The organism is Aristophania sp. ESL1142 (assembly GCF_058107345.1).
In genome coordinates, this window is sequence record NZ_JBYLUH010000001.1 from 1,222,843 (window position 1) to 1,280,513 (window position 57,671).

The following is a 57,671-nucleotide window of genomic DNA, read 5'->3' on the forward strand; positions in this document are numbered from 1 at the left end:
AATTATAACTTATGTTTTATATAGGATATGCCTATTTTTTTTGTTGCGATCAGATTAAATTATGATTTTATATTATATATTGTTTTTTAAGTTTCAGTTTTTTAGAAAATTTATTTTGAGTTTTTATAATTAAAAGAACACACGTAAATCAAATCCAACAATTGGAGAGTTTTTGATTTTTCCAGTGCCCCCGGGGCGCCATAAGTACTGAAATTCCGGCGTGAATATAATGCCGTGCGTGATAAAAATCCTGTATATGACTTCCATGGCGGTTTCATGTGTAGACATGAGGGGTTTCTGCTGCATGAGGCTGTCAAGCGTCGAAAGGGATAGTTTCTGAGACATGGTGGTGAAAGGTTGATAAGCGGCCTCCACTTTTTTTCCGTAATAGAATTTTGAAAAAACGATCCCAAAACCATCAAGGGGACGTGAAGGAATAAGGCCAAAATCAAGAAAGCCCGCATACCATTGGTTTGAAACCATGGAGACTGAAGATGTCAGATGTGTAAAACCGCCGATAAGGATCAGACCAGACGTTGAATTGTTGCCATGGCGCCAGATCATTTGATCAATCATGATCCATGCCATTGTCTGTCCATGATGTGTGCCAGGGATGCCTGTTTCCTTTGAAGCCCAATTATAGGGCAGGGGGGACGAATCCCACATCATGCCAATTTTATAATGCCCATTGAGTCTGTCAGCACCAAATTCGGGTTCCCAGCCTGCTTCTCCGTAAAGAGCAACTCCTGATGCAGAATACCAATTCGTGCCTGCTGTGCCACCATGAAGGGGTTCTGAAGTAAATATTCCGGGGATGATATAGGTGTCTCTCGTTGGGCGAATTTTAATATTTGTGCCCCATGCAGAGGTAGGCCATGAAGAGTAACCATTAATAGTCGTTGCAGTACGGGGTTGGTTACAGACAGTAAGGCCGTTAAAGCTACAAAGTAACATGGAAGAATCGTAATCAAGGCCGGTGGCATAGCGGCCTATGATCCAGCGGATACGATTATTCATCCATGTCTTTTGTAGATAGAAATAAATCAGATGGAATGCCACGTTTCCACCGGCCCCATAAATCTGGGCAGGATTATAGACATTATCGGCAAACACATCGCCTGACTGGTAGCGGCCTGCACGTTCTGTGCCTGCTAGAACGATAGAAGTGTTTTTAAATCCTAAAAGTTTTTCCAGATCAAAAGTCGCTAGAACGCCGATATCATGTGCATAGACACCTTCCTGACGTAAGCCACCAGAGACATTGGCCATATATTCCGGCCAGTAAAAGATATCTATCGTAACACCTTTTTTAATGAGATTACGGCGGAAATTGCCATAAGCATCGTGGTCGAAGAAGTGACCGATATCTTCGTCAGGCATTGTGTCATGCACAGACATAGGCTGTAGCCCCAGCATTTGGGCTATTGTTACATCCTTATAGGGTTTGGGTGTCTTGGTGATGTTTATAACTGTTTTAGGGGATGAGCCTTCTGTTTCAGAACTCCCGGCAAAGCTTCGTACAGCGATCAGGGGTAGAGCAGAGCTGAGCCCTAGGAGCAGGAAAAATTTTAATAGTAAATGACGCATACCTAACAGACTCTATTAAAGTAGTAACGCCAGAGATATAAAAATACCTCCAAATTATTTTTAAAGATTAAGAGTCATTCTTTGATAATTGCAAGTATTTGCGATGTAACATAATCGTGTACTCTATGTATTTATATTGTATAATAAATTTATAATGACTATTTATATGGGAATTTTATTTAAATAAATAAGTTTACAACATAAATATACAATAATATTTGTTTATTATTTGCAAATAATGCTGCTGAATAGATCTCTCCAAGCATAGATAATATGTCTGATGGATAGATCGATAATATATGGGGCAGCATTTTTTATATTTTGAATGAATGTTCAATCAATAATATGCCAAGTAATAATATTCTGTAGTGCTTTATGGTTGATGGGATGGTCACCATTTTAAAGTCGTGAAAATGTAAAAAATCCTGCGCCATCACTTTTCTGTAACTTTTATGAACAGATATGTAGTCCTTGTTTTTTCATGAAAATAAAGGAAAATTGTAAAACTCGTATTGAGAAAGACAAAAAATGTTTTGTTTAAAATCTATTTTCTGGCTAGGCTTGTCCACGCCTCCTTCCCGTCTCGGAATTATTTAGAGACTCTGTATGATCAGAAAGGAACCTTAGAGATGACAAAGGCAGAATTAATTGCCCGGTTGATCGGTCAGATGCCAGAGATTGATCCTCGCAGGGTAGAGACCTCTTTTCTGAAGGTCATGGAGCATATTTCGGAGTCTCTGAATGGAGATCGGAGGGTCGAGCTACGTAATTTTGGTATTTTTGGTTTGAAAAAACATTCCGCTCATGAAGGACGAAACCCACGAACAGGAGAAAAGGTCCCAGTTTTTGAGAAAAGGGTTCCTTATTTCAAAGCAGGCAAAAAATTACGGGAAAAAGTTAATATGATGCACGAAGAGTCATAAAATCTATGAAAAGGACGGCGATTTCGTGTTGAGTTCGCTCAGTTCTTCAAGGAGAAAATCCCTGAAAACGGAGATCCTTTTCGAGGTTCTTAGTTCTTCTGGATAAACAAAAAAGGCATCCATTTTAGGACAGTGTATCTCAGGGAGAATCCTTACAAGATCGGGATAGGCTTGTGCAGCATATTCGGGGAGGACGCCAATACCGATATTGGTTGCAATGGCGTGTCCTATGGCCGAGATGTTGTTGACCGCTAAACGCACATTCTGCTTCGCAATGATCTTATCTTTCAGTAAATGCTCGACGAGCCAATTTACATGAGGGAGCGGTAAATGCTGCCCGGCAAAGCCGATCAGATTATGCTCTGCAAGGTCATTTAATTTCTGAGGGGCACCATGCAGGTTTAGGTAATTACGTCCAGCATAAACAGGCAGACTGAAGCTGGCTAGATGACGCTGAATCAGATCGGATTGGGTAGGAGGGTGCAATCTGATGGCAACGTCAGCTTCCCTCATGCTGAGATCAAGGTCATTATCTTCGAGTAGTAATGTAATCGTCACATCAGGGTGTTGGGTCATAAAACGTCTGAGGCGTGGCATGAGCCATGAGAAACCAAAACCAGTCGTGGTTGTGACTTTTATCTTGCCTTTTGCATGTTCACGGCTTTCCGAGAGGGATGCTTGAGCCAATGCAAGTTTTGAGAAAACTTCTTTGGCCGTTCGGTGAAGTAGTTCCCCTTGCTCTGTCAGGATAAGACCACGGGCATGTCGGTGGAATAAAGAAACACCTAAGACGTCTTCTAAAGCTGAAATCTGCCGTGATACGGCAGACTGGCTGAGCTTGAGGCGGTCTCCCGCATGGGTGAAGGAGCCAGCTTCTGCAACAGTGTGAAAAATGCGGAGCTTGTCCCAGTCCATTGTTGGAGCATCATATAGTCCTCCGCAGCAGCTTTCTTCAGATTTGCTCATAAGTGTCCCTGTTATGGCGCGCCACTTATTATGAGGCCTCGCTAAGCTTCAGATTATGTGATTTCTACCTAACTAATCCAGTGTATGGACTGATTCAAGCTCTAGGTACCTTTTCTTAATATAAAGGAATTTTTATGGAAGGAGAGCGAGAAAGCGTTCAGCTTCCAGGGCAGCCATACAACCTGTGCCAGCGGCAGTCACCGCCTGCCGATAGATTTTGTCCTGGATATCTCCTGCCGCAAAAACCCCTTCGATTGAAGTCTGTGTCGTTCCTGGTGTGGTTATAATATATCCTTCATGATCACAGGCAATTTCGTCGCGGAAGGGACCGATGCTTGGTTTATGTCCAATTGCGATAAAAACACCATCAACAGGAAGTATTTCTGTATGGGTAGGGTTGAGAGTGTCTGTCAGCAGCACTGAAGTGACAACTTCAGGGGTTCCGCTTCCTTTTATTTCGCTAACTTCCCTGTTCCAGTGAATTTTGATCTTTGGATTTTCAAAAAGGCGTTTCTGCAAGATTTTTTCAGCTCTTAGCTCGTTTCGCCTATGAATTAAATGCACGATATCAGCATGATGGGTCAGATAAAGAGCTTCCTCGACAGCTGTATTTCCTCCACCAACGACAGCAACTGTCTTTCCACGATAGAAAAAGCCATCGCATGTGGCGCAGGCTGAAACACCATGGCCCTGAAATTTCTCTTCAGAAGGGATGTTTAGCCAGCGTGCCTGTGCGCCTGTGGCGATGATGATTGTCTGGGCCAGATAATGGTCTCCACTATCTCCTCTCAAATGAAAATAACCCTCAGCATCACGCCCTTTTTTCAGGTGAGCCTCAGAAATCAGATCATAAATTAGTTGAGTGCCAACCTGCTCAGCCTGTTCGCGCATTTGTTCCATGAGCCAAGGCCCTTGTATAGGTGCAGCAAAACCGGGGTAATTTTCGATTTCGTCAGTAATGGTCAGTTGTCCACCAGGTTGTAAACCAGTGACTAATATAGGCTCCAGCCCCGCACGAGCGGCATAGATAGCGGCCGTATAACCGGCCGGTCCTGCTCCAATAATCAGTATTTTTGTACGGTGGCTGTTCTGCATAATGTTGTTAAATCCCTTCCTGAGGATAAGCTGAATATGGTGACAAATCGGAAGTGATTAAGATTAGATGAAGGGACGCTCTTATGCTATTAAATTTATGCGTAATTTTCTTGCGCAAAATAAGACATATCTTATAATAAACACATATATTTTCTGTCAGAGACGATCTGATTCAATCTCTTATAACGTTTTGAGTGTCCCATGAAAAAGATAGAATTGGATGATATTGATCGTCATATTCTCTTCGAGCTGCAACAGGATGGCCGAATAACCAATGTGGAATTGGCACGGCGTGTCAATATTTCTGCGCCTCCTTGTCTAAGGCGGGTGAGGCGGTTGGAAGAGTTGGGAATTATAGAGGGATTCTCAACGCGTATTAATGCAGGGCGTCTGGGGTGGCCGATCAGTTTCTATGCGCTTGTAGGGTTGGTCAGCCAAAAAGGGACAGTGCTCGAATCGTTTGAGAATGAAATAGGGACATGGCCTGAAGCACGCGAATGTCACATGATCCGGGGTGGGGAGGATTTTCTGTTACGTCTTATTGCCCGAGACGTGGACCATCAGAACCAGCTGACACGGAATCTGATTGATCACCCCTCCGTTGCACGCGTCCAGAGTTTTCAGACAATCAGAACAAGTTGCGACCGTCCAGGTATTCCTCTTGAACCATGAGTATGGGGAAGATCAAGATATTCCTACCGGTTGTTTTACTGGTTGGGCTGGTCTTATTGCGTTTCGTTCTGGCTGCCTGTTTACCTCTCAGTCCAGATGAGGCTTATTACTGGTTGTGGTCGAAGAACCTTCAGGCAAGTTACTTTGACCACCCTTTTATGGTGGCATTGTGGATCAGGCTTGGTACAGCCTTATGGGGTGATAACCCTTTTGGTATAAGGTTTCTGGGGCCAGTTACGGCAGCTTTGGCAACGGCCATTTTCTTCATGACGGCACGTCGGATTTACGGACGTGGAGGAGGGCATGCCTTATATGCGGCTCTTCTTCTGAATGGCACAATCATGTTTGGCTTCGGGATGGTCGTTATGACGCCCGATACGCCATTACTTTTTTTTACGATCCTGTTTCTCTGGGGATTTATAAAGGCATTAGGCACTTCAGAAACTAGTGCCTGTTTATTCTGGTGGAGTTTTGCCGGATTTGCTCTCGGCCTGGCTTTTGACGCGAAATATACAGCCGCTTTTCTTGTAGCGGGGACTGGATGCTATTTGTTGCTCCAGAAACCCATAGTTTTGCGGCATATCGCACCCTGGCTTGGGGGAGGTGTGGCTTTACTTACAATCAGCCCTGTTATTTTCTGGAATGCCCAACATCAATGGGCAGGATTTTTAAAGCAGGGGGGGCGTGTCAATGATTGGCATCCTGAGCGCGCATTAAACTTTATGGCTGAATTATTGGTAGGGCAGATTGGCCTCGCCACACCCTTGATTGCATTGGTCTGTTTTAAGGGGTTCCTTTCTGCAAGAAAGGAGAGACCTTTTTTATTCTGGCTGATTTTACCAGGTTTGATTGTTCTGACGGTCCATGCTTTTGGGGGACGTGTACAGGCAAATTGGCCCGCTGTCCTGTTTCCTGCTTTTGCCCTGGCAGGAGCCTTTATGACAAGAGGGCGCGCATGGGTTATCGGGCTGTCTCTTATCTGTATGATTGGGCTTGCTGTGCAGGGATTATATGCGCCATTATCCTTTTCAGCGCATTGGGATCCTATAGCACGTCAGACAAGAGGATGGCATGATTTGACTAGGAGCTTGATTTCTCGCGCAAAAGAAGAGCATTGTCAGGCTCTTTTCGTGGAGGATTACGCATTGGCATCTATCCTTGCCTATCATGATCAGGGTGCGTTTCCTGTCGTAAGTCCTGATAAGCGCTGGAACTATTTGGGAGAGCCGAAGATGGTTTCTTCGATGGCAGCCTTAATGATCTCTGAACAGCGATCTGTTACGGAGCGGGGAGAAGAAATAGCTGACCGATATTTCAAAAATCGTGTGCTACGTTCTTATCGTTTACAAAGACTGCCTCACGTTCAAGGCTACGTAGTCAAATAGGCTTTATAAAATAGACCCGCTAAAAAAGAAAAAGCTGCCTGAATTCAGGCAGCTTCCCTAAACGCACTATCAAGTGAAAGGCTTAGAAGCCCTCGCGCTCGACGCGTTTGCGCTCCATCTTACGAGCGCGGCGTACTGCTTCCGCTGCTTCACGAGCGCGGCGCTCTGAAGGCTTTTCAAAATGCCGGCGAAGTTTCATTTCACGAAAAACACCCTCACGCTGCATTTTTTTCTTGAGGGCTTTAAGAGCCTGATCGACATTGTTGTCACGAACGAGAACCTGCACGGTGGCGTCATCTCCTTAAAACGGGTCGGTGTCTGGACAGACAGGATTACAACCTGAAAAGACAAAATAATTACTGGAAAAGACCGCTACCATATTCCCACTCTAGAAACAATAGTTTCTGTGTCTCTATATGGCGCTCTATGGTGCATAATGGTTTTATTTCGGTTATGTCTCTGTCTCCAGACAGAATCCTGAGAGTTAATTGTGACGATAAGATTTTTAAATGAGCGTTCATCTACGGCAGAGAATCAACTTTATTTACGTGAGGAATCTGTTCGGAGCTCTTTCGAGGTCTTCTTGCTGGCGTGGCGTAGATTGAGTGCAGATTGCGATGCTCATATGGCCCAATTCGGTATTGGGGCAGCGCATCAGCGTATCTTATTTCTCATCAAGAGCTATCCAGATCTGACGCCTGGACGGCTGCAATCAATGCTGGGGATCACAAAGCAGTCTTTGGGGCGTGCTTTAAGCGATCTGAAAGACAGGAAGCTGGTCAGACAGTTTCATGATAGTCAGGACAGGCGCAAACGCCCTTTAAAGTTGACTGAAGAAGGCGAAAAACTGGAAAAGGAACTTTTCCAGCTTATCAGGGAGCATCTCAGCGCTGCTTATAAGCGCGTCGATGGGGCTGCCGTTGAAGGGTTTCGCAGAGTGCTGAATGAATTATCCACTCTGCAAAAATAGAAAAACAGGCGGTTAGAATCAGGTAAAGGCTAATTACTGAATGGAGTTGCCAACACCACCATTGCCAGTGCCTTGTCCAATACCTCCCATACCGCCGCCCATGCCACCACCGAAGGTGCTGCCCATGGCATTCATAGGGTTGTATTTGCCGACATTTCCCAAGAGTTCCTGTATAACAGAAATATCAGTCCCAGGTGTTGGCGTGGCACCATCAGCCATCGAAACTTTGACACCATCTTTGCGATGAAGGACGTGCATATTTCTCAAAACACCTCCCTGATCAAAGTTTAGAACAAGGACTTCCTGTTTTCTGGTGGCCGGAAAATCCAAAGGCACAAGATTTTTCGTAAGGGTGATATAGTACCACGAATCGTCGTTAAATGTGCCTCTCGCAGTAGGTGAGCCGATAAGATTCAGGACATCGTCGCGTGTACTGGTCCCGGGAACAAGCTGTTTATATTCGTATTCTTCAACCAGAGAGCCACGGGGAATCTTAGGCGGTGAAACGACAGAGCACCCTCCAGCCACAAAAAATGCAGCAAGCAGAAAAGCAGAACATGCCCGTTTTTTGTATTTAACGCGGCGCTCTGCATGATTTACAGAACAGGAACCGTTATTGTAGCTGCCGGAATTCATGGAGTGAGTTTCGCTGTTCATAAGAGGGTGCGCTTCCTGCAATATTTAAAAGCGGTTATTCAGCTTCTCGGGGTGCCTGACCAATAGCTTTATGTCAATCTTTTTTCACGCTACGATGAACCGATAGCATAGCTTAAGGGCTATGGAAAAGTGATTATTGCATATTAAGGGTTGGCAAGGCTGAGAGATTTATGGCGTCACATGATCATTCTTTGAGTGGACAGGATATTAAAAAGATCCAGAAGGTAGAACCTGAGTTTTCGCGCAAACGCACTCTTTTACAGATTAACAGGGGGCTTGAGGAGTTTATCGAAGCAACCCCTGCTGAAAGGTCGGCTTTGGCGGAAAGATTTAATCTGGTTGAAGTAAAAAGCCTGGTTTGTTCTTTTGTCCTGAACGCACTTCCTGAGGAGAGGGTAGCAGCTGAAGGCAAGTTGCAGGCATGCGTTGTGCAGAGCTGCATCATTACAAATGAACCGGTTGAAGAGCAGATTGAAGAGATATTCACACTTCGTTTTGTGCCCAGTGATGAGATGATTCCAGATGAGTCGCTTGATATAGAGGCTCTTCTTGCTGCTGATTATGACGAAGTTCCTTATGAGGGGCGGACGATAGATCTGGGGGAAGCTGCTTCTGAACAGCTGGCCCTTGCTCTTGATCCTTACCCAAGGAAGGAGGGAGAAGGCTTAAATAACTTTGTCGATGCGGTTCCAGATGATGAGCCTGCCTCTGGAAGAACAGAAAAGCCATTTTCTGTATTAAGCCAGTTGAAAGAAATGAAGAAAAAAGGTTAAAAGAAGCCAGTGGTGGTTTGCAGGATTTGTGTAATCCCTTGCATGAAGGGAATGTTTCTGCTAGAGCCGCCGGCTTGAGCGTCGCATTATTATAATGGCGTACGAGATATTTATTGCCAGACCCCGGCTCTGTCATGTCGGAGAAGGTAGTTTCAGAAAGGTGCGGGTTGAGAAACCCCAGTGAGAGAGGCAGAAAAACATGGCCGTTCCTAAAAGAAAGACGTCGCCGTCCCGTCGTGGTATGCGTCGCAGCCATCTGGCATTGCGTACAGAAGCTTATGCTGAATGTTCAAACTGCGGTGAAGTAAAACGCCCTCATCATGTATGCAGTCACTGTGGTCATTATGATGGGCGTGAAGTCGTATCGAGCGAAGGGAAAGCTCTGAAAACGGCAGTACGCGCCTAAAAAAGGTCGCAATCCTGTCTGTATTGAGACAGGCAGGATAAAAGCTGTATAAAGGGTTGAGGACTGTGCTCATGAATGAGGTATCTGCTGTCGAGTTACAAACTGGCGCAGTTGACGAAAATCCCTCCTCATCACAGCCTTACACTCTTGCTGTTGATGCTATGGGAGGAGACTATGCTCCCGAGATTGTATTAGGCGGTCTCGAGATCATGGCTGTGCGTCATCCTGGTGTGCGGGTCCTTCTGATTGGTGACGAGACCATCCTCAATCAGGCGCTAGGTCGATATAAAAAAGCTGCATCAATTTGCGATGTCAGGCATGCTCCTGACAGTATTGCCATGGACATGAAGCCTACTGCTGCCTTGCGGGTGAGGCGCTCTTCTTTACGGATTGCTATGGATGCTGTAGCAAGCGGTGAAGCGCGTGGTGTTGTATCGGCAGGTAATAGCGGGGCTATGCTTGCTTTGGCCAAGATCGTCGTCAAGACACTTCCAGGTATTTCACGTCCTGCCATGGCCGCTGTACAACCCTCTGCGCGGGGGGATGTCATCATGCTTGACCTTGGGGCGAATATTGCCTGTGATGCACGCAACCTTGTAGAATTTGCAATTATGGGCGAGGCTCTTGCTCAGGCAGCTTTAGGATTGCGTGAGCCTTCTATCGGTTTGCTCAATGTAGGGGCGGAAGAACTTAAAGGCGATGAGAGGCTCAGAGAAGCCTCAGAGCGCCTGAAACAAAGTGTTTTGGCACCTAATTATTATGGGTTTGTTGAGGGTCACGATATTACAGCTGGCACAACTGATGTTGTCGTGACTGATGGTTTTACGGGCAATATTGCACTAAAAACAGGTGAAGGTGCTCTAAAGCTTGCCTTTGGTCTATTACGTTCAGTTTTTCAGACATCTTTTCTGACAAGGTTAGGATACCTCCTTGTACGTCCTGGATTGCGTCGTATGAGAGAGTGGATTGATCCGCGTCGTTATAATGGGGCGCTTTTTGTTGGGCTTAACGGGGTTGTCGTGAAATCACATGGTGGTGCTGACGCTGAGGGGTTCGCCTCGGCATTGGATGTTGCTGTTGATGCTGTATCAAGTGATATCAATCAGAAAATCCGGGCGAGACTGGAGCAAGTCGGAGCTGTAATAGTTTCCGAAAAAAGTGAAAAATAAACAGGGCAGACTCGTCATGAAAGAAGCCGTTAGCGCGGGAAATGCAAGACTAAGCGGTATAGGGGCTTATTTACCCCGTAATATCGTAACAAATGATGAGCTTGCTCAGAGAATTGACACTTCGGATGAGTGGATTCGTGCACGGACAGGTATCAGGCAACGTCATATCGCATCAGAAGATGAGAGCTGCGTTTTCATGGCAATGATGGCCGCTCGGGATGCTCTGAGCTTTGCCGGTCTTGAAGCTTCTGACATTGACGGTATCATCGTTGCGACTTCGACACCTGATCAGGTTTTCCCATCAGTTGCGGTGCGTGTTCAGGCAGCGCTTTCCATGGAGACTGGTTTTGGTTTTGACGTGAGTGCTGCTTGTTCTGGTTTTATCTATGCACTTTCAATGGGTAATTCTTTTATTAAATCAGGTCAGGCAAGGCGGCTTCTGGTTATTGGTGTAGAAGTTTTTTCCCGTCTGCTTGACTGGAATGACCGTACGACATGTGTGTTGTTTGGTGATGGTGCCGGGGCTGTTATCCTTGAGGCTGGAGCTCCGGCTGGGGAAGGGATTCTTTCGACGAAACTTCATTCAGATGGCCGTTTTGGAGATATTCTCTATGTTGATGGTGCTGTAGGGAAGCAGGCAGAGAAAGCGGTTCTTAAAATGAATGGCCGGGAAGTTTTCCGGCATGCCGTGACCCATCTCGCTGATGCTGTCGAAGAAGCACTTCATGATCAGGATTTAAGCGAATCTGATATAGACTGGCTCGTTCCGCATCAGGCCAATCAACGGATTATTGATGGTGTTGCCAAAAAGCTTAAACTGGGGCCGGATCAGGTTGTCATGACAGTTGACCGTCACGCCAATACGTCTGCTGCTTCAATTCCTCTGGCTTTGGCAGAGGCTGTTAAGGATGGCCGAATCAAAAAGAATGACCTTATTCTGATGGAAGCTCTAGGTGGCGGGTTGACCTGGGGTTCAGCCTTAGTGCGCTTATAATTATAAAAATTATTGTTATTAGCGGTTGACACTTACGTGAAGCATGCTAGCCATGTTTTATTATGAGTATTACGCGACATTCCCTAATTGAATTATTACAAAAGGATGTGGGCTTGAATCGTAATCAGGCTGCGTCTTTTCTTGAAAACATGTTTGAGACGGTCATAGAGGTGCTGTCTCAAGGAGAGACGCTGAAAATCAGCGGGTTTGGCACTTTTGGAACACGTAAAAAGGCAGCTCGTGTAGGACGCAACCCTAAAAATGGAAAAGAGGCTGTTATTACAGCGCGTTGCGTTCCTTTTTTTCGTCCTTCTCAGATACTGCGTGATAGAGTTAACAAAATTAGTTAGTAGGCAGGCTTTTTATCATGAGCGAATCTTCTGCTCCCGTACAGAATGAACGGACTTATTCTCTTTCAGAAGTAGCAGAAGGGTTGGGGGTTCCGACCTATCGTTTGCGTTCGTGGGAAAATTTCTATCCTGTTTTTAAGTCTGTTCGTTCTGAAAACGGTCAGCCATGTTATACAGAAAATGATATTGCCGTTATTAAGCGTATTGCGGAGCTTCTCTATAAAGAGGGGCGTAAAAGTCATGAAATCATGCCGATTTTGCGTGAAGAATTAGGACATATTACGACTGAATCAATCTTTAAACCTGGTGATAAGGCCCAGATAACAGAGGAGCTGGCCAAGGAAAATGAGCGGCTTCGTCATGAAATCGAGGCACTTAAGCAAAAAATTGAAGAAGTAGATCAGCATCAGAAAGCCGTCGAAACAGAGCTATCAGAGACAGTATCTATTTTGGGTCAGGAAAATGCGCATCTTCAGGTTAAAGTCAATGAAGGGCAGAAATTGCAGGATCTATTGAGCCAGGCTGAAGAGAAAATAAATCGTCTGAATGATGATTTAGGTTATGCGCATGAAGTGCATGCTCATGATGAGGAACGGATTGCTCACTATCAGACGGTAGAGGCGGAAAATGAGCAGCTTAAGCAGGAAGTCCAGAGTCTGATGGCTCACAAGGACCAGAAAAGAGCTATTGCACAGGATCAGGAAATTGAGAGATTGCGTCTGGGCTTTAAGATGATTGTGACTGAGCTTGAAGGACTCAAAAAAGTTTTTATTTCTGCTTAGAAAATCTTTTAAGGTTCTTGCAGCCCTGCCCAGAGGCTGCTAAAGAACTCTCACCGCAGGACGGGCAGTAGCGCAGCCTGGTAGCGCATCAGTCTGGGGGACTGGGGGTCGTGGGTTCGAATCCCGCCTGCCCGACCAGTTCTGCGGTTTTTCCTTAATTTATTAATGCTTTAACTTATGTCCTACATTTTCTCTTGTGGCACCGTTGGTCCATAAGGACCAGAAGAGGTGTAGAGAGGCCATAATTGCTGGGCCAAGAAATAGCCCTAAAATCCCCCATATTTCAGCTCCCCCCAGAATTCCTAACAAGACCCAGAGGAAAGGCATCTTTGTACTGCCACCAATCAAGGCAGGGCGGATAAAGTGATCGGCCAAGAATAATACAATGGCACCGATAACCCAGACGATTATCGCTGAAATCATGGACCCTTGGGCTATAATCAGTAACGCTACAATCGTAATAGCTACCCAGCCAAGAAAAGGGATCATGGCACAGACGGCTGTAATCAGACCAAAAATCAAGGGTTGGGGAGCATCGGCAATAACGTAGGCTATGCCCATGATTGTGCCTTCTCCTAAACCGACCAAAACAAGTCCTGCAAGGGTACCATGCACGGAAGAGACTATCTGTGCTGCAATGCTTTCCCCTTGGGAGCCGAAAATTCGCTGAGATGCCCGTAGGCATTGTTTGATAACGCTATTGCCATCTTTCAGGAGGAAAAAAAGCGTTAAAAGAGAAAAAACAAATAACACGGAGCGGTGGGCAAGCTGCGAACCGACCTCGCGGGTAAATTGTAAACTGTGACCAAGATTCAAAGAATGAAAGAATTCCTTGATTTTATCTGGTTGTGAAAGGTTTTTCTCCCACCAGTTATGTGCCTGGGTAGCGCCAAATGGAAGCCTGTCAATAATGCCTGGCATCGGAAGACCCGTGTCGCGTATATGTTCAACCCATTTCAGTGCGTTTTGGACTTCATCAACGAGTTTAAAGCCGATAAATGTGACAGGAATCAGAAAAATCAGGGCTAAAACCGTTGTAAATATCAGAGGAAGCCATAAGGTCACGCCGATTTTTTTCTCGACCTTATAATAAAGCGGCCAAAGGGAAATGGCGAAAATTCCACCCCATAAAAGCGCTGGGAGAAAGCTCTTAATGGTATAAAGCCCAGCAAGAAGGAAACAGAGGCCTAGGATCCCCCTCGCGCGTCTCTGTATGCGCACAGGAGGTTGGGGGATTTCCACCTTTTGATTGACAAGGGAATCGATACGATCTGAGGGATCGGAATTGTCAGGCATGATGTGTCACTCTGAGAAAAGAAATGAAAAAGAGGGCCAAATGATTTTAGGCATTGTGACTATTCAAAGCATGGCGAAGTATGGATGCATCCTCATCCTGAAATAATTTATGACGTAGAAATAAGTCTATGAGAACGAGGTTAACATTAAACTTAAATGAATCACTGTTGCGTACAGTGTCAAATACCTTCTTTAAAGGCCAAAGCTGAAATGTTTCAACTTCGCCATCAGCCGCTACAGGTTTGAAATCTTGTGGCAGATATAAATCAAAGCAGTGAAGTAAGTCACGTCTTAATCCCTCTGATCTGTTCATGGCATAACGGATAGTGCCGGTTTTTTCGGCTTTGGCGGAGAGCGAGGGGGGGATGGAGGCTTCTTCCTGTGCTTCTTTCTGTAATGTTTCTTCCGGGGTAAGACCGCTGCTCATACCACCAGCAACGATATGGTCCAGTTTGCCTGGATCAAGCCTTTTATGGAGGCTACGTTTTCCTACCCAGAGAAAAATCTTCTCTTCATTAAGGACAAGACCATTCATATGAACGCCTTGAGCTTCCAGTCCAAAAGAAGGAATGAGCGCTCTGTCAACCTGTCCGATCACATTGCCTGAAGGCGTACGAACATCGAAAAGTTCATTAAAGGGGAGATAATGTTTTTTTAGTTTAAGCGTGTCACTAATAGTTAAAAAGGCAGAGCCGTCTTCTAGTAATATGGAATCATGCTTGATCTCAATGAAATCAGCGAAGGATTTGTCTTTCAGGAGTTCTATAAAAACAGGGTCACAATACCCTATTAAATCCTGTTGGATATAAAGAGGATAGCGATCACCTGGAAGGCAGGCATTATGACATTGCGCTATATGGCGAAGGAAAGGGCGGGCTTGTTCGGAAATTCGATGAGGCATGACACTTATGATCTCAGATTGAAAAAATGATAAAAAAACTTCGTATGGCCGATGCTTGAATGATTAACAGGACGAACCAGTTTGCAACAATTTCCTACCAAAGATATGTTACGGTTGCTTTTCCCAGGGCAATGGAAACGGGAAGTAGCACAGCTCAGTCTAGCACTGATTTTACTTTTTCTCGAGAGCGGGACGTCAGTTGCAACACCGTGGCTTTTCAGTCGTATGGTGGCAGAGCTTTCCAGCTCTGAGCGTGCGCTTTCAGCCTTTGTGCTGCTGATTGCTCAATATGGTTTCATCTCTTTTTTACATGGAGTGCTTTCTCCTGTCCGTGACATGCTTGTGGCTCCTGTAAGATTCAGGCTTAAAAGACGCGTCGCGGTAATTGGAGTGCGGCAAATTCACAGACAGAGCGCGCGTTTCCATGCAAGTCGACAGACAGGGGCATTAACCCGTGTGCTTGATAGAGGCGCAGATGCTGTCAGTTCTATTCTTGACCTCCTTTTTTCTAATGTGTTGCCTAATATTGTCAGTCTTGTTTTAACATTTGCGGTGATTTTACAGGTTTTTAGCCTGTCTTATATTCTCCTTCTGATAGCGGCATTAATCTTATATGCCTTTATTTCTTTTCTTTTTACAAAATGGCGTATGCAAGCGCGCCGGGATAAAAACAGATTAAATAGCTTGGCGCATCATCATCTTGTTGATAGCCTTCTTAATGCAGAGATGGTCCGCTCTTTTGGAAACCAGGAGTATGAAGTCAGCACTCATGATGCCATTTGTAAAAAATTGCAAAAGGCTGAGTTGCGACTTCAGAACCTTATTAATGGTTCTCAGCTGGCAAGAAATAGTCTGATTGCTATAACAAGCACGGCCCTCCTGGCATGGGCGGGTTGGGATATTGAACGCGGTATTTTGAATGTTGCCCAGTTTGTACTGATCGGTACATATCTCAGGACAGTTTATAGCTCGGTCGGGTCGTTGAATTATGTCGGGGCAGGGTGGCGCAATGCCCGTGTCGATCTTGAGAATTATCTCGAGCTTATGGCTCTGAAACCTGAAATTAAAGAAACAGCTGACCCCACTATCTTACCGGTCAATTTTAAAAAGGCAGGAGGATTATCTGTTCGTTGCCGGAATGTAAGTTTCTCCTATCATGAAGACAGGCCGATCTTGAAGAATATCAGTTTTGATATTCCAGCGGGCACGACACTCGCTGTTGTTGGCCATACAGGTTCTGGTAAATCAACATTAGGACGTCTTTTGACACGCTCATATGATCCAACCAGAGGAATGATCAGCTTTGATGAGGTGGATTATAGAAATCTTGCCTTAGGTAATCTGCATGCCCTTTTAGGGATTGTTCCGCAGGACACGCTGCTTTTTAACAGTTCCATAGGTGAAAATATTGCCTATGGACGCATTGATGCGACGGATCAGGAAATCAGAGAGGCTGCCCGGAAAGCACATATTGCCGGATTTATTGATACGCTCTCGGATGGTTATGACACGGTTGTTGGAGAAAGGGGGGTCAAGCTTTCAGGCGGCGAGAAACAGCGCGTTGCGATTGCCCGTGTCATTCTTAAAGACCCACGTTTTTTAATTCTGGACGAAGCCAGTAGCGCCCTTGATACAAAAACGGAATTAGCAATCCAGCACGAATTAAAGGCACTTTCTTCTCATAGGACAACGTTTATCATTGCTCACAGACTCTCCACCATTCAGGATGCCGACCAGATTATAGTCATGGATCAAGGGGAGATTAAAGAGCGGGGGACACATGATGAGCTTCTGGCAAAAGGCGGGCTTTATAGGGAATTATGGGAGGTACAGTCAGTTCAGAAATAGTAAAGGATGAAAGGATAGTCATTTCAATAATCTGGTCAGTAATCAGGATTTTATCCTCAGAAAGTGCATTCAAAGCTATGTAAAAAACAGTTCAGCTTTGTTTTGCCTGAAGAATGGCTTGAAAGGACTTGACCTTTTCTCCGATCTACGTCATAAGCCGCGAGATATTGATTTTAGGAATACGTCGGGTTTTGGCCCTGCGTTTCACAGCATCGAGGAAATTCTATGTCTCGCCGTTGCCATGTCACGGGCAAAGGAGTGCTGACGGGCAACAACGTCAGCCATGCCAACAACAAAACCCGCCGTCGCTTTCTTCCTAACCTTCAGGAAACGACACTTCTTTCAGATATTCTCGGAACGCCTGTTCGTATGCGCGTAACCACAAATGGTCTGCGCACGATCGAGCATAATGGTGGGTTGGATTCTTTCCTTCTCAATACAGCTGACCGCAAGCTTCCTCCTGAAGCGCAGGTGATTAAGCGCCGTATTCTGAAAGCTCAGGAACGCAAGGCTGCTTCCTGAATTTTAAAAGCTCCCTGCTGCATTAAAATATGCAGAGTTACCCGATGATCCCTGTCGGGAAAATGAGTTTTAATTGATTAAATAAACAGGGGTTTCAAGAAGGTGTTTCAGTCAAGGCTGGAGCGCCTTTCCCTGCATTTTGGAGATTCCCGTGACCGACGATACCGTCCAGGGCGCGAAGACCGCTCTCTCGAAGATCCGTAATATTGGTATTACAGCGCATATTGATGCGGGTAAAACAACAACGACTGAGCGTATTCTGTACTATACCGGCATGTCCCATCGTATCGGTGAAGTGCATGATGGTAACACCACAACAGACTATATGGCTCAGGAACGTGAGCGTGGTATCACCATCACCTCTGCTGCGGTGACATGTGTATGGAATGACCATCGCATCAACATCATCGACACCCCAGGCCATATCGACTTCAATATTGAAGTGAACCGCTCTCTTCGCGTGCTTGACGGTGCGATCTTCGTTATCGAAGGTGTGGCTGGTGTGCAGCCTCAGTCTGAAACCAACTGGCGCCTGGCAGATCGTTATAACGTCCCACGTATCATCTTCATCAACAAGCTTGATCGTACAGGGGCTGACTTCTACTACGCATTTGACACTCTGAAAGAGAAGCTCGATATCGTTGCTGTGCCTCTTCAGCTTCCGATCGGTGCTGAAGATAATTTCGTCGGTGTTGTGGACCTCGTCGAAATGCGCGCCATCGTCTGGGAAGGCGGTGAGCTGGGTGCGAAGTTCCGTTATGAGGAAATTCCTGCTGAACTTCAGGAACGCGCTGCTGAAGCCCGTCAGAACCTTCTTGATATCGCCTTGTCAGTTGATGAAAAGGCAATGGAAGAGTATTTCGAGAAGGGTGAAGTTGATATCGCCACTCTGAAACGCTGCATCAAAAAAGGGACAATTTCAGGCGAGTTCCGTCCGGTCCTTTGCGGAACGGCTTTCAAGAACAAAGGTGTTCAGCCTCTGCTTGACGCTGTTATTGATTATCTTCCTGCTCCTGATGAGGTTGAGGGTATTCGTATTGCTCCGCCAGAAGATGAAGAGGTTGATGAAAGCTTCCTGCCAATTATCCCTGTTGATCCAGAGGGTAAATTTGCTGGTCTTGCATTCAAGATCATCTCTGACAAGTATGGCACTCTGACCTTCGTTCGTGTTTATCGTGGTGTTCTCAATTCTGGAGACACTGTGTTGAATACAACAAAAGGCACGAAAGAGCGTGTCGGCCGTATGTTCCAGATGCACGCTGATAAGCGTCAGGAAGTCAAATCTGTTGGTGCTGGTGACATTGCTGCATTCGTCGGTCTGAAAGACACTGTTACAGGTGACACACTGGCTGATCCTGCCGATCCGGTTATCCTGGAGCGTATGCAGTTCCCTGTGCCTGTTATTGATATCTCCGTTGAGCCTAAAACAAAGGACGCGGTTGAGAAGATGACACTGGCTCTTCAGAAGCTGACAGCAGAAGATCCTTCTCTGCATCTGCGTACGGATCAGGAAACAGGTCAGACCATTCTTTCTGGTATGGGTGAGCTGCATCTTGACATCATCATCGACCGTCTGCGCCGTGAATATGGTGTTGAAGCTGATGTTGGTGCCCCTCAGGTGGCTTATCGTGAAACGATTACCCAGGAACACACAGAGACTTATACCCACAAGAAACAGTCTGGTGGTTCTGGTCAGTTCGCTGAAGTGACGATCAAGTTTGAGCCTTCTGGCAAGAAAGATGAGATTATCTTTGAGAACAAGATCGTTGGTGGTGCTGTTCCTAAAGAATATATCCCTGCTGTTGAAAAAGGGATCCGTAATCAGTCTTCTACCGGTGTTCTCGCTGGCTTTGAAACGGTTGACTTCAAATTTACCCTTCTCGATGGTAAATATCACGATGTTGACTCATCAGCTCTGGCCTTCGAAATCGCAGCGAAAGCCTGCTTCCGCGAAGGTATGAAGAAAGCTGGCCCAGTCATTCTTGAGCCTATCATGGATGTTGAAATCACCACACCAAACGATCACGTTGGTGACGTTGTGGGCGATCTTAACCGCCGCCGCGGTATCATCCAGAATCAGGAAACAGCTGGTTCGACCGTTCTGATCCGCGCTCAGGTGCCACTGAAAGAAATGTTTGGTTACATTTCTCACCTGCGTTCTGCAACAAAGGGACGTGCTTCCTTTACGATGCAGTTCCACCATTATGATCCCGTGCCTCGTAACGTGGCTGAAGAGATCATGGCAGCACGTAGCTAATACGTTCTACCAAGATTGAATTGTGATGTTAGGAAAGCCCCTGTCAGAAATGATGGGGGTTTTTCATGTCTGGTCTGTGAGAGTGCGGATTTTTATCTTTATGGTTTCTCCTATATAGCGACGCACAGAGTCACGCAGGTGCAGAAAGACGCTCCTTCTCAGAGATCCTCAGGAAATGATTCTCAAATTTTGCCGAGTTCTCAATGGGGTAATATTCCGGGGAAATAAATCTTTCCAGACCTCCTGCTATAGTCAGAAAGCCAAGCACAATCAGGGAAATTCTTATAATTGTTCTCTGTATCCAGAACTTATCCGCTAAAGTGAGATCGGGGATAAAATGGAAGGCCATTTCGATTTTTCCGGGTGAAGCCATAAGGGAAAAGGCCGATGTCACATTTTGTAATGCCATAAACCATAAACCATTCAGAGCCAGAGACTGTGCGATACTGGACTGTGTTGCAGCAAGCATGGCATTGGCACCACTATTAGATCCGGTTATGAAACCACCAAGAGCAGCAATGAAAGGAGCGGCAATACTATAAGAAGGACCAATTCCTGCCAGAGATTGGGCAAGATAAGAGGCCATCCCAGATGCGGACATTAAAACACCCAGGATAATAAATAGGGCTGTTACGGGAGCTGTTTGCAACCAGCATCTGGCCGTATGTTTTATCGGCCCGATGGGAGGAAATCCCTTTGCATAAAAAATGGCTGCAATAAAGAGCCATAAGCCCGGGGATGCAAGAAAAGACCAGTTATTTGATAGTCCTGCAGATTTGATGCTCCATTCTGTTATTAAAATTCCAGTAAAGAGAACGGCATAACTATAGAGAGCTTTTTGTCCATTAGCTTCAAGTTTCATGCTATTGCGTTTTTTCCCGAGGAAAAGATAGCCGGTGATGATACAGAGGGTAGAGACCGCCCCAGCCAATGCAGTTCCCAGAAAAATATTGGCCACTATAATGAGTAATGTAAAAATCAGGCCAGACACGAAACCATAAAAAACGTTCCGTAAACGGTTTCTCCCTGAACTCCCCAACCATGCTGCGGCCATACCAGTAATTGTAAATGGAATAAAGCTGACAACACCAGAAGCAATTCCAAGATCATAAAAAGGAATGTGTGCCATTGTGGCGGCTATTAATGTGCCTGGCCCCATCGATCCCCAGGGAACCGCACAAAGCCCCAGAAGACCTATGACAGCTACTTTTCTTGCTGGTAATTTTAAGTGTACGAGCAATGGTATGCCGATTGTGATTCCAATTCCAAAACCTGTTACAGATTCAGCGAAAGGAGTGATCCCATGTACAATGATCAAAATAGCTCCAATATTATTCCCAACTCTTGCACTGATCCATTTTGCTAAAGCAGTCTGAGCCTGATCATGTTGGAGAAGGGTGGAAAGAAGTAGACCACCAGCGATGATAGCCATAACTTCCATCAGCACCGGAAGCCACAGTGCTGTAACAGTGCCAGGCTGTGAAATGGGAAACGCATAAGAAATGGCAGGAATGGCCGTTATAACGCCTGCTAAGGCAGCGTATAAGGGTTTTACTCTTATGCTAAGAGCCAGAAGAGGGGTCAGAAGAGGCAAAACGCTGAGGAATAACTTCATATCAGGCGATTCTTTCATATTCGAAAGAAAAATTTCTAATATGAAAAATAAAATTGGAGAAGATGAATTGGATAAAAAAATTGAAAAAGATGATATTTATTTCGGGCAGGCAATGCGCCTTCGCAGGACACGTTTAGGGATAACGCTGGAACAGCTTTCTGAGGTTACGCACATCTCGATGGCTGTTTTATCACGTGTAGAACGCGGACATCATAGTCCAACCCTGCGGAACGCACTGGCAATTTCAAAAGGACTGGGATGCGATCTTATGGAACTGGTACAAACCAATCCTGTAGAAATCGTGAGAGCTGGTGAGAATCTACGCTTTTTAGATAAAGAGACCCATATTGAACGAATAACGATAGCCAGACCTGACCCACATACTGAACTCCTCCATTACATTGTGCCAAGCGCAATGAAATCCCGGCATTTTGCAGCTCATGAAGCTGGAAGTCGTGAAGTGTTTTATATTCTGGAAGGCTCTCTTATTATCCATACCTCTCAGCAGACAATATATTTATCACGAGGTGATACAGCTATTATCCGTGTGGATATGGAACATTGGTTCGAAAATACTGGCAAAGAGCCAGCTCATGTCATCCTCGCTGTTTTAGGAGGAAATTTATAAAAGCAGGCTGATAATCTTCCTTCGTTACTTTTATTAGCCTGTAAATACTGTTTCCAGACAGGATTGATTTTTAACGGTTGATAAGCTCTATTTCTTGTGGTGATGGATTTCCACCAAGCGTAATGCTGAACTGCCTTGCTCGGATTTTGGGATTGGGCTGATGATTCCTGATGATCGTTATGCGTGAAAGCCAGACGGGAGGGATGTAGTGCTGAAAAAAACTCATGATCTGTTTCTGCAGAGGAAGGGGATAAAGGATTTTGCCCTCTGGTTAGTGGCTCTCCTTTGTCTTTCTGGCATCGTAGGCAGTTTTTGTGCTCTCTTTCTCTGGTGTCTGGAGAAAGTGACTATTCTGAGGTTTTCATATCCATATCTGCTTTATGGTCTGCCCATTGCTGGGGGCATCATAGGTATCCTCTATGCCCGAATTGGTGGCACTTCAGAGCGCGGAAATAATCTTCTTCTTGATGAAATTCATGCGCCTGATAAAGGAGTGCCTTTGCGTATGGCTCCCCTTGTCTTTACAGGCACAATAACTAGCCATTTATTTGGAGCTTCTGTCGGGCGGGAAGGAACAGCCCTTCAGATAGGGGGAACTATTGCCGATGCTTTGGCCCGTTTATTCAGATTTACACCGGAATTAAGACGCCTTTATCTCATTGCCGGCCTTGCAGCGGGTTTCGGGGCTGTGTTTGGGACCCCCATAGCAGGGGCAGTCTTTGCATTAGAGGTGCTTTCCATCGGGAAGCTGGATTACAGTGCTTTATTTCCTTGTCTTCTGACATCGCTTATGGCTGATTGGGTCTGTCAGGCCTGGGGGATCCATCATACAGTCTATCATGCCATGTTTGACTCTATAGGGTTACAGGTGGGGAGCTATTATGCCGTTAGGCCATTATTGATGGCCAAGGTTTGTCTGGCTGCTATTATTTTTGGCCTGGTTGGTAAAATTTTTGCTGAGAGCGTTTCTTATTTCACATCGTTACTGAAGAAATATTTTCCCTCAGACTGGGGACGCCCCTTTATGGGAGGGGTTATGACAATTCTGCTTGTCTGGCTTTTGGGAACGCGGGATTATTTAGGTTTGGGGATTATGGCGCCTGAAATGAATGGTGCATCTCTGATAAATTTCTTTTCTTCAGCGCATTATGAGTGGGCATGGTTATTCAAGTTTCTTTTTACCATTATTGCCCTTTCTAGTGGTTTTAAGGGGGGAGAAGTCACACCACTCTTTTTTATCGGGGCTGGTCTTGGGAATGCTCTGGCATCTGTTCTGAATATGCCACCAGATCTTTTGGCAGCAATTGGTTTTATTTCCGTCTTTGCTTCAGCATCCAATACGCCTCTTGCCTGTACTTTTATGGGGGTAGAACTTTTTGGCAGCGCGGGCCTGATCTACTATGCCCTCGGCTGTTGGTTAGCCTATCTTTTCTCGGGCCATAGAGGGATTTATGCGGCACAGAAAGTTATAACGCCCAAGAGTTTTCTCCATAGACGCCTCTAAAAGCCCTCTTTAAAGTGACTTTTTTTAAGAATGAGTTATTGGAAGCAGAGTTCGTGCCAGATAAGCTTGCTTTAGAAGCGAAGTGCGATTTTCGACAATTTAAAAGAGGTATCATTGCCTGTATGCCCACAATTCTGGGCTATTGGTGTATTGGTTTTGCCTGTGGGGCGATTGGCATCATCAGTGGGTTTAGCCTGCCTTCCGAGATGGCCTTGACGATGTTGCTCTATGCAGGAGGGGCGCAGTTTCTTTTTTATTCGCTCTGGCTTGCAGGAGCTGAAACTATGGCCATTCTTACAGGGGTTTTTCTGATTAATGTAAGGTACGTTCTAATGAGTTCTTATCTTGCAGGGTTTTGTAAAGGGGCATCATTTTTTGAACGTTTTATTCATGGCGCTTTATTAACGGATGAAACTTTTGGCGTTGCCGTGCATCAGGCCAGAGAGAAGGGGGCGCTTAATTTTTGGTGGTTTTTCGGGCTTAATTTTTCTGCCTACCTGAATTGGTGCATCGCCAATCTGATGGGGTGCTTCTTTGCCAAGGTCATCCCAGTTCAGCTATCACATGGTCTTATGTTCAGTCTGACAGCCATGTTTATTGGTCTCCTGACACTTAATTATTTTGGAAGTAGTTACAAGAAATATGAAATTATGGCTGTTATATTGTCCTGCGCTATTTTTTGCCTAGGACTGTTTGTGTTTGATGCCAATATCTCACTTTTATGTGCAACTTTGATTGCAACGACTTTGACGACTTATGCCTTTATGAGAAAGAAGCGGGGTAGCGTCCTATCATGAACGGGCATCTTTTTGCTGTAATTCTTCTTTGTAGTCTGGTGAGTTTTCTTTTAAGAGCTGTGCCGATATTGGCATTTGCAAATCGTAATTATTCACCATTAGTACAAAATTGGCTGAGTTTTATTCCCTCAGCTATTATTTCTGCCATTATCACAAGTGAAGTCATTCAGCATTTTCAAAATAATGCTGAAGCGATTTCTATGATAACAGCGACAATTATTTCTTTTATCGTCTGTTTCGTAAGTCGTAGCCTGTTTCTGACTGTTATTGTCGGAATGGGTGTTTATTTTCTGATCTGGTCTTTTTTCTAAATAAAATACCCCGCATGCTGTTTGAACAAATATGCGGGGTATTTTACTTTATCCGAAAGAGTGATTGGCGTGCATGATTGCTACGCCAACTTCGCGTAGAAGGTCAAAACATTGCTGAAGGGGACGGAAAATATTTTCATGCTCACGGGCAAAACCCTGCGCAATAGCGGCATCCCCTTTTTCACCAAAATCCAGATCAGCGATGCTAGGCTCAGTGACAGGGAAGAGGTCTTCAAGCAACCTTAAGGCACGTGGGATATTCAGACAGAGGATCAGTGTCGTGATTGCCTCTCTGGTCAGGGAGCCACGAGGACCAAAATAGGGAATCTGGGTTGAAAGCAGCCATATTCTTTCAATCAAGGCGAACCGGATTGCATGAAGAAGTTTTTCTTCTGTCGCCATGGAAGGGGCGTCAGGCCAGCTGGAGAGAAGGTCAATATGTTCGCGCTGGATATTGCGGAACATGGCAGGAACGCTTTTCCAGAATTCGAGGTCTTCAAGTCCTTGGGCGATTTGAATAAAACGTGCTCGTTCATCATCCTGTTTACTTTGGGCTGCACGGTCAAGCCATGTGCCTGGATCAAGGAAATGGACGGTCTCACGCAGAATTTCAATATCGGAATGGGCTAAAGCCTGTGAGGCAAAATCCATAAGTTGACTGAAACGCGGTGAGTCTTTTCTGAGTAGTTCAAATGTCTCCTGATTACGGTTTATGGCAGTACCCAGGCCATGCAGGATGTTGGCCCACCAACCGAGCTGCTGCAAAATAGCGTTATTAGGAATAGCCCTGATCTGGCTAGGATGTGTGATACGCGTCACACGAGCTGTGTCACTCTGGCGTGCTGAAGGACGAGAGCCGGTCTTATCAATGAGTGAGAGACCAAAGGCACTTAAGAGGGCTGTATAGCCTGGATTATTGACAAGATCTCCCATTTTGAGGGCGATTGTTGCAAAGAAATCCAGGTGAAAATTAGGGTGTTTGTAAAGGGGATCCTGCTCTGCGGTAAGGGAGGCTGGGTCAAGATGCGACGCAATCTGCTCAGCCATAATGGTAATTGTTGAGGTCGCTAATGCCTGGCTTCCGAAAAGAGTATAGCCATCTGCTCCCTGAAAGGCTGTTTCGAACCGACAGGGGAGGTCGGCTTCATGCAGGGCTTTATATGTACGTGAGGGAGAGAAATAATCCAGACGTTTTCTGAAGCTGAAAGGATGCGCACCACGCCCAATACTTTCTCCATGTGTGTCAAACATGGTCAGGGCGACATCTTCAAGTTCATATTCCTTGAGGAGGGCAATCGCTTTCAGGCGTAGTCTTTCGACTAGTGTACCGGCAGCAAGCTGTCCTACATATCGACCAGAATCGGAATAACCAAATTGTAGGGAAAGGCGTCCATTGGTTTTGAGATAGCTGCGCCAATGCTTGGAACGCATTGCTTCACGTAAGATCGTTTCACCATTTTCCAGAGCGCTTTCTGTTTCAAAGAGAGGTGAGATCTCAATCTGTTCGTCTTTAATCCCAAAAAGACGGGCAAGCCATAATGTTGCAAGCAGAGTATATCCACTTTCAGTTTCAGCAATCAGAAAACGGATTGGCGTGCCTGAATCAATATGCTTAAGGATTTGCGCCATGGTCATCATCAGACGTGCTGCAGCACTGGGTTCTATGAGTAGACTACCGAAACTGACTGAAAGCGGTTTTAGCTCATCCATTGCCTGGTCAATACGTGAGAGAAGTACGCGGCGGTGAGCAGGCAGAGTTGGGTCGTCCGTCAGGCCGAGGCGTGTGCGGGCAATGTTATAAATCTGTGCGGCATTAAGACGTGTATGAATGTGGGAAATGCCCAGACCATGGGCCATAAAGCCTGTGCGTGCAACATCGAGGGCAAGCTGTTTTTCAGAATCAAGGGTTGCTCTGGCCTGCTCAAAAAGAGGATCAACTTCATCAGCCCTGAGGATCGTCCCTTTTTCCAGAACAAGCATTCCCTGGGAGAAGCGAGCTGTCTGATTAGGGTCAGGCTGCTGTCCCTGTGAATTTTCAGGGCAGAGAGCATGCTGTTTTATGGTTGCTGCCAGGGCTGCTGAAATTTTCTGCCCGAGAGCTGTGTCTTGTATGGCAAGTTTTTTTAGTCCATCCTGTAGGCGCGATAACTGGATTATCTTGAGTTCAAGACGGATACGAAAAGTATCATGCCAGTTGATATCATTACGCCCATCTGTGTCAAACCCGACCCAGCTCGACAATACGATTGGAGTAGGATTGAAAATGGTTGCCTGCCCCCATTTTTCTGATGCTGCGCTAAAAATATATGCAGTGAGGCGGTCAAGAGCATCGCGACCACGTTTTATGGCGGTTACGGCTAAAGCCTGCTCCTCTTCCAATGTTGGAGGTGTAGTGCGGCGATGAGTGTCGAATGTTTCAGGTCTGAGACTGGGGTTCTCTGCACATGAAGCTAAAAGATCATAAATATCATTAGCTAACGCAAAGGTGGGGTGAGCAGTAAATACCCCTGCCATAAAGGGAGTGGACAGCGCCTCTGGATTTGGTGCTAATTCTACCAGACGTCTGGCAACAGCAGAAAGCTTATTTTCCTGAGTGGTTTCTGTTGCAGATTCCGGTAACTCAACATAGTCTCGAAGCGCACGGGCGCGTGATATAAAATTACGGTCTCGTAAAATATGGACCATTTCCTCAAGAAGATGAAAACCTTGTTCCGTGGTTGTTTTTTTCGTGAGCGCTGCTGTTAAATCTGATAAAGAATGATCCTCTTTTTCCAGAAGGTTCTGGAGGATATGAATCAATTCAGCAGCATTTGCTTCTGGCACGGCAACGCGGACAGTCATAAGGCTTGATCTCAATCAGGGTTGGTGATGAACAGATAAATATTTCACTATCAGTACTAAAATGCCGGCTATAATGCCAGTAGCAAAAACATGACGAGGTGGAATGTTTTTAGGAAGAGAGGTGAATAATGGCGTCTGGAAACGCTCCTAAAGAGACCGGCAGACGCTCGTACTCGTTCTGGGCAACGACGTTGCTTATTGGAATGGGAGTAGTCGCCGTAACAGCGAGCCTTCCTTTATGGAGGCGTCTTTATGGTCCTACACTTACACTTGATATCGTACAAGCTGGAAGTAGGGCTGGCGTTGTTGGCGGGATTGCAGACTGGTTCGCGGTGACGGCCCTTTTCCGTCATCCTCTAGGATTACCCATTCCTCATACGGCAATTCTGCCTCGTAAAAAAGAGCAGCTAGGAATTACATTAGGGCGTTTTGTCGCCGACCATTTTTTTTCAGATGAGGATGTTGCAGCGGTTCTTCATCGTTTTAATTTTGCCAAGACATTAGCAGAAACACTGGATAAGCCAGAGAATTTCAATTCAGTCTCACAGCAATTAAGGGTAAGTATCCCTGGGCTGTTGGAAAGCCTGAGCGATGGTCGCGGTGCCAGTTTTATGGCTCGTGTGCTGGATGTTTTTATAAAAAGAGAAGATATAGCACCCCTTTTATTGCGTGCCTGTCAGGCTATGGTGAAAAACGATATTCATCAGGAAGTTTTTTCATTCTTGCTTTCCCAGTTTCGCGCCATGGTTATGACGAAGGAGGCCGATTTACGCCATTTTGTTGAAACAAGGGTTAGGGAACAGGGGGGGAGGCTCGTTGGCTGGGCGATTGGGCATTCCGTTGCCAATCAGGTTCTGCTGGCGTTGAAGCTTGAGCTGGAACGTATTGACCCAATGAATTCTCAGTTAAGACAGGGCTTTACAGTCTGGATTAGAAATGAGCTTGAGGAAATAGAGCAGGATCCTGTCAGGGCAGAACGCGTTGTCCGCCGGTTAAGGCGTTTTTTCACCCATGAAAGTCTACGGCTATGGACCGGAAGTCTGTGGATCAGAGTTCGTGAAATGGTCGAAGAGGATAGTAGCAAAGATGATGGATGGAGTGCCCAGTCATTTGATGCTTTATTACGTCAGATGATCATGGCGCTCAAAGCCCAGGAAGGGTTAAGCTCCAAACTAAATCAGACGATAGAAGCTGTTATTCTTGGTTTTTTGCCTCGTATACGTAGTGAGATTGCTGATCTTATTCCTTCAGTTGTCAAAAACTGGGATGGGGCCACTTTATCAGATAAACTGGAAAATGGCGTCGGGCAGGATCTTGCCTTTATCCGGATTAACGGGACGATCGTAGGGTGTCTTATTGGGGCTGTTCTGGAGTTTCTTTTGAATCTGATAGGTCACATTTGAAATGTGATATGGTTATCAACAGTCATTGTGGCATCCTGAACATCTGGGAGACTCCGGTGGGGCATCTGGTTTGTTAGAGATTTTTCTTGACCTTGAGAAGTTTTTATCACATCACAGTGAGAAACTGTACCAAATATGTACTATATGATAAGCAGATTATAGAGGGACATTTTGCTTAGATTATCCAAGCTTGCTGATTATGCGGTTTTTATTCTCATTGCACTGGGGCGCATGGATGGTCTGGTCACAGCTTCCGCTTTATCTGAAAATACAGGAATTCCTGAACCGACAGTAGCGAAGTTGCTCAAGACTCTGACACTCCAGAAGATCCTTCAGTCCGTCCGCGGTGCACGTGGAGGGTATAGTTTTGTAAAGTCTCCTAGAGAAGTGTCAGTTGCACAGGTTGTTGAAGCAGTAGACGGCCCGATTATGTTGACGGCCTGCTGTGACGGCCATCCTTGTTCGCATGATGATAAATGTAATCTTTCTGGCCAATGGGATGTGATTAATATAGCCCTGCGTGAAGCTCTTGAAAAAGTCACGCTTGCTGATATGGCATCTTCAGGCAGAGTGCCTATCCACCCGGTAGATGGTGACGGTGAGAGTGCCAAAGCTGTATTATAGACTCTTGAGAGCGGGAGGGCAGAATGGCAGCCACAAATGAGACAAGAAAAACAGTGGAGACACTGGCCAACTCAACCTATGAATGGGGGTTTGAGACCGATATTGAAATGGATATCGCTCCCAAAGGGCTGAATGAAGACATTGTTAGGCTCATTTCGCGTAAAAAAAATGAGCCTGAGTGGATGTTAGAGTGGCGTCTGAAAGCTTTCGCTCTCTGGAAAACGATGGAAGAACCTCATTGGGCGAAGTTGCGTCATCCTGCTATTGACTATCAGGACGCCCATTATTTTGCTCAACCGAAAAAAGTACCAGGTCCTAAAAGTCTGGAAGAAGTAGATCCAGAGCTATTACGCACCTATGAAAAACTGGGTATCCCCCTGCATGAACAGGCACTGCTTGCTGGGGTTGAGGGCTCAGAAGCTTCCAAAACGCCCATAGCTGTCGATGCTGTCTTTGATAGTGTTTCTGTAGCGACGACATTCCGCAAGACCCTCCAGGAAGCAGGCGTGATTTTTTGCCCGATTTCAGAGGCGATTATCGAACATCCTGAACTGGTGCAGCGTTATCTCGGGCGTGTGGTGCCAATCGGGGATAATTTCTTTTCTGCCCTGAATTCAGCAGTATTTACCGATGGGTCGTTTGTCTATATTCCCAAAGGGGTACGCTGCCCCATGGAGCTTTCAACCTATTTTCGTATCAATGCCCGTAATACAGGTCAGTTCGAACGGACATTGATTATTGCCGAGGAAGGGGCTTACGTTTCCTATCTGGAAGGGTGTACAGCGCCGCAAAGGGATGAGAACCAGCTACATGCCGCAGTTGTCGAACTTGTTGCTATGGATGATGCTTCCATAAAATATTCTACCGTGCAAAACTGGTATCCCGGTGATGAAAATGGCAAGGGTGGCATTTACAACTTCGTGACAAAACGTGGCTTATGCCAAGGCGAGCGTTCGCGTATTTCCTGGACACAGGTCGAGACAGGTTCTGCCATTACGTGGAAATATCCTTCCTGTATTCTGGCTGGTAGAGGGTCTGTGGGAGAATTTTATTCTGTGGCTGTGACAAACAAGCATCAGCAGGCAGATACAGGGACGAAAATGATTCATCTTGCCCCTGATACAAAATCTACAATCATTGCTAAAACCATCTCAGCTGGTAAATCAGACAGTACATATCGTGGTCTGGTAAGAATGCAGCCTAAAGCTTCGAATGGGCGTAATTTTACACAATGTGACAGTCTGCTGATTGGCGATCAATGCGGAGCGCATACAGTACCTTATATTGAAAGCCGCAATATCAGTGCCCGTATTGAACATGAGGCTACAACCTCAAAAATTTCAGAAGATCAGCTCTTTTATTGTCGTTCCAGAGGTTTATCTGATGAAGAAGCTGTTGGATTGATTGTCAACGGCTTCTGCAGGGAGGTTCTGAAAGAGCTTCCGATGGAGTTCGCTGTGGAAGCGCAAAAATTGCTACAGATCAGCCTTGAAGGAAGTGTAGGGTAGTTTATGACCAGTTTTCTAGATATCCGTGACCTTAAAGCGCAGATTGAAGCAGATGAAGGGACAAAATCTATCCTCAAAGGTCTGACGCTTAATGTGCCAAAGGGAGAAGTTCATGCCATTATGGGGCCGAATGGGTCTGGTAAGTCTACACTCTCTTACGTTCTTGCCGGACGCGAAGATTATAAAGTAACGGATGGGAGTGTCACATTTAAAGGTGAGGATTTGCTGGCCCTGGCTCCAGAAGAAAGAGCAGCTTTGGGCGTATTTTTAGCATTTCAGTCTCCTGTTGAACTCCCAGGTGTTAATAATGCAAATTTTCTTCGCACAGCTGTAAATGCCGTGAGGAAAGCGCGGGGAGAAAAAGAGTTCGATGCAGTTGCTTTTCTCAAGCTGGTCAAAGAAGAAATGCGTCATCTTTCCATGTCTCCTGAAATGCTGAAACGTGCAGTGAATGTCGGGTTTTCTGGAGGGGAGAAAAAGCGCAACGAAGTTTTACAGATGCGTCTGTTAAAGCCATCTTTCGCCATTCTGGATGAAACTGATAGTGGTCTGGATATTGATGCTCTCCGTATTGTCGCGGAAGGTGTTAATTCCCTGAGGGGGCCTGACTTTTCAGCTCTTGTCATTACCCATCATCAGCGCCTTCTGGACTATATTGTGCCTGACCGTATTCATGTTATGGCGGCCGGACGTATTATTCACAGTGGTGGTCCTGAAATTGCTCACCAGCTTGAAAAAGAGGGGTATAAGGCCTTTCTTGAGGCAGCAGCGTGAGCAGGGTTCAATCATTATTGCAGGATCATTTTCCGGGAAGGGGAATTAAAACACTTTTCCTGCCAGAAGAGCGTTTTCCGAGCCGTAAAAATGAATCCTGGCATTATACGCCTCTTCAGCTTCTGGATAAAATGCTCTGGCAGGAAGCATCTGCTTTGAAAGAGGAGCTGCTTTCTTCCTGGCTTGTAAAGTTGGCTTTGCCTCAATCAGTGGGACGGATTGTTTTCTCTAATGGAAAACTCATTACGTCCCTTACTTATCTTCCAGATAATCTGGAAATGACGAGTGCTGGGCATTTAGAGGAAATGACTGAGAGTGCTCCCTTTTCACTGAGGCTGAATGAAGCCTTAAAAGAAAAGGGTCTTGAATTATATGTTCCTGAAAATTGTCATGTGGGAACGATCATTCTGATAAATGTGCATGAAGGGGATGCGATTTCAACACATTTACGGCATAGAATCTCTTTGGGAAAAGGAGCATCTCTGACCCTTCTGGAGATAAATGTCGGGCGTGGTTGTTATCTGGCCAATCCCGTTTTCGAAATTGAATGTGCTGAAGCGGCTCATTTTACTCATGTGAAAGATCAGAGTGAAAGCTGTGATGCTTATCATCTGGCTTATATTTCTGCGTCTTTGGCAAAAAAAAGTGTTTATGAAAGCTTTACCCTTCAGACTGGTGGTGCTCTAGCCCGCCATGAAGTCAAAGCAGCTCTCCAAGGAGAGCAGGCTGTGGCACATGTGAATGCGATTCAGGCTGTCTCAGGTACAAGTCATCATGATCTGACATCACTTATTCATCATAAGGCGCCATATTGCCAGTCCAGACAGACTGTAAGGACCGTTCTGGAGGATAAAGGTACAGGCGTGTTCCAAGGAAAAGTTCTTGTTGATCAAACTGCTCAGAAAACGGATGGTTATCAGATGAATCAGGCTCTGCTGCTCTCTGATGCAGCGCAGATGAATAGCAAGCCTGAACTTGAGATCTATGCAGATGATGTGCGCTGCTCTCATGGCGCAACAGTTGGTGCTCTCGATGAAGAACAGCTTTTTTATCTTCGTTCTCGCGGGATAGCTGAAGCGCAGGCCCGTTCAATATTGATCAGGGCGTTTCTGAATGAAAGTCTTGATCTGCTGGAAAATGAATCTTTACGTGACTATCTATCGGGGAGGATGAATTTCCATGATTGAGGCAATCCGTAAGGAATTCCCCATTCTTTCAGAAAAAGTGCATGGAAAGCCTTTTGTTTTTCTCGATAGTGCAGCGTCAGCCCAGAAACCTGACTGTGTTTTAGAGGCGATTGCTCAGTCTGTACATCATTGCTATGCAAATATTCACCGTGGGCTATATACCATGAGTGAAAAAGCAACAGAGACATATGAAGAGGTTCGCCGTAAGATAGCGCGTTTTATTAACGCGTATGATTCGAGAGAGATTGTCTATACCTCAAATAGTACGGCTGCCTTTAATCTACTGGCCTATACATTTGGTTCCCAGTTAAAGCCTGGGCAAAAAATACTGATCTCAGAATTAGAGCATCATGCCAATCTCGTGCCTTGGCTCATGCTCCGTGATCGTTGTGGTGTGGCGCTGGAAGTCGCTCCGATTACTGATGATGGTGATCTCGATCTGGAGGCTTATGAGGCTCTTCTGGCAAAAGGGAATATTGCTCTCGTTGCTGTGACTCATATGTCCAATGTGTTGGGGACGGTCACGCCCGCGAAAAAGCTTGCCCAGCTTGCTCATCATTATGGGGCACGGATTTTACTGGATGCGTCCCAGTCCATTGTTCATTACCCTGTGGATGTGCAGGAACTTGAGGTGGATTACATAGCCTTTACGGGTCATAAGCTTTATGGGCCGACAGGGATTGGTGTCCTATGGGGACGCTATGAATACCTCAATGAGCTTCCTCCCTTTATGGGGGGAGGGGATATGATCAAAACGGTTTCCTTCCAGAAAGGGGCGACTTATGCTGATGTCCCTCACCGTTTTGAGGCAGGAACGCCACCAATTCTTGAGGTTGTTGGTTTGGGGGCTGCGATTGATTTTGTGAATCGAATTGGCCGCGAGACAATTTTGAATCACGAAGCGCGTCTGGTCGATTTTGCTCAGCAGGCGCTAACTGATGTTAAAGGATTGAAAATCCTTGGTAATCCACAAAAACGTGGGGGGGTATTTTCCTTTATTATGGAAGGAGGGCATCCTCATGATCTGGCTGTTCTGCTGGATCAGCAGGGGGTCGCTGTGCGTGCAGGACAACATTGCGCTGAGCCTTTAATGGATCGCCTGGGTGTAAAAGCGACGACAAGGGCAAGTTTTGGGATTTATACGACTGAGGATGAAATCACAGCGCTTATTATAGGGCTTGAGAAAGCCCGTGCTCTTCTAGCGTGAGAGGAAATATGACAGAGCAGGATCTACAAGAGCAGCCTGAAATAAAAGATCCGGCAGGAAATGCTGCTTCTTTGGAAAAAGATGTTCATGAAATCCCTGACCTCACCATTCCCAAAGAAATAGGTCTGCCAGATCAGGAAGAGGTGATCGCAGCGATTGCAACGGTTTATGATCCTGAGATTCCGGTTAATATTTACGAGTTGGGACTGATTTATGCGATCGATCTGCATGATGATGGTCGTGTGGAGATAGAAATGTCTCTAACCGCTCCTAACTGCCCAAGTGCGCAGGAATTGCCTGAAATGATTAAGAAGGCAGTCCTTGCCGCGCCAAAAGTCGCTTCTGTCGAGGTAAAAATTGTCTGGGATCCGCCTTGGGATATGAGCCGCATGAGCGATGACGCCCGGTTGGCTCTGAATCTTTTCTGAGAGGTGTGATTATGACTGATGTGAAAACAAAAAAATCTTTGCCTCCTATCATGACGCTGACTGATCGTGCAGCGGCGCGACTGACGAAACTTTATGAGGGAGCAGAGAAGGGAAAAATCCTGCGTATCAGCGTAGGTGTACGCGGGTGCTCAGGTCATTCCTATGAAATGAATTTCGTCACAGAAGCGCAGCCAGGTGATGAAGTCATCGAAGATAAAAACCAGCGCCTCTTTATTGACCGTAAAGCCACACTTTTCCTGATCGGTACTGTCATGGATTATGAGGTAAAAGAGCTTGAGTCAGGCTTTACCTTTACCAACCCCAATGAAAAAGGTCGTTGCGGGTGTGGAGAGAGTTTTTACGTTTAAATATGGCCTTATAAATGAAGGTAGATTTTTGCTCTGTTCAGAGCTTCAGAGGTATAATAGTTCATTGTTAGAAATTAAAAGTTACGTTAAATTTCAATAGGTTGCTGTTTAAAGTTTGTTGAGCAGATCTTTTATAAATCTGCTTTTTTCCGTGCTTTCTATGTCGGGATCTTTGACCTGTAAGAATTCAGTGGCACTAAAATTATCACCCCGCCTACGGTTTTGCGGTGGTTCAAGACCCTCAATAAGTAATGCTTCTAATGTTTCAATAAGAACAAAAGAGTCAAATGCAGGCCTATAATTCATATCCAAAACAGGTGTCTGTTTATTGTCTGTATCATCACAAATAGAGTACAAACCAAACCATGAGAAACGGTCCCATCTTCCTTGAAGACGATCTTGTGTATGCTCAAAAAGGCGATAACCGATAGGTTGTTTTACTGTGCGACCGACATAAATAACCTAGAACTGTCATAAAGTATATAAACTCCAATTTGATTCCAAAAATCGACAGGTAGGGATTTTAATTTTTGTTGTCCCAAAAGTTTTGATGATGACGGCCATAAAACAAATTTTCTTTCCCAAAACATACCAAAGGCATTAATTAAGCCAGTCGAAAGTGGTGTTTCATTTTCGTCATGTGTTGTGTCGGATGTTAAAAAAGGCTTGTTGTCGGGGTTAAGAATTTTTTCCGGAAGCCAGTAAATACCTTTTCCAGTACGAGCAAATATATTTTCTCCATGATTTATGCTGCTTGTGATGGCAGCAGAAACGCTCCTGTCTGATGTTGCGCCAACTATTTTCTTTAGTTTATTACGAATAATAATATCAGTAATTTCAGTGTAGGGGCAGAGCTTGGTCACTATCTTTTAATACGTGTAAGATAGCTTCTTTCCATGTCATTTCAGACATAAATCTACTCCTATGAAAGCTATTATTCCTATAATTACGGCTTGATTTTTCGTGCTTTCTTAATCCGCTTCAGATCTCGACTGAGTGTTACGACAGTTTCAAAATCAGCTGACCACAAGAATTGATCGACGAGCGTATAGTCAATGACTTCGAATCCTGCATGTTGAAGAGGTTTTAATTCATTTGCTAGAAGTGCGGGATTGCAGCTTATATAAATGACGTCCTGTACTTTGGATTGTGCCAGAAACTCCATCTGTCTACCTGCTCCTGCAAAAGGCGGGTCAAGTATGACAATATTTGCATTTTTCAGATCGGAGGCAAGCAGGGGTTGGCGTTTCAGATCGCGATGGAAGGGGCTTATTTTTGTGCCAGTGCAAGCATTTTTCATAGCATCGAAAGCAGCTTTATGACCTTCATAAGCCTGCACACGGTGTTTCTCTCCTAATGGGAAGGAGAAAGTACCATTGCCTGCATAAAGTTCGTAGATAATATCTTTCTTATTAAGAGGCGGCAAATTTTTAATAAGTGTCTCAACCAGCATCTTTTCAGATGAGAGCGTTGCCTGCATAAAAGCCCCTGGTGGTGGGGTTAGTTTTGTCGGGCCGAAATGATGAAAGACTGGTTTCCACTGTACGATGATTTCCGGGTCATCATGAAGGGATGACCTCCAGGCAATGCGTGGAATATTTTGTTGACGGGCAAAATCTGCCAGCTTGGTTTTATCTGTTGCTGAGAGGGGAGAGCGGGTTTCCAGAAGAAGGTCCGGTCCAGTTTCAAGCAAATTGATCAGTAATCCCCCACGACCAGTCAAGGCACCAATATGAGAAAGACATTCACGCAAAGCAGGAAGAAGAGCAAAAATTAAGGGATAAAGGAGGCTGCATTCCGTCATATCGACAGGCTCTCCAGCACGCTGGTGTAGCCCAATGATGATGCCGCCCTCTCTGCGCTGAAGCACGAAATCCATACGTCGACGGCTATAAGGTGCGACCTGGAAACTCTCGATAGCGGGGAGGTCGGTAAAGCCTGCATGATGCAGGGCCTGCGTAGCACGCTCTGATTTCCACTCCAGAAGTTTTTCCTTGCTCATATGTTGAAGTGAGCAGCCACCGCAATGTCCAAAGAGAGAACAAACAGGCTCTGTCCGGCTGGGTGAAGGGCTCCTGATTTCTTCCAGAATAATATTGTCATTATAGAGAGAAAGACAAACTTCTTCCCCAGGAAGTGCACCGGGGACAAAGTGGGGCTTACCATTAATGACGACAAGTCCATCTCCTGCTGAACCGATCTGTTCAACAGGATACCAGGCTGATTTAGAAAGCACGATTATTTACTGTCAGAAAAGAGGTGAGGTGCCAGTCTGAAACGTACGTTCATAAAGGAGGGGACAGTGCTGCCAAACCCTTCCTGATTCTCTTCAGATTCCGGCATAGGCGGTAACAGGGCTTTGCGATTTGGATACCTGTCAGCTTTCTTGTCAGCGTTACGATTCTCGGAAGCTGATAGCTGGCTTTTTTCTTTTTTATTCCTGTTTCGGCTGTTTTCTTTGGTAATATCATGTCTGGATTGACCTGAAGAAGTTTCATCTTCATGCCATTCAGCCGGGGGAATGCCGTCAAGGGAGATATATTCAATAACTTTCCCGGTTAGGCGTTCGATAGCTTCAAGTAGATTATGCTCTGTCGGCAGAGCAAAACTTAGAGCAAATCCTTCCTTGCCAGCACGGCCAGTCCGTCCGATGCGATGAACATAATCTTCAGCATTGATGGGTAGGTCATAGTTAAAGACATGGGATAGTCCGTCAATATCAATACCACGGGCAGCGACATCGGAGCAAACCAGAATTTTCAGGTCGCCGGAACGAAACTTTTCCAAGGTGGAAAAACGAAGTGACTGTGTCAGGTCACCATGAAGATGACCAACTGAAAAGCGATTACGTTTCAGAAAAGCCAGTATCTCATCAACATCGCGTTTGCGATTACAGAAAATAATCGCATTTTCGACATCTTTTTGCTGAAGAGCTTTTTTCAAAGCCCATTTCTTGTCCTGTTTTTCGACAATACAGATACGTTCTGTAATGGTCGTTGCAATTGAGGATTGCCGTGCAACAGTGATCTCTTTGGGGTTTGTGAGAAACGCATCTGCCAGTCTTTTGATTTCTGGCGCCATTGTCGCTGAGAAAAATAATGTCTGACGTGAACGGGGAAGCAAGGAAACGATGCGTTCAATATCAGGAATAAACCCCATATCTAACATGCGGTCTGCTTCATCAATGACCAGAAGATCAGTCTGCATCAAAAGCAGTCCACCGCGGTCGAACAGATCAAGAAGCCGCCCTGGCGTGGCAATGAGAACATCAACACCACGATTTAATAAATCGCGCTGCTCATTCATACTGTTCCCACCAATAAGCAGGGCATGATTCAGACGTAAGTTTTTACCATAAAGTTCAAAATTATCAGCAACCTGTAGGGCCAGTTCACGGGTTGGCTCTAGAATAAGGGAGCGAGGCATTCTGGCCCGCGCCCTTGAACTGGAAAGTTTTTCAAGAAGGGGCAGGGTAAAGGAAGCAGTTTTTCCCGTTCCGGTCTGTGCAACCCCGAGAACATCATGTCCGGCCAGTACTTCAGGAATGGCCTGATATTGTATAGGTGTTGGCGTTGTATAACCGATTTCTTCAATTGCTTGAAGGATAGGACGAGAGAGACCTAGATCGTCAAAGCGAGCGGCTGAATCTGTAATTTTAGATTTTTCTGAAGAGGCGCTGGCACTTTCATTACTCGTTATATCAGTGGTTTTTTCTGTGGTTTCTATAGGATCCGTAGGGCTTTTGTCAGGAGCAACCGAATCATCTTTGGTGGATTTTTTTGTCGCAGCTTTCTTTTTTTGTGCCGTTTTTTTTGTAATGTTATTTACCTCCTCATTGGAAATCACAGGTAAGGTGGATTTCTCTTCAGAGGTTTTCTCTCTAGTTTTTTTTGCGGTAGTGGCTGATTTTGAGGGCATTTTACGCCCTGTCTTAGCAGGTGTTTTTTTTGCTGGTGCAATTTTGACAGGTTCAGCTTCTTCGAACTCATCCGTAAAACCAGGAATTTCAATGGGCTGATCTGCTGGTGCATTAGGATCAACCTTTAAAAGTGGCGTTCTTCTGCTACGTTTCGTGGTTGTCGTTTTTTTGACAGTTTCTTTGGAGGACACGGCTTTTGTCGTACGTTTTTTGCTGGTTTTGGAGGCTGGATCAGCTGCTTTTTCGTCTGTCATAGAAATCGTTTCGTCAGATTTTGAAATATTTTTTCTGTTTTGAGAGAGGGATTTTTTTTCTGCTGGAGATTCTTCAGAAACAGAGGAGGGGGACATCTCCAAAGAGTGGTCCTCTGCATCAAATGCCCCAATTTTAGATGCTCCTTTGCGTGAACGAGTAGAATGAAGGCGTTGCGCCGCAGGAGTGGAAGATTTTTTTGCGCTCAAAAGACTCTCAAAATATTTCTGGAAAACGCATCATCCTGGATTTAAATCAACATGATGCGTTACTGAAGTGACCAAAAAGCTGTTTTATAACAAAACTGTTACGGCCAGGAAAAATACATTAAATTTTCCTGACTTGCAAGTCGAGTGAAGTTCTCTTTCAGCGTTGTATATCTTAGAAAAAATGTCCGATACTCCCCATGGCGACAGCAATCAAACCCAGGAGTGTCATAAATAAAATATTTTTACGTATTTTCGTAAAAAGTTCAGGCTGAGGACGGATGGCGCGGCGAATCTTTTTATAACTACCAAAAAAGGTTATCAGGAATAAAAGGCACATGAGGCCCCCGCAAATAGCCATTACATGGTAAGGCCAGCTTATCTGGATTCCGTCATGGATAAAAAGGATGATGCCTGTTACCAGAGCCAAAGGTAAAACATGGCATAAGGCTCTGAAATAACGTGAGAATGCCTGAATCTGGACAGAAGCTTTCTGTGTTGAGTCCAGAAGGGCCGTGATACGATTGATCTGTAGCGAGAAGATGCCTCCACCTACCCAATAGATGATACTCAACAGGTGGAGAACCAGTACGGCACTCCATAAGACAGACATCCACATAGTGACCTCAAAATAGTGTTAAAGTGATTTCGTCTCACTATAGAGGGAATATTGTTTTATGTCTCATTCTCTATCGCCTCTGTCAGAACTTCCAGTAGAGAAGTTGCTTCATCCATGCGCTCTACTCTCTCCTGAAGAAACAAAAATCATGGATCAAACGATCCCTTCTGATGTTGAGAGGCTTATGATGAATGCGGGTGAGATGGTAGGGCGTACGATCAGGAAAAAATTCTCTCCCTGCAAGATATTAGTGGCTTGTGGCCCTGGGAATAACGGTGGGGATGGGCTTGTTCTGGCCCATTTTCTGCAAAATCACGGTTGGCCTGTTGCCATTACGCTCTTGAAAAATCCACCATCATCGCTTTTGGCTCGGAAAATTCTCTCTCTCTGGAAGGGGCCAGTGGTCCCCTTTGTTCCTGAAGAAGCAGAGCGCTTCGATATCGTCGTTGATGCGCTGTTCGGGGCGGGCATGAATCGGGAACTTTCTCCTGAAGTTGAGGATTTCCTGGCGGCTGCGCCAAAAATCATCGCTATTGACTTGCCTACGGGTATTGAGGGACTTGGGGGTACTCTCCTGGGGAAAGTGGCACCATGCTGCATGAGTGTCTGTTTTGTTCGGCCGCGTCCTGGTCATTTTCTTCTGCCAGGTGCTGCTTATTGCGGCGAAGTTGTCTGTGTTGATATTGCTATATCAACAGAGGCAATGCACCGTATTAAACCAGTTTTCTGGCACAATGACCCTGTTTTATGGACGTTGCCTGTCCAGAAAGTGGGTGACCATAAATATAAAAGGGGTGTTGTCAGTTTTGTCGGGGGGCATGTGATGCCCGGGGCTGTCCGCCTCGCAGCGGGAGCAGCAAGGAGGACAGGGGCTGGTATGGTCAGGGTTGTTGTAGCTCCAGAAGATGCACCTTTTTATAAACTTGGTGAGCCAGGACTGATTATTGATGATGATCTAACAGAATCGCTTGAGGATTCGCGTCGTATGGCCTGGGTTTGTGGTCCAGGTCTGTTGCCTGAAGAGGCAGCTCATATTCTGCCAAGGCTGGTCGAGGGCGGCAAACAGGTTATTGCGGATGCAGGAGCTTTGAGCTGGGCCGCTGGTGATCTTGCACGGTTGAAAAATGTAAAAATTATCACGCCACATGCCGGAGAATTTGCCCGTCTTTTTCCGAATCTCGAAGGATCACGCCTTCAAAAGGCACAAATAGCAGCAAAGAGGCTTGATCTGGTCGTGGTGTTAAAGGGGGAAGATACGGTTATTGCATCCCCCGATGGGCGTATTGTCATTAATTCACATGCAACTACTGCTCTGGCAACAGCGGGAACTGGTGACGTGTTGACTGGTATCATTGGGGCCTTGTTTGCAGCAGGGATGACGGCATGGGAAGCAGCTTGCGGAGGCGTCTGGATTCATGGTCAGGCGGGTCTTATGGCGGCAGAAGAACAGGGAGGCTGGATTATAGCCGAAGATGTGATCTCTTTTTTAGGTCGTGCGCGTTTTGAAGCTGCTAAAAAAAGGGAGAAGAAGGGTGAAAAATGAAAAAACTATGTAAATTAAAGGTGATTCTCTCTCTTTCTGGCATGTAATGACTTGTCGAACGGCGCGTCATGCGCTAAAGCCGCTTTCACCACGAAGTGATCCGGGTTATGCTCGGATCAGAAAGGTTAGTGACCTATGGTTATGCGGGCGTGGTGGAATTGGTAGACACGCCAGATTTAGGTTCTGGTGACGCAAGTTGTGGGGGTTCAAGTCCCTCCGCCCGTACCAAGGTTGATCTTTCATCTTAAATATTCATCAACTTTCGCCGAGAGGATCGCCTGGACCATGCAGGTTACGCCCACGCTCAATGAAGGATTAAAGCGCGCCTTCACCGTCGTTGTTCCATCTGCCGACCTGCAGGCTCGTAGAGACGCCCGTTTGAAAGAGCTTGCCAAAGATATTCGTCTTCCTGGCTTCCGTCCTGGTAAAGTGCCTGTTTCTGTCGTCAAGCAGCGTTATAACGAGTCCGTTCAGGCTGAGATTGTTGAGAAACTCGTTCAGGATAATGTTTCAAAACTTCTCGAAGAGCAGAATCTCCGTCCTGCCATTCAGCCGCATATTAACCTTGTGCAAAAAGGTGAAGAGGGTGAAGATCTCGAATTTACAGTCGAGATGGAAGTTCTTCCTGATTTTGAAGTTCCCGATCTTTCCGGCATGAAACTGACTCGTCTGATCAGCAAGGCTGCTGATGAGGAAATCGAGAAATCCATTGAATCTATTGCGAAGCGCAATCAGACTTTTGAAGCACTTGATGAGAAGCGCCCCTCTGTGAAGGGTGACGTTCTTTGTGTTGATTTCGTTGGCAAGCTCAATGGTGAACCTTTCGAAGGTGGCACAGCGCAGGATGTTAATGTTGAGATTGGTGGCGAAGGATTCATCCCGGGCTTTGCTGAACAGATGGAAGGCATGGCTCCAGGTGAAGAACGGACCATTACGGTAACATTCCCTGAAAACTACCAGGCAAGTGAGCTTGCTGGCAAAGAAGCAACTTTCGAAATCAAGGCAAAAGAGCTGAAAAAAGCAACAATGCCTGAGATTAATGACGAGTTGGCCAAAAGGCTGGGACTCGAGAATCTTGACGCACTTCGCAAGATTTTGAGAGAACAGCTTGAGGGTGAATATAACCAGCTTTCTCGTATGCGTATTAAGCGTGATTTGCTTGATCTTCTGGCAGATAAAGTTGATTTTGAAGCGCCTACTTCTTTGGTGGATGCTGAGTTTGCTCAGATCTGGGCTCGTATTGAGGAAGAGCGTAAAGCTGGTCGTCTTGACGAGGAAGAAGCTGCAAAAGACGAAGAAACATTGCGTGCTGATTATCGTAAGATTGCTGTGCGTCGTGTTAAGCTTGGCCTGTTATTGGCTGAGATTGGTCGCAAGCAGGAGATTCAGGTCTCCCGTGAAGAACTTATGGGCGCTATGCAGCAGGAGATCCGTCGTTTCCCCGGTCAGGAAAGACTGGTTTATGACTTCTTCTCTCGTAACCCGCAGGCGGTTGAAAATCTGAGGGGTCCAATCCTTGAGAATAAGGTTGTGGACTATCTTATCGAACTCTCTGATGTGACGGACAAGGAAGTGACACCAGAAGAGTTAGCCGATATGCCAGAAGCAGATTAATTCTGCTTTAAAAGGGAGTCTTTGGAATAAAAGACTCCCTTTATTCCTTTTTTTTGACCGATTCCCCTTTGACGGAAGATGTTTCCTGCACCATTTTATATGGACAGAAGTCTGCCCCGACTATTAAATGAGGGGAGGCATAAAGGAACTCTAAAATGGACATTGGGGACCATAACCCTATTGATATTTTTAATAATACCCTCGTGCCCATGGTTGTCGAACAGACTTCCCGTGGTGAGCGGTCGTTTGATATTTTCTCCCGCCTTCTTCAGGAGAGGATTATTTTCCTGACGGGGACTGTTTATGATCAGGTTTCTTCTCTGGTCTGTGCACAGCTTCTATATCTAGAAAGTGTTAACCCAACAAAAGAGATTTCCTTTTATATCAATAGCCCCGGTGGTGTCGTTTCGGCCGGGCTGGCGATGTATGATACGATGCAATATATACGTTGTCCGGTAAGCACAGTTTGTATCGGTCAGGCTGCCTCGATGGGGTCTTTACTACTCGCTGGGGGTGAGAAAGGGCGGCGCTTCTGTCTGCCAAATGCGCGTGTTATGGTGCATCAGCCTTCCGGTGGGGCGCAGGGTCAGGCTTCTGATATTGAAATTCAGGCGCGTGAGATCCTTGTTATTCGTAAAAGACTTAACGAAATATATAAGGAGCACACAGGCCGCTCTCTCGAAGAAATAGAGCAGGCCTTGGAACGTGATCGTTATATGTCTGCTGATGAGGCGCGTGACTTTGGTCTGGTGGATGAGGTTGTGCGTCGCCATCCTTCTGCAAAAGCAGAGAAGGCAGAGTAAGTTTTACCAGTTAGATGGTAATGAATTTGAGATGGTCAGTCCGTGCTTCTCAAGAAGGCGGGCTGTCCTAAGGGGACTGTGATGAGCGAAAACGAAAGCGATTCAAAGAACACTTTATATTGTTCGTTCTGTGGCAAATCCCAGCACGAAGTAAACAAGCTGATCGCAGGACCAACGGTTTTCATCTGTAATGAATGCGTTGAACTTTGCACCGATATTATCCGGGCAGAGCATAATGGTGATCCCGTAAAGTCGAAAGAAGGCGTGCCCACGCCACGCGATATATGCAAGGTTCTTGATGATTACGTGATTGGCCAGAAAGAAGCTAAAAAAGCTTTAGCGGTAGCCGTTCATAATCATTATAAAAGGTTGGATATTAACGATAAATCTTCAGATGTGGAAATTGGCAAATCCAATATTCTGCTCATTGGCCCTACGGGGACCGGGAAGACGTTACTGGCCCAGACGCTGGCACGTATTTTAGATGTTCCTTTCACAATGGCTGATGCAACGACCCTGACTGAAGCAGGGTATGTAGGTGAAGATGTTGAGAACATTATTCTCAAACTGCTTCAGGCTGCAAATTATGATGTTGAGAAGGCTCAGAGGGGAATTGTCTATATTGATGAAATCGACAAAATTTCTCGTAAGGCTGAGAATCCTTCCATTACACGCGATGTCTCAGGTGAGGGGGTTCAGCAGGCGCTTCTGAAACTGATGGAAGGAACTGTTGCTTCTGTTCCACCGCAGGGGGGACGTAAACATCCACAGCAGGAATTCCTGCAGGTTGATACGACTAATATGTTGTTCATCTGTGGTGGTGCTTTTGCAGGTCTTGATAAAATTATCATGGCACGAGGCAAAGGGTCTGCCATGGGGTTTGGGGCTGATGTCCGTTCGGAAGATGAGCGTCGTCTTGGTGATGTGCTACGCGATATCGAGCCGGAAGATCTGATGAAGTTTGGTCTGATTCCAGAATTTATTGGACGGTTGCCAGTTGTGGCGACGCTTGAGGACCTTGATGAATCCATGCTGGTGCAGATTCTCAGTGAGCCGCGTAACGCATTGGTGAAACAATATGCCCGTCTGTTCCAGATGGAGAATGTGGAGCTTTCATTTACCAGTGATGCCCTTTCGGCGATTGCGGCGCGTGCGATCGAGCGTAAAACCGGAGCTAGAGGTTTGCGCTCGATATTGGAAAAAATCTTGCTCGATACTATGTATGACTTGCCCGGGCGCGATACTGTAAAAGAAGTCGTTATTAATCGGGATGTGGCAGAAGGGAAGACGCCTCCTGTCTATGTCTACGGGCCTGATGAAGAACAGAAAACAGTCGAAAAGTCAGCCTGAGCTTTATAAATCTTGGGCTTTGCGCCCATTTTGGGGCGAAGCCCGATTGATCGTCCAATTTGGAGATCTCGTAAATGAGTGAAGAGAAAAAGTCGAAGACTCGTGTGCGTAAAAGCAACGCGGAAAAAACTGCGGTGAAGGGAGAAAAGGCTAAGGTAAAACAGTCTGCCGCACCCAGGCGTACAACACGTAAAACAGCAGATTCTGTTGAGAAAAAAGGAGGAATAGCTCAGAAGGTTGCGACCTATCCTGTGCTCCCACTCCGTAATATTGTCGTGTTTCCTAATATGATTGTCCCTCTTTTTGTGGGGCGGGATAAATCAGTAAAAGCATTGGAAACACTTGATAAGGATCATAATGAAATCCTGTTGGTGACCCAGAAGGATATCGCTCTGGATGATCCTCAGAGTGATGATATTTATCGGGTCGGGACCATCGCTAATATCCTGCAGATTTTGAAGCTTCCTGATGGGACAGTCAAAGTGCTGGTAGAAGGACTTAAGCGTGTCCGTATTACAGAGCTTCATGATCAGAAAGAATATTTCCTCGCTGAAACGCAGGATATTGAGGATGATTATGGGAGTGAGGGGAGTGGCCTGGCTGCATTGGTGCGCTCTGTAACATCCCGTTTTGAGGATTATGTCTCTCTTAACAAGAAAATTGCGCCTGAGATTCTTTCTTCAATCAGCCAGCTTGAGGATCCTTCTCAAAAAGCAGATACAATTGCCAGCCATTTGAATCTTAAGATTGCTGAAAAGCAGACTTTGCTTGAGACGGCTTCAGTTGAAGAGCGTCTGGAGAAAATTTTTGCTTCTATGGAAGCGGAAATTGATATTCTTGAAGTCGAAAAACGTATTCGTGGCCGCGTCAAAAAGCAGATGGAAAAGACGCAGCGTGAGTACTATCTGAATGAACAGATCAAGGCGATTCAGAAAGAGCTTGGTGATGGGGAAGAAAGTGTAGATGAGCTTTCAGAACTTGAAGAAAAGATCAAGCAGACCCGTCTTTCCAAGGAAGCTCGTGAAAAAGCCGCATCTGAGCTAAAAAAACTTAAGAGCATGAGTCCGTCATCGGCTGAAAGTTCTGTTGTCAGGAACTATCTTGACTGGCTTGTGGATCTTCCTTGGCAGAAACGCTCGAAAATTTCACATTCACTGGAAAATGCCGAAACCATAATGGATAATGACCATTACGGTCTGGAAAAAATCAAAGAACGGATTCTTGAATATTTGGCAGTACAGAGTAGGTCACGTAAATTAAAAGGTCCTATTTTGTGCCTTGTTGGGCCTCCTGGTGTTGGTAAAACATCTCTGGCCCGCTCAATTGCTCATGCCACTGGCCGTAAATATGTGCGCATGGCGCTAGGCGGTATGCGTGACGAATCTGAGATCAGAGGCCACAGGCGCACTTATATCGGAGCTATGCCGGGCAAGATTCTTCAGAATATGAAGAAAGTGGGTGTTTCAAACCCACTCTTCCTGCTTGATGAGGTTGATAAACTCGGTTCTGACTGGCGTGGGGACCCATCTGCTGCGCTGCTTGAAGTGCTTGACCCTGAACAGAATAAGAACTTCACGGACCATTACCTTGAAGTGGATTATGACCTCTCGGATGTAATGTTTGTTGCAACGGCAAATACACTTGAGATGCCCCAGCCTCTGCTGGACCGTATGGAGGTCATCCGTCTCTCTGGTTATACAGAAGAGGAAAAGCTTGAGATTGCCAAGCGTCATCTTCTTAAAAAACAGTCTGAAGAGCATAATCTCAAGCCTTCAGAGTGGGACGTCAGTGATGATGCGCTTTTGATGCTGATTCGACGCTATACGCGTGAAGCTGGTGTGCGTGATCTTGAGCGTTTCATTGCGCGCCTTGCACGTAAGATTGTCCGTGAATTACTGACGACAAAAGCCAAACGCGTCAGAATTACTGCCCAAAATCTGGAAAAATATGCAGGAATTCCGAGATTTCACCATGGTGAAATCGATTCTGAAGATCAGGTCGGAATTGTGACGGGTCTTGCATGGACGCAGGTTGGTGGTGAGATTCTGACGATTGAAAGTCTGTTGATTCCTGGAAAGGGGCAGGTCAAGCAGACGGGTAAACTGGGCGATGTTATGAAAGAAAGCGTTTCAGCAGCTTTTTCATATGTCCGTTCCCGTGCTGATGATTTTGGAATCAGTAAGGAAGTTCTTGAAGAGAAAGATGTTCATATTCATCTTCCTGAAGGTGCTGTTCCTAAAGATGGACCTTCAGCAGGAATTGCGCTTGTGACATCGCTTGTCAGTGTGATGGCCCGTATTCCCGTCAGGCATGACGTTGCGATGACAGGTGAGGTAACATTGCGCGGGAATGTCTTGGAAATAGGTGGGTTGAAAGAGAAGCTTCTGGCAGCAGTGAGGGCTGGTATAAAGCTTGTCCTGATTCCCGAAACCAATATGAAAGATCTTCCTGATATCCCTGAAAACGTGCGTCAGAAATTGAAGATTCTTCCTGTGCGTCATGTGAATGAAGTGCTAGAGATTGCTTTAGCGAGAAAACCGGAGCCAATCATTACGGAAACCTTGCTAAACAAGGCCGTAGAGAGTGGTGAAACTGTGCTTTCTCAGCCGCTTCAGCATTAAGTTGGTAGGTCAATGCGATTCTACCAGTTGACGTAGCAAAAAAGCGCTTCATAGTGCGTGCGTTGGTGCTAATATTGTCGCGACCTGTCCTTCATATAAAAAGGGTGGGTAGTGACGCCAAAACTAGAAAGGCTTACCATGGAGAAACCACTTAACAAGCAGGAACTGATTTCCGCAGTTGCAGAATCCGTTGACCTGCCAAAAGCAAAAACCGGTGAAGTGCTTGATGCCGTTTTCGCAACCATTGAGAAAACACTTTCTCGTGGCCAGGAAGTTCGCCTTGTTGGCTTTGGAAGCTTCGTGACGGCTACCCGTAAGGCTGCTAAAGGCCGCAACCCCCGTACAGGTGAGGAAATTGACATTCCTGCTTCTACCTCTGTCCGTTTCAAACCGGGTAAAGGTCTGAAAGAGGCTGTAAGCCGTTAATTTTAAACATGGGCTACATAAATGTTTGAAAATATTTTGAAAATGTTATGTAGCCCGGTTGCGTAGGGGAACGTTTTAGCGTATACCCTGCTGCGGGCAATTAGCTCAGAGGTAGAGCGTCTCGTTTACACCGAGATGGTCGGCGGTTCGATCCCGTCATTGCCCACCATCTGACAAATCAATGATCTGGTCCTGTTTATGTGGCGTTTCGAAATTCATGACGTCCTGACATCTACGCTGGATTATTGTCGTCAAAAAACTTCTCATAATGAAAAAGCTGGTCTTGTTATTATCGCTCATGAGCAAAGTGCGGGACGCGGAACACGTGGCCGTAAATGGTCAGGGGGGCTGGACAATCTTGCGCTGACCTTTTTGCTTTATGGGGATAAAGAAGGGACTCTTCTCTCCGCCCTGCCTTTTATGACGGGTTTGGCCTTGTACGATTCGTGTCTGGCCTGCCTGCGATTTTCTGATAAGGTGCGGCACTGTGAAAATAGTGCCTTCCAGTTGAAATGGCCTAATGATCTATTGCTCAATGGCAGTAAGATTTCAGGAATATTGATTGAGTCAGGACATAATGACTTAGGTCAGTGGCTTTCTGTGGGGGTGGGTGTTAACCTGAACGCAGCTCCTGAATTACCTGATCGTAAAACGGCTTCATTTTCTGAAGTTGGAGTGGCACCTCATCCCGTTATGTTTGCTAAAAAGCTGATGGATCAGGTGAGTCTATGGCTAGGCCATTGGCAAAAAGGGGGAAATGACGTTATTTATAAGGCATGGCTTCAGCGGGCTCATCCGATAGGGACAAAGCTGAAAATTGCCAATGCACAGGGTGTCATGACCGGCTCATTTGACGGGATTGATTCATATGGGCGTTTATTGTTGCGGCAGGATGAGAGAATAATTATCCCAGTAGCAACCGGTGATATATTTTGTTTGTGAAGGAAAAAGCGTGCTTCTCGTCATTGATGCCGGCAATACCAACGTGGTCTTTGCACTCCATGACGGGCAGTCATGGCTTGGCCGCTGGCGTATATCGACTGAGAATCGGCGCACTTCTGACGAATATGCTGTCTGGTTTCTGACGTTACTGTCTCAGCGTGATATTGATGGAAGGACGATCGACAGGGTCATCATCAGTACCGTTGTTCCTGCCATTCTACATGATTTACGACGTTTCTGTCGGGATTGGCTCTATAGTGAACCATTGATCGCCAATAACAGGCTTCAATGGGGGCTGGCTGTTCTTATTGATAATCCTGAAGAGCTTGGTTCCGACCGCCGTCTAAATGGACTGGCTGCACATCATCTTTATGGTGGTCCCTTGGTTGTGGTTGATTTCGGCACGGCAACGACTTTTGATGTTGTTGATGATGAGGGAAATTATTGTGGCGGAGCGATTGCCCCAGGCGTTAATTTATCAATGGATGCCCTACATAAAGCAGCAGCGCGTTTGCCGCGAATATCTATTGGCCGCCCACATGAAGCGATAGGGCGTGACACTCATAATGCTATGAGATCTGGCCTCTATTGGGGATATATCGGCCTAGTCGAAAATATTCTTAGCCATATTAAAAAAGAAATAAACAACCCTGAAGACAGGCCTATAAAAATTATTGCGACAGGCGGTCTGGCATCACTCTTTGCAGAAGGAACAGAGTGTTTCGACGCTATTGCCCCTGATCTTACACTCGACGGCCTCCGTATTCTGGCTGATCAGAACAAAGATGAAAATTTAAAGAATTCTCCGGAAGAAAAACAAATTCCGAATAGTGAGTAAAAAGTTTTTTTGGCGTTATGAAAGAGTAACAATGAATAACAACATGGAAGAAAAGGACGGCTTTGCCTTCCTCCCTTTGGGGGGGACTGGCGAAATCGGTATGAATTTCAATCTTTATCGTTTACGTCAGAATGGTGAAGAAAGTTGGCTGGCAGTTGATTGTGGTATTGGTTTTTCAGGGAATGATACACCTGAGGCTGATATCCTCGTTGCCGATCCTGGTTATATCGAAGAAAGAGCTGATAAATTATGTGGTTTGGTAATTACCCATGCCCATGAGGATCATTTAGGGGCGGTTGCCTATCTCTGGCCACGCTTGCGCTGCCCTGTATATGCGACCCCTTTTGCGGCATCAGTGCTGCGTCGTAAGCTGGGAGAGGCAAGATTAAGCAACCGTGTGACGATTCACATAGTGCGTCCAGGATCCCACTTTAAAGTCGGGCCTTTTGACCTGCAATTTATTCCTGTCACACATTCTATTGTAGAAGCGCAGTCACTGGCGATTCATTCGCCTTTCGGTACGGTTCTGCATACGGGTGACTGGAAAATTGACCCAGATCCGCTCGTCGGTCCTTTAACTGATTTTGAAGCTTTCAAGGAGTTGGGGAAAAAAGGTGTTCTGGCACTGATTGGTGATAGTACGAATGCTCTGAAAGAAGGGCCTTCTGAATCAGAATCAGCAGTCAGGAAAAGTCTTTTTGAGCTGATTGCCAGTTTAAAAGGGCGCGTCGCTGTAACCTGTTTTGCCAGTAATGTGGCACGTATTGAGAGCATTGCCCTTGCAGCCCAGGCAGCAGGACGCCAGGTGATGATTGTCGGACGCTCTCTGAAAAATCTTGAAATTTCTGCGCGTGAATGTGGTTATCTGGCTGATGTTCCCTATTTTCTGACAGAGCAGGATGTTGAAGATATTCCTGATGATAATCTGTTGATGATCGTGACAGGAAGTCAGGGAGAGCCACGTTCTGCGCTCTCTCGTATTGCTGCTGACGTTCATCAGACCATTGCTTTTGGAGAAGGTGATACGGTTATCTATAGCTCACGCGTCATTCCTGGGAATGAGCAGGCTGTCATGAATGTGCAGGATAATCTCACGCGCCGAGGCGTGAATGTTATCACTGACAGAGAGGCTTTTGTTCATACATCCGGTCATGCGACCAGTGAGGATATCCGTTATCTCTATAGTCTTGTAAAGCCGAAATATAGTGTGCCAACTCATGGAGAGTGGCGTCATATGACGGCGCATGCCGCTCTCGCTCATGAGGCAGGTTCAGAAGTTGTGCTTCTGGAAGATGGCGATATCCTTCATCTAGGCCCTGATAAGGTCGAAGTGCTTGATACAGCGCCAACAGGGCGTTGGGCTGTTGATGCAGGGCGGCTCCTGCCTTTGTCAGGCGATGTCCTGGCAGCAAGACGCCGTATGCTTTTCAATGGTATGGTTCTGGCCAGTTTTGCCGTCGATGATGAAGGATATGTCATTGGTGAGCCGCGTATCAGTGCACCAGGTCTATTGGATGACCAGGATCCTGTATCAGAGCGTATTAAAAATGATTTTGCCCAGGCGATTGACGAAATTCCAGACGAATTGCGTCAGGACGACCATGCTTTCCATGAGGCTGCCTGTACAGCATTACGCCATGCTCTTGGGCGGAAATTGCAAAAGCGTCCTCTCGTTGATGTTCATCTCTTGCGTGTTTAAGGATAGACCTTCATGCGTTTAAGTCAGGCTTACCAACCGACTCTTAAAGAAGTCCCTGCTGAGGCACAGATTGCTTCGCATCGTTTAATGTTACGGGCTGGGCTTGTCCGTCAAACCTCAGCAGGTATTTATGCCTGGCTCCCTGCTGGGCTGCGTGTTCTGCGTCATATTTCTCAGATTGTTCGTGAGGAACAGAATGCGATTGGAGCTGAAGAAATATTGATGCCGACTCTGCAATCGGCGGATTTATGGAAGCGTTCTGGTCGTTATGATGCTTATGGCCCCGAAATGCTACGAATTCAGGACCGTCATAAGCGTGAAATGCTTTACGGACCGACCAATGAGGAAATGATTACAGATCTTTTTGGAAGCACGGTTAAGTCTTATAAAGAGCTTCCAAAAATGCTCTATCAGATCCAGTGGAAGTTCCGCGATGAAATTCGTCCACGTTTTGGAGTAATGCGTGGTCGTGAATTTTATATGAAGGATGGTTACTCCTTCGATGCGACTTATGAAGACGCTGAAAAAAGCTATTATCGCATCATGCTTTCCTATCTGCGTATTTTTCGGCGTTTGGGGGTGCAGGCTGTGCCCATGGCGGCTGACACAGGACCGATTGGTGGTGATCTTAGTCATGAGTTCCTTGTTCTCGCGCCAACAGGTGAAAGCGGCGTCTTTTATGATAGTGACTGGGATTCATTTGATTGGGGTGCTTCATCTCTTGATCCCAGAAAAGATGAAGATCTTAAGAAGCTGAAAGAGATTGTTGCTAGTACCTATTCTGCTACTGATGAAAAGCATGATGAGGCTGCATGGGCAGGCCTTTCCTCAGAAAAGAAACGCGAAGGTCGCGGCATCGAAGTCGGGCATATTTTCTATTTTGGCAAGAAATATACTGAATCCATGGGGATAGAAGTTAGTGGGCCAGATGGTGCTCCTTTCAATCCTCATATGGGGTCTTACGGGATTGGCGTGTCTCGTCTTGTCGGGGCAATTATTGAAGCGTCTCATGACGAGGCGGGGATTATATGGCCGGAAGAAGTGGCCCCTTACCGGGCTGCCTTGCTCAACCTCCGTCCAGGGGATGAGGCTTGTGACCAGCTTTGTGAAGAGTTTTATGCCCTGAATCCTGATGCAATCCTTTATGATGATCGTTCAGAGAGAGCAGGGGTGAAATTTAATGATGCTGATCTGATGGGGCATCCCTGGCAGGCTATTATTGGCCCGCGTGGGGCAAAGACCCGTACCATTGAGCTGAAAAATCGTGCGACTAGTGAGCGTTTGGAATTGCCTTTTGAAGAGGCTGTGACGAAAATCGGACTTCGCTGAATGTTTGGCCGCTTTGAGCGTCTTGTTGCTTTGCGTTACCTCCGTGCCCGTAAGGGGGAACGCTTTGCGTCGATTATCGCTTTTTTTTCTTTAATCGGGATAGCTCTTGGCGTTGCCACGCTCATCATCGTTATGGCGGTGATGAATGGCTTTAAAGCTGATTTAATGGGGCGGATTCTGGGTCTGCATGGTGATCTTGGTATTTATGGCTATGGTCAGACCATTAAAAACTACAAAGATGATGTAATCCTGATCCGTCAGATTCCTGGTATCAGGCAAGCCCTTCCCATGACACAGGGAACTGTGCTCGTAGAGGCGCCCCATTATTCCACAGGGGCAGAATTACAGGGTGTTGCTCCTTCTGATCTGAAGTCATGGACGGCTTTGAGCAGTGGCATCGTTGAAGGAAGTTTTGATCATTTTGATAATGATGAGTCCGTCGCTATAGGGATTACGATGGCTGAACGTGCAGGCGTGCATGTTGGTTCTACACTTACAATTTTGTCACCTAATGGACAGGCAACTCCTTTTGGTACAATGCCACGTGTAAGAACCGTAAAAATTGCTGCAATTTTTGATGCAAACTGGAATGATTATAATAGTAATGTCATCATCATGCCGCTTGCTGCCTCACAGAAATTCCTGTTGATGGAAGGGAGTGTTTCAGTCATTCAGGTCAATACAGATGACCCGTTGCATGTTCAGCATGTAACGCATCTGATAGCTGACAGGCTTGATGACCCTCGATTGCGTGTAATGGACTGGACACAAAGCGCAAATGGGTTTCTGGATGCTGTGAATGTTGAGCAGAATGTCATGTTCCTGATCCTGACCCTCATTATTCTGGTTGCAGCTTTTAATGTCATATCCTCACTGATCATGATGGTAAAAGACAAGACGAGTGATATTGCAGTCCTTCGGACTTTCGGTGTCAGCCGTGGGGCGATTATGCGTATTTTTCTAATGTGTGGTGCTTCAGTCGGGATTTTGGGGACGACTCTTGGTGCTGTTTTAGGTATATCATTTTCGCTGAATATTGAGCGTATCAGACATGTTCTTGAGTCTCTGACGGGAACGAATCTTTTTAACCCAGAAGTTTATTTTCTTTCACGTTTGCCAGCACATCTGATCTGGTCCCAGGTGATAGAGGTTCTGGTGCTTTCGCTTCTTCTTTCCTTATTGGCGACGTTATATCCTTCATGGCGTGCGGCCAAGACTGACCCCGTGGAAGCGTTACGTCATGAATGAGACAAATATAGTTCTTGAATTAAAAAAAATCGTAAGGCGTTTTACGTCAGGTGAAGAGACGATCGAGGTGCTGTCTGGTGCTGATTTTTCTTTGAAAAAAGGGGAAATTGTTGCACTTGTTGCACCCAGTGGGACAGGAAAATCGACCCTGCTTCATTTAGCTGGTCTGCTGGAGGCACCTGATTCTGGCGAAGTGATTATTGAGGGGGCTTCGACACATAGCTTAGGCGATAGAGGGCGCACAGTAATGCGGCGCGATGAAATTGGATTTGTTTATCAGTTTCATCATTTACTTGGTGAATTTACAGCCTGTGAAAATGTAATGCTTCCTCTTATGACGGCAGGTATATCCCGTAAGAAAGCACGTGAGAGGGCGGTAGATCTTTTAACGCGTTTTGCTCTAGAGCATCGTCTTGAATCACTACCAGGCCATATGTCAGGAGGCGAAAAGCAGCGTACAGCGATTGCTCGTGCTCTGGCGAATCGTCCTTCGCTGTTATTGGCAGATGAACCAACAGGAAATCTTGATACACATACAGCTGACCTTGTTTTTAAAGAGTTATTGCACGCTGTGCGAGAAGATGGTGTTGCAGCCTTGATAGCAACACATAATGAAGCTTTAGCAGCGCTAATGGATCGCACAATAACTTTAAAAGGTGGTAAGGTAGTCTCAAAAGGAACTTAGAGTCTTTTAACCAAGACCAAGGAGACGGACATAATGCATGAAGTCAGTGAAGTAATGCATAAAAACGTGATTCATATTGGGCCAAATGAATCGCTTGTTTCAGCCATTAATATTATGGAAGAAAAAGGAATAGGGGCGCTACCCGTTGTTTCAGATGAGGGTAAGTTGGTTGGAGTTGTCAGCTCAACCGATCTTCTTTGGCGCTCAGAGCTTGATACAGGAGAGGTTCCTGAAGGTTTCTTTTCCCGTTTTACGCATGAGGATAATGCGCGTATTTTCATCCATTTATACGGCCGTCAGGTATGTGATGTAATGACGGCTGAGCCAATCTCAATCCCTCCTGAGACGGCTTTGAATGAAGCGATTGAAATTATGCGTCATAAGGGAATTCACAGGCTTTATGTAACGCAGGATTCTGCGCTGGTTGGCGTGATTAGTGGCCGCGATATCATGAGGCTATTGCGGGAAAAACTCGAAGAAAAGAAACCTCCTTTGAATGATGAAGAAATCACGAAGAGGCTTCATGACGTTCTTGGAACAGTTAGTTGGGCGGCAGATGTGACCTTCAAGGTTGAAAATGGATGTGTTATCTGGGAAGGGGCTTCACGTGATATCGTGGACATTCATGCCATGCGTGTCCTGTCAGAAAACATTCCTGGTGTGACAGCGGTGCAGGACCGTACTTATCTCCTAAAGCCTGGAGTAGGCTATGCAAGGCCCAAGGAATTAATGGAAAAAAGCTGGTTTTAATGGAGTCTGCCGTAACATCAGTTCATTGAGCATGATATAACGGGGCTTATGACTGAGCCCCGTTTTATTCATCTTCGTAATCATTCTGCCTATTCTCTTAGCCAAGGTGCAATAAGGGTCGTGGACCTTGTTGCTTTGGCTGTCAAAAATGAGATGCCTGCTATTGCCCTGACTGATAGTGGTAATCTGTTTGGCGCCCTTGAATTTTCCCTGACATGCAAAAAATCTGGCGTGCAGCCTATTATCGGTTGTCAGTTGGCTTTGCCATCTCACAGCGATAAGGTCGGAGCGCCGGCTGAACCTTTGGTTGTACTGGCCCAGACTGAAGAAGGGCTGGAAAATCTTCAATATCTTTCCTCTGCTGGTTTTTTGAAGGGAGATCCCGCTGACCCAAGTGTGACTATTCAGGTTCTCTGTGAACGGGCTGGGGGGCTGTTTCTGCTGACCGGAGGTAATAGAGGCACGTTAAACCAATTATTGCAATCAGAGCAGGAAGATAAGGCGCGTCAGCTTCTTGAAAGACTGAATGACGGGTTCAGGGGGAGGGTTGCGCTCGAACTGAATCGTCTCGGTGAGGAAGGAGAAGCAATGACCGAACCTGCTCTGGTTCGGTTGGCTGATGAAATGGGTCTGCCCATTATAGCGACAAATGAGTGTTTTTTTCCAAAACCTGACCTGCATGAAGCACATGATGCTTTGCTCTGTATTGCACAGGGTCGTACGATGGCGGAAGAAGATCGTTGGCGTGTCTCTCCCGAATCCTGGTTTAAAAGCCAGCAGGCTATGTGTGATTTATTCGCTGATTTGCCGGATGCTTGTAGCAATACAGTCACCATTGCCAAAATGTGTGCTGTAGCAGCTTCAACACGCAAGCCTCTTTTGCCGATATGTCCCAAAGTACGTGAGGGTAGTACAGAAGAGCAAACCCTTCGTGCTATGGCAGAGGAAGGACTTGAAAAACGTCTGGCCGTGATGGAAGACGGGGAGCAGAAGCGGGCGGAATATGCAGAACGTCTGAAGACAGAGTTGGATATTATCGCTCGTATGGGCTTTCCTGGTTACTTCCTGATCGTTGCGGATTTTATTCAATGGGCGAAATCACAGAATATTCCTGTAGGTCCAGGGCGTGGCTCTGGGGCAGGGTCTCTGGTCGCGTATGCTCTGACGATTACTGATATTGATCCACTGCCCTTTGGGTTGCTGTTTGAGCGTTTTCTGAATCCTGAACGTGTTTCCATGCCTGACTTCGATATTGACTTCTGTCAGGACAGACGTGACGAAGTCATCCGCTATGTCCGGCGCGAATATGGCGCTAGTCAGGTCGCTCAGATTATTACGTTCGGTAAATTACAGGCCAAAGCAGCCGTCAGGGATGTCGGACGCGTACTGGGCTTGCCTTATGGCCAGGTGAACCGTGTCGCTGAACTGATTCCTAATAATCCGGCAAAGCCAACGCCTTTAGCCAAAGCGATTGAGGAAGAGCCACGCCTGCAGGAAATGCGCGATAATGATGAGACGATCAAGCGTCTTCTGGAAATCGCCTTGCAGCTTGAAGGGCTTTACCGTCATGCCTCGACTCATGCGGCAGGGGTCGTCATTGGTGATAGAGAGCTGGTCAAGCTTGTGCCACTTTACCGAGACCCGCGTAGTGATATGCTCGTCACACAATATAATATGAAATATGTGGAGCAGGCGGGGCTCGTTAAGTTTGATTTTCTGGGTCTGACAACCCTTACCATTCTGAAGAGAGGTGTTGATTTTCTTAAAGAAATGGGGATTGAGGTCGATCTTTCCCATATTTCTCTTCATGATAAAAAAACCTTTGACATGCTTGCACGCGGCGATACGGCTGGTGTTTTCCAGTTTGAAGGTGCTGGTATGCGGGATATGCTCAAGCAGATGGAAGCAAGCCGTCTTGAGGATCTGATTGCTGGCGTGTCGCTTTATCGTCCCGGACCGATGGCCAATATTCCAGAATATTGCCGCCGTAAGCATGGTGAACCATGGGCGCCTCCTCATGAAGAGATCCGTCCAATTCTTGAAGAGACTTATGGCATTATGGTCTATCAGGAGCAGGTT

The 57,671-nt window shown here is 46.0% G+C and carries 52 protein-coding genes, 3 tRNA genes and 1 riboswitch (1 of these 56 running past the window's edge); of the genes, 42 read left to right on the forward strand and 13 right to left on the reverse strand.

The features are described 5' to 3' along the window. Nucleotides 1-129 precede the first annotated feature (129 nt). Nucleotides 130-1,587, reverse strand: coding sequence for a carbohydrate porin (locus AC3B6P_RS05760; protein WP_489805146.1), 1,458 nt, complete (start codon nt 1,585-1,587; stop codon nt 130-132). Nucleotides 1,588-2,216: 629 nt separating this feature from the next. On the opposite strand from AC3B6P_RS05760, the gene AC3B6P_RS05765 reads away from it, so the two are divergent. Then, entirely contained in the window at nt 2,217-2,510 is a 294-nt protein-coding gene (locus tag AC3B6P_RS05765) for an HU family DNA-binding protein (protein ID WP_489805147.1), read from the forward strand. Nucleotides 2,511-2,513: 3 nt separating this feature from the next. Here AC3B6P_RS05765 and AC3B6P_RS05770 read toward each other — a convergent pair whose 3' ends face one another. Beyond that, complete coding sequence (locus AC3B6P_RS05770; RefSeq protein WP_489805552.1) at nt 2,514-3,425, reverse strand: LysR family transcriptional regulator; 912 nt, start codon at nt 3,423-3,425, stop codon at nt 2,514-2,516. 183 nt (nt 3,426-3,608) lie between these two features. Further along, entirely contained in the window at nt 3,609-4,571 is a 963-nt protein-coding gene (gene trxB / locus AC3B6P_RS05775) for a thioredoxin-disulfide reductase (RefSeq protein WP_489805148.1), read from the reverse strand. 201 nt (nt 4,572-4,772) lie between these two features. Here trxB and AC3B6P_RS05780 point away from each other — a divergent pair, with 201 nt between their 5' ends. Continuing rightward, a complete protein-coding gene (locus tag AC3B6P_RS05780; RefSeq protein ID WP_489805149.1) occupies nt 4,773-5,243 on the forward strand; it encodes an Lrp/AsnC family transcriptional regulator in 471 nt (156 codons plus the stop codon). After that, nucleotides 5,240-6,628: an ArnT family glycosyltransferase gene (locus AC3B6P_RS05785; protein WP_489805150.1), complete on the forward strand. Its 1,389-nt coding sequence runs from the start codon at nt 5,240-5,242 to the stop codon at nt 6,626-6,628. Before AC3B6P_RS05780 ends, AC3B6P_RS05785 begins: the two co-directional genes overlap by 4 nt. 82 nt (nt 6,629-6,710) lie before the next feature. On the opposite strand, the gene rpsU is transcribed toward AC3B6P_RS05785, so the two are convergent. Beyond that, nucleotides 6,711-6,914 (reverse strand): 30S ribosomal protein S21, encoded by a 204-nt coding sequence (gene rpsU / locus AC3B6P_RS05790; protein WP_489805151.1) that lies wholly within the window; start codon nt 6,912-6,914, stop codon nt 6,711-6,713. Nucleotides 6,915-7,118: 204 nt separating this feature from the next. Between rpsU and AC3B6P_RS05795 the strand changes: the two genes are divergently transcribed. Beyond that, nucleotides 7,119-7,598, forward strand: coding sequence for a MarR family winged helix-turn-helix transcriptional regulator (locus AC3B6P_RS05795; protein ID WP_489805152.1), 480 nt, complete (start codon nt 7,119-7,121; stop codon nt 7,596-7,598). A 33-nt stretch (nt 7,599-7,631) separates the two neighbouring features. On the opposite strand, the gene AC3B6P_RS05800 is transcribed toward AC3B6P_RS05795, so the two are convergent. Then, nucleotides 7,632-8,255, reverse strand: coding sequence for an outer membrane protein assembly factor BamE (locus AC3B6P_RS05800; RefSeq protein WP_489805153.1), 624 nt, complete (start codon nt 8,253-8,255; stop codon nt 7,632-7,634). Nucleotides 8,256-8,425: 170 nt separating this feature from the next. On the opposite strand from AC3B6P_RS05800, the gene AC3B6P_RS05805 reads away from it, so the two are divergent. From AC3B6P_RS05805 to AC3B6P_RS05835, 7 genes are all read left to right on the forward strand, one after another. Continuing rightward, nucleotides 8,426-9,028 (forward strand): DUF177 domain-containing protein, encoded by a 603-nt coding sequence (locus AC3B6P_RS05805; RefSeq protein ID WP_489805154.1) that lies wholly within the window; start codon nt 8,426-8,428, stop codon nt 9,026-9,028. A 199-nt stretch (nt 9,029-9,227) separates the two neighbouring features. After that, the gene (gene rpmF / locus AC3B6P_RS05810; protein WP_489805155.1) at nt 9,228-9,434 is read left to right on the forward strand and encodes a 50S ribosomal protein L32; all 207 of its coding nucleotides are present in this window, start codon (nt 9,228-9,230) and stop codon (nt 9,432-9,434) included. A gap of 71 nt (nt 9,435-9,505) precedes the next feature. Continuing rightward, on the forward strand, nt 9,506-10,603 hold the full coding sequence (gene plsX, locus AC3B6P_RS05815; RefSeq protein WP_489805156.1) for a phosphate acyltransferase PlsX: 1,098 nt from the start codon (nt 9,506-9,508) through the stop codon (nt 10,601-10,603). Nucleotides 10,604-10,619: 16 nt separating this feature from the next. Then, the gene (locus AC3B6P_RS05820) at nt 10,620-11,597 is read left to right on the forward strand and encodes a beta-ketoacyl-ACP synthase III (RefSeq protein ID WP_489805157.1); all 978 of its coding nucleotides are present in this window, start codon (nt 10,620-10,622) and stop codon (nt 11,595-11,597) included. A gap of 62 nt (nt 11,598-11,659) precedes the next feature. Next, nucleotides 11,660-11,947 (forward strand): HU family DNA-binding protein, encoded by a 288-nt coding sequence (locus AC3B6P_RS05825; RefSeq protein WP_489805158.1) that lies wholly within the window; start codon nt 11,660-11,662, stop codon nt 11,945-11,947. A 17-nt stretch (nt 11,948-11,964) separates the two neighbouring features. Further along, complete coding sequence (locus tag AC3B6P_RS05830) at nt 11,965-12,729, forward strand: MerR family transcriptional regulator (protein ID WP_489805159.1); 765 nt, start codon at nt 11,965-11,967, stop codon at nt 12,727-12,729. Nucleotides 12,730-12,790: 61 nt separating this feature from the next. Further along, nucleotides 12,791-12,867: transfer RNA gene (locus tag AC3B6P_RS05835), tRNA-Pro, on the forward strand. 24 nt (nt 12,868-12,891) lie between these two features. Here AC3B6P_RS05835 and AC3B6P_RS05840 read toward each other — a convergent pair. Next, on the reverse strand, nt 12,892-14,025 hold the full coding sequence (locus AC3B6P_RS05840; RefSeq protein WP_489805160.1) for an AI-2E family transporter: 1,134 nt from the start codon (nt 14,023-14,025) through the stop codon (nt 12,892-12,894). Between the two features lie 46 nt (nt 14,026-14,071). Beyond that, nucleotides 14,072-14,926 carry an NUDIX hydrolase gene (locus tag AC3B6P_RS05845; protein WP_489805161.1) on the reverse strand — a complete coding sequence of 285 codons (855 nt, stop codon included), beginning with the start codon at nt 14,924-14,926 and terminating at the stop codon, nt 14,072-14,074. A gap of 81 nt (nt 14,927-15,007) precedes the next feature. Between AC3B6P_RS05845 and AC3B6P_RS05850 the strand changes: the two genes are divergently transcribed. The 3 genes from AC3B6P_RS05850 to fusA all read left to right on the forward strand — a co-directional run bounded on the left by AC3B6P_RS05850 (nt 15,008) and on the right by fusA (nt 19,553). Next, nucleotides 15,008-16,774: an ATP-binding cassette domain-containing protein gene (locus tag AC3B6P_RS05850; protein WP_489805162.1), complete on the forward strand. Its 1,767-nt coding sequence runs from the start codon at nt 15,008-15,010 to the stop codon at nt 16,772-16,774. A gap of 225 nt (nt 16,775-16,999) precedes the next feature. Then, nucleotides 17,000-17,296 carry a 50S ribosomal protein L28 gene (gene rpmB, locus AC3B6P_RS05855; protein WP_489805163.1) on the forward strand — a complete coding sequence of 99 codons (297 nt, stop codon included), beginning with the start codon at nt 17,000-17,002 and terminating at the stop codon, nt 17,294-17,296. Between the two features lie 151 nt (nt 17,297-17,447). Beyond that, on the forward strand, nt 17,448-19,553 hold the full coding sequence (fusA, locus tag AC3B6P_RS05860; RefSeq protein WP_489805164.1) for an elongation factor G: 2,106 nt from the start codon (nt 17,448-17,450) through the stop codon (nt 19,551-19,553). 130 nt (nt 19,554-19,683) lie between these two features. On the opposite strand, the gene AC3B6P_RS05865 is transcribed toward fusA, so the two are convergent. After that, nucleotides 19,684-21,168, reverse strand: a complete 1,485-nt coding sequence (locus tag AC3B6P_RS05865; protein ID WP_489805165.1) for an L-lactate permease — start codon at nt 21,166-21,168, stop codon at nt 19,684-19,686. A 40-nt stretch (nt 21,169-21,208) separates the two neighbouring features. Here AC3B6P_RS05865 and AC3B6P_RS05870 point away from each other — a divergent pair, with 40 nt between their 5' ends. The 4 genes from AC3B6P_RS05870 to AC3B6P_RS05885 all read left to right on the forward strand — a co-directional run bounded on the left by AC3B6P_RS05870 (nt 21,209) and on the right by AC3B6P_RS05885 (nt 24,408). After that, nucleotides 21,209-21,796, forward strand: a complete 588-nt coding sequence (locus tag AC3B6P_RS05870) for a helix-turn-helix domain-containing protein (protein ID WP_489805166.1) — start codon at nt 21,209-21,211, stop codon at nt 21,794-21,796. An 89-nt stretch (nt 21,797-21,885) separates the two neighbouring features. Next, nucleotides 21,886-21,973: riboswitch (Fluoride riboswitch) on the forward strand. Nucleotides 21,974-22,004: 31 nt separating this feature from the next. Further along, on the forward strand, nt 22,005-23,300 hold the full coding sequence (locus AC3B6P_RS05875) for a voltage-gated chloride channel family protein (protein WP_489805167.1): 1,296 nt from the start codon (nt 22,005-22,007) through the stop codon (nt 23,298-23,300). A 14-nt stretch (nt 23,301-23,314) separates the two neighbouring features. Further along, nucleotides 23,315-24,097: an AzlC family ABC transporter permease gene (locus tag AC3B6P_RS05880; protein ID WP_489805168.1), complete on the forward strand. Its 783-nt coding sequence runs from the start codon at nt 23,315-23,317 to the stop codon at nt 24,095-24,097. Next, complete coding sequence (locus AC3B6P_RS05885; protein ID WP_489805169.1) at nt 24,094-24,408, forward strand: AzlD domain-containing protein; 315 nt, start codon at nt 24,094-24,096, stop codon at nt 24,406-24,408. The genes AC3B6P_RS05880 and AC3B6P_RS05885 overlap by 4 nt, the downstream gene beginning before the upstream one ends. A 48-nt stretch (nt 24,409-24,456) precedes the next feature. Here AC3B6P_RS05885 and AC3B6P_RS05890 read toward each other — a convergent pair whose 3' ends face one another. Further along, nucleotides 24,457-27,249, reverse strand: a complete 2,793-nt coding sequence (locus tag AC3B6P_RS05890) for a phosphoenolpyruvate carboxylase (protein ID WP_489805170.1) — start codon at nt 27,247-27,249, stop codon at nt 24,457-24,459. A gap of 128 nt (nt 27,250-27,377) precedes the next feature. Here AC3B6P_RS05890 and AC3B6P_RS05895 point away from each other — a divergent pair, with 128 nt between their 5' ends. From AC3B6P_RS05895 to AC3B6P_RS05930, 8 genes are all read left to right on the forward strand, one after another. Further along, nucleotides 27,378-28,652, forward strand: a complete 1,275-nt coding sequence (locus AC3B6P_RS05895; RefSeq protein ID WP_489805171.1) for a DUF445 domain-containing protein — start codon at nt 27,378-27,380, stop codon at nt 28,650-28,652. Between the two features lie 171 nt (nt 28,653-28,823). Then, a complete protein-coding gene (locus AC3B6P_RS05900; protein ID WP_489805172.1) occupies nt 28,824-29,276 on the forward strand; it encodes an SUF system Fe-S cluster assembly regulator in 453 nt (150 codons plus the stop codon). Between the two features lie 23 nt (nt 29,277-29,299). Then, nucleotides 29,300-30,784 carry a Fe-S cluster assembly protein SufB gene (sufB, locus tag AC3B6P_RS05905; protein ID WP_489805173.1) on the forward strand — a complete coding sequence of 495 codons (1,485 nt, stop codon included), beginning with the start codon at nt 29,300-29,302 and terminating at the stop codon, nt 30,782-30,784. 3 nt (nt 30,785-30,787) lie between these two features. Further along, on the forward strand, nt 30,788-31,558 hold the full coding sequence (sufC, locus tag AC3B6P_RS05910; RefSeq protein WP_489805174.1) for a Fe-S cluster assembly ATPase SufC: 771 nt from the start codon (nt 30,788-30,790) through the stop codon (nt 31,556-31,558). Beyond that, a complete protein-coding gene (gene sufD / locus AC3B6P_RS05915; RefSeq protein WP_489805175.1) occupies nt 31,555-32,745 on the forward strand; it encodes a Fe-S cluster assembly protein SufD in 1,191 nt (396 codons plus the stop codon). The genes sufC and sufD overlap by 4 nt, the downstream gene beginning before the upstream one ends. Continuing rightward, nucleotides 32,738-33,952: an aminotransferase class V-fold PLP-dependent enzyme gene (locus tag AC3B6P_RS05920; RefSeq protein ID WP_489805176.1), complete on the forward strand. Its 1,215-nt coding sequence runs from the start codon at nt 32,738-32,740 to the stop codon at nt 33,950-33,952. The genes sufD and AC3B6P_RS05920 overlap by 8 nt, the downstream gene beginning before the upstream one ends. An 8-nt stretch (nt 33,953-33,960) precedes the next feature. Next, the gene (locus AC3B6P_RS05925) at nt 33,961-34,380 is read left to right on the forward strand and encodes an SUF system Fe-S cluster assembly protein (protein WP_489805177.1); all 420 of its coding nucleotides are present in this window, start codon (nt 33,961-33,963) and stop codon (nt 34,378-34,380) included. Between the two features lie 11 nt (nt 34,381-34,391). Beyond that, the gene (locus AC3B6P_RS05930; protein ID WP_489805178.1) at nt 34,392-34,748 is read left to right on the forward strand and encodes a HesB/IscA family protein; all 357 of its coding nucleotides are present in this window, start codon (nt 34,392-34,394) and stop codon (nt 34,746-34,748) included. Between the two features lie 437 nt (nt 34,749-35,185). Here the strand turns inward: AC3B6P_RS05930 and AC3B6P_RS05935 are convergent, their stop codons facing one another. From AC3B6P_RS05935 to AC3B6P_RS05950, 4 genes are all read right to left on the reverse strand, one after another. Then, entirely contained in the window at nt 35,186-35,611 is a 426-nt protein-coding gene (locus tag AC3B6P_RS05935) for a hypothetical protein (protein ID WP_489805179.1), read from the reverse strand. Between the two features lie 83 nt (nt 35,612-35,694). Continuing rightward, nucleotides 35,695-36,984 carry a class I SAM-dependent RNA methyltransferase gene (locus AC3B6P_RS05940; protein ID WP_489805180.1) on the reverse strand — a complete coding sequence of 430 codons (1,290 nt, stop codon included), beginning with the start codon at nt 36,982-36,984 and terminating at the stop codon, nt 35,695-35,697. Nucleotides 36,985-36,986: 2 nt separating this feature from the next. After that, a complete protein-coding gene (locus tag AC3B6P_RS05945; RefSeq protein ID WP_489805181.1) occupies nt 36,987-39,128 on the reverse strand; it encodes a DEAD/DEAH box helicase in 2,142 nt (713 codons plus the stop codon). Between the two features lie 172 nt (nt 39,129-39,300). Further along, a complete protein-coding gene (locus tag AC3B6P_RS05950; protein ID WP_489805182.1) occupies nt 39,301-39,738 on the reverse strand; it encodes a hypothetical protein in 438 nt (145 codons plus the stop codon). A gap of 64 nt (nt 39,739-39,802) precedes the next feature. On the opposite strand from AC3B6P_RS05950, the gene AC3B6P_RS05955 reads away from it, so the two are divergent. From AC3B6P_RS05955 to dnaE, 16 genes are all read left to right on the forward strand, one after another. Next, on the forward strand, nt 39,803-41,287 hold the full coding sequence (locus tag AC3B6P_RS05955) for an NAD(P)H-hydrate dehydratase (protein WP_489805183.1): 1,485 nt from the start codon (nt 39,803-39,805) through the stop codon (nt 41,285-41,287). Between the two features lie 143 nt (nt 41,288-41,430). Continuing rightward, nucleotides 41,431-41,515, forward strand: a tRNA-Leu gene (locus AC3B6P_RS05960). A 57-nt stretch (nt 41,516-41,572) separates the two neighbouring features. Beyond that, entirely contained in the window at nt 41,573-42,901 is a 1,329-nt protein-coding gene (gene tig, locus AC3B6P_RS05965) for a trigger factor (protein ID WP_489805184.1), read from the forward strand. Nucleotides 42,902-43,056: 155 nt separating this feature from the next. Further along, on the forward strand, nt 43,057-43,704 hold the full coding sequence (locus AC3B6P_RS05970; protein WP_489805185.1) for an ATP-dependent Clp protease proteolytic subunit: 648 nt from the start codon (nt 43,057-43,059) through the stop codon (nt 43,702-43,704). Between the two features lie 81 nt (nt 43,705-43,785). After that, on the forward strand, nt 43,786-45,054 hold the full coding sequence (gene clpX / locus AC3B6P_RS05975) for an ATP-dependent Clp protease ATP-binding subunit ClpX (protein WP_489805186.1): 1,269 nt from the start codon (nt 43,786-43,788) through the stop codon (nt 45,052-45,054). A 74-nt stretch (nt 45,055-45,128) separates the two neighbouring features. Beyond that, complete coding sequence (lon, locus tag AC3B6P_RS05980; protein ID WP_489805187.1) at nt 45,129-47,675, forward strand: endopeptidase La; 2,547 nt, start codon at nt 45,129-45,131, stop codon at nt 47,673-47,675. A gap of 138 nt (nt 47,676-47,813) precedes the next feature. After that, nucleotides 47,814-48,101, forward strand: coding sequence for an HU family DNA-binding protein (locus AC3B6P_RS05985; protein ID WP_489805188.1), 288 nt, complete (start codon nt 47,814-47,816; stop codon nt 48,099-48,101). A 94-nt stretch (nt 48,102-48,195) separates the two neighbouring features. After that, nucleotides 48,196-48,270, forward strand: a tRNA-Val gene (locus AC3B6P_RS05990). Nucleotides 48,271-48,299: 29 nt separating this feature from the next. After that, nucleotides 48,300-49,043: a biotin--[acetyl-CoA-carboxylase] ligase gene (locus AC3B6P_RS05995; RefSeq protein ID WP_489805189.1), complete on the forward strand. Its 744-nt coding sequence runs from the start codon at nt 48,300-48,302 to the stop codon at nt 49,041-49,043. Nucleotides 49,044-49,053: 10 nt separating this feature from the next. Further along, nucleotides 49,054-49,881: a type III pantothenate kinase gene (locus AC3B6P_RS06000; RefSeq protein WP_489805190.1), complete on the forward strand. Its 828-nt coding sequence runs from the start codon at nt 49,054-49,056 to the stop codon at nt 49,879-49,881. Nucleotides 49,882-49,924: 43 nt separating this feature from the next. Next, nucleotides 49,925-51,580, forward strand: a complete 1,656-nt coding sequence (locus tag AC3B6P_RS06005; RefSeq protein WP_489805553.1) for a ribonuclease J — start codon at nt 49,925-49,927, stop codon at nt 51,578-51,580. A 12-nt stretch (nt 51,581-51,592) separates the two neighbouring features. Continuing rightward, a complete protein-coding gene (gene proS / locus AC3B6P_RS06010; RefSeq protein ID WP_489805191.1) occupies nt 51,593-52,909 on the forward strand; it encodes a proline--tRNA ligase in 1,317 nt (438 codons plus the stop codon). Then, nucleotides 52,910-54,157 carry a lipoprotein-releasing ABC transporter permease subunit gene (locus tag AC3B6P_RS06015; protein WP_489805192.1) on the forward strand — a complete coding sequence of 416 codons (1,248 nt, stop codon included), beginning with the start codon at nt 52,910-52,912 and terminating at the stop codon, nt 54,155-54,157. Next, complete coding sequence (locus AC3B6P_RS06020) at nt 54,150-54,842, forward strand: ABC transporter ATP-binding protein (protein ID WP_489805193.1); 693 nt, start codon at nt 54,150-54,152, stop codon at nt 54,840-54,842. Before AC3B6P_RS06015 ends, AC3B6P_RS06020 begins: the two co-directional genes overlap by 8 nt. A gap of 33 nt (nt 54,843-54,875) precedes the next feature. Beyond that, on the forward strand, nt 54,876-55,592 hold the full coding sequence (locus tag AC3B6P_RS06025) for a CBS domain-containing protein (protein WP_489805194.1): 717 nt from the start codon (nt 54,876-54,878) through the stop codon (nt 55,590-55,592). Between the two features lie 48 nt (nt 55,593-55,640). Then, nucleotides 55,641-57,671: the 5' portion of a DNA polymerase III subunit alpha gene (gene dnaE / locus AC3B6P_RS06030; protein ID WP_489805195.1), read on the forward strand. 1,395 nt of this gene lie beyond the right edge of the window; 2,031 of the gene's 3,426 nt are visible here — the first part of the coding sequence; it begins with the start codon at nt 55,641-55,643; the stop codon falls past the right edge of the window.

Coding starts and splice junctions, on each gene's coding strand:
- AC3B6P_RS05925 (WP_489805177.1), top strand. CDS start 33,961: ATGACAGAGCAGGATCTACAAGAGCAGCCTGAAATAAAAGATCCGGCA.
- AC3B6P_RS06020 (WP_489805193.1), top strand. CDS start 54,150: ATGAATGAGACAAATATAGTTCTTGAATTAAAAAAAATCGTAAGGCGT.
- AC3B6P_RS05830 (WP_489805159.1), top strand. CDS start 11,965: ATGAGCGAATCTTCTGCTCCCGTACAGAATGAACGGACTTATTCTCTT.
- AC3B6P_RS05865 (WP_489805165.1), bottom strand. CDS start 21,168: ATGAAGTTATTCCTCAGCGTTTTGCCTCTTCTGACCCCTCTTCTGGCT.
- AC3B6P_RS06015 (WP_489805192.1), top strand. CDS start 52,910: ATGTTTGGCCGCTTTGAGCGTCTTGTTGCTTTGCGTTACCTCCGTGCC.
- clpX (WP_489805186.1), top strand. CDS start 43,786: ATGAGCGAAAACGAAAGCGATTCAAAGAACACTTTATATTGTTCGTTC.
- AC3B6P_RS05825 (WP_489805158.1), top strand. CDS start 11,660: ATGAGTATTACGCGACATTCCCTAATTGAATTATTACAAAAGGATGTG.
- lon (WP_489805187.1), top strand. CDS start 45,129: ATGAGTGAAGAGAAAAAGTCGAAGACTCGTGTGCGTAAAAGCAACGCG.
- AC3B6P_RS05770 (WP_489805552.1), bottom strand. CDS start 3,425: ATGGACTGGGACAAGCTCCGCATTTTTCACACTGTTGCAGAAGCTGGC.
- AC3B6P_RS05840 (WP_489805160.1), bottom strand. CDS start 14,025: ATGCCTGACAATTCCGATCCCTCAGATCGTATCGATTCCCTTGTCAAT.
- AC3B6P_RS05820 (WP_489805157.1), top strand. CDS start 10,620: ATGAAAGAAGCCGTTAGCGCGGGAAATGCAAGACTAAGCGGTATAGGG.
- AC3B6P_RS05885 (WP_489805169.1), top strand. CDS start 24,094: ATGAACGGGCATCTTTTTGCTGTAATTCTTCTTTGTAGTCTGGTGAGT.
- AC3B6P_RS05845 (WP_489805161.1), bottom strand. CDS start 14,926: ATGCCTCATCGAATTTCCGAACAAGCCCGCCCTTTCCTTCGCCATATA.
- AC3B6P_RS05890 (WP_489805170.1), bottom strand. CDS start 27,249: ATGACTGTCCGCGTTGCCGTGCCAGAAGCAAATGCTGCTGAATTGATT.
- AC3B6P_RS05950 (WP_489805182.1), bottom strand. CDS start 39,738: ATGTCTGTCTTATGGAGTGCCGTACTGGTTCTCCACCTGTTGAGTATC.
- AC3B6P_RS05955 (WP_489805183.1), top strand. CDS start 39,803: ATGTCTCATTCTCTATCGCCTCTGTCAGAACTTCCAGTAGAGAAGTTG.
- AC3B6P_RS06005 (WP_489805553.1), top strand. CDS start 49,925: ATGGAAGAAAAGGACGGCTTTGCCTTCCTCCCTTTGGGGGGGACTGGC.
- AC3B6P_RS05995 (WP_489805189.1), top strand. CDS start 48,300: ATGTGGCGTTTCGAAATTCATGACGTCCTGACATCTACGCTGGATTAT.
- AC3B6P_RS05870 (WP_489805166.1), top strand. CDS start 21,209: ATGAAAAATAAAATTGGAGAAGATGAATTGGATAAAAAAATTGAAAAA.
- AC3B6P_RS05920 (WP_489805176.1), top strand. CDS start 32,738: ATGATTGAGGCAATCCGTAAGGAATTCCCCATTCTTTCAGAAAAAGTG.
- AC3B6P_RS05785 (WP_489805150.1), top strand. CDS start 5,240: ATGAGTATGGGGAAGATCAAGATATTCCTACCGGTTGTTTTACTGGTT.
- plsX (WP_489805156.1), top strand. CDS start 9,506: ATGAATGAGGTATCTGCTGTCGAGTTACAAACTGGCGCAGTTGACGAA.
- AC3B6P_RS05765 (WP_489805147.1), top strand. CDS start 2,217: ATGACAAAGGCAGAATTAATTGCCCGGTTGATCGGTCAGATGCCAGAG.
- tig (WP_489805184.1), top strand. CDS start 41,573: ATGCAGGTTACGCCCACGCTCAATGAAGGATTAAAGCGCGCCTTCACC.
- AC3B6P_RS06025 (WP_489805194.1), top strand. CDS start 54,876: ATGCATGAAGTCAGTGAAGTAATGCATAAAAACGTGATTCATATTGGG.
- rpmF (WP_489805155.1), top strand. CDS start 9,228: ATGGCCGTTCCTAAAAGAAAGACGTCGCCGTCCCGTCGTGGTATGCGT.
- trxB (WP_489805148.1), bottom strand. CDS start 4,571: ATGCAGAACAGCCACCGTACAAAAATACTGATTATTGGAGCAGGACCG.
- AC3B6P_RS05780 (WP_489805149.1), top strand. CDS start 4,773: ATGAAAAAGATAGAATTGGATGATATTGATCGTCATATTCTCTTCGAG.
- AC3B6P_RS05985 (WP_489805188.1), top strand. CDS start 47,814: ATGGAGAAACCACTTAACAAGCAGGAACTGATTTCCGCAGTTGCAGAA.
- rpmB (WP_489805163.1), top strand. CDS start 17,000: ATGTCTCGCCGTTGCCATGTCACGGGCAAAGGAGTGCTGACGGGCAAC.
- sufC (WP_489805174.1), top strand. CDS start 30,788: ATGACCAGTTTTCTAGATATCCGTGACCTTAAAGCGCAGATTGAAGCA.
- proS (WP_489805191.1), top strand. CDS start 51,593: ATGCGTTTAAGTCAGGCTTACCAACCGACTCTTAAAGAAGTCCCTGCT.
- AC3B6P_RS05895 (WP_489805171.1), top strand. CDS start 27,378: ATGGCGTCTGGAAACGCTCCTAAAGAGACCGGCAGACGCTCGTACTCG.
- sufB (WP_489805173.1), top strand. CDS start 29,300: ATGGCAGCCACAAATGAGACAAGAAAAACAGTGGAGACACTGGCCAAC.
- AC3B6P_RS05800 (WP_489805153.1), bottom strand. CDS start 8,255: ATGAACAGCGAAACTCACTCCATGAATTCCGGCAGCTACAATAACGGT.
- AC3B6P_RS05805 (WP_489805154.1), top strand. CDS start 8,426: ATGGCGTCACATGATCATTCTTTGAGTGGACAGGATATTAAAAAGATC.
- AC3B6P_RS05930 (WP_489805178.1), top strand. CDS start 34,392: ATGACTGATGTGAAAACAAAAAAATCTTTGCCTCCTATCATGACGCTG.
- AC3B6P_RS05970 (WP_489805185.1), top strand. CDS start 43,057: ATGGACATTGGGGACCATAACCCTATTGATATTTTTAATAATACCCTC.
- AC3B6P_RS05760 (WP_489805146.1), bottom strand. CDS start 1,587: ATGCGTCATTTACTATTAAAATTTTTCCTGCTCCTAGGGCTCAGCTCT.